Below are 55,511 nucleotides of genomic sequence, written 5' to 3'. Positions count from 1 at the left end.
ACCCTCACCGCCCGGTTCGCGGAGGCTGACCCCGCCGGCGGCCCCGGCGGCCCCGGCGGCGACCCGGACGAAGGCTGGCCGGGAAACGAACTCTCCGACGGTGACCCGGAGACCCCGTTCCTGATCGGGCTCACCTCCGGGACCACCGCGGTCCCCAAAGCCTTCACCCGGTCGCGGCGGTCCTGGCAGCTCTCCTTCGACTCCTCCGTGGAGTTCTTCGGCCTCCGCCCGGGGGACCGGACGCTCGCGCCCGGACCGCTCGCCGCCAGCCTCAACCTCTACGCCCTGGCCGAGTGCCTGCATGCCGGCTCCGAGTTCCACACGCTGGCACAGTTCGACGTCGGGGCCGCGCATGCCGCGGTCAGCCACGACGGCATCACCCGCCTGGTGCTGGTCCCGACGATGCTCCGGCTGCTCAGCGAACGCGGCCTGGCCGGCGGCGTTGACGCCTCCGGGGTGCGGAGCATCATCTGCGCCGGCTCCAAGCTCGACGCCCGGACCGTCGAGGCGGCACGCCGGTGGGCGCCCAACGCCACCATCTTCGAGTACTACGGCGCCGCGGAGCTCAGCTTCGTCGCAGGCGCCGGGCTCCAGCCCGGCGCTGCCCCCGCGGCGGGCGGCACGGGAATCGGCCGCCCGTTCCCCGGCGTCGAGCTCAGCATCCTCGACGTCGACGGCGCCCCGGTTCCGGACGGGGCTGACGGCACCGTCTATGTCCGCAGCGGCATGGTCAGCGACGGATACCTCTGGGGCGACGACGGCGAGGCACTGCAGTGCGTCGCCGGCTGGTACACCGTCGGCGACCAGGGCTACCTCTGCGACGGCGTCCTGCACCTGCTGGGCCGCCGCTCGGACATGATCCTCACCGCCGGCACCAACGTCTACCCGCACGAGGTGGAACTGGCCCTCGCCTCCGTGCCCGGGGTCGCGGCCGTGGTCGCCGCCGGTATGGCCGACGAGCTCCGGGGCCAGCGCGTGGTTGCGGCGGTGCTGCCCGCCCACGGCGGCGTGACCGGCACCCAGCTGAGGACCGGCGTCGAGGATGTCCTGGCCCGGAACAAGCGGCCGCTGGAGTACTACCTGCTGGCCGAGCTGCCCCTCACGGACCGCGGCAAAATCAGCCGCCCGCTCCTGCTCGACTGGATTGCCCGCGGTGATCCACGGCTGCGGCGCCTTGGCTGAGGTTCCGGACGTGAGTGCTACGCCGGGCGGGGTGCGCCGCGCCGGGCTGCCGGCGGACCGGCAGCCCGTAATCATCGCCGCGCTCCGCACCCCGCTCTGCCGCGCCCACGGCGCCCTGAAGTCCCTGGACGCCCACGAACTGCTGGCCCCGGTGCTGCGCCGCCTGCTCGGCGACACCGGAGTCGCGGCCGGCCAGGTGGCGGACGTGGTGATCGGCAACGCCGTGGGCGGCGGCGGCAACGTCGCCCGGCTGGCGGCCCTGGAAGCGGGCCTGCCCGTGAGCATTCCGGGCCTGACTGTGGACCGGCAGTGCGGTTCCGGCCTGGATGCGATCGCCCTGGCCTGCCGGCTGATTGCCGCCGGCGGCAGTGTGGGAGGGGGTCCGGGCAGCGGAGATGTGTTCCTCGCCGGCGGGGTGGAGAGCATCAGCACGGCCCCGCTGCGGGCCCGGCCAGGTCCCGACGGTGCGCCGCGGTTCTTCAGCCGTGCCCGGTTCGCGCCCGACAGCCATGGCGATCCGGATATGGGGGTGGCGGCCGAAAACGTCGCGGCCCGCTTCGGCATTGCCCGGCAACGGCAGGACGATTACGCGCTGCGGAGCCACCGCCGGGCGCTCGGCGCCGCCGCGGACGGCACCTTCGCGGCCGAAACGGTGCCGCTGCCCGTCGCATCGGGGCCGGTGCGCGCCGACGACGGCCCGCGGCAGTCCCTCACGCCCGCGGTGCTGGCCCGATTCCCGGCTGCCTTCGTTCCGGGCGGGACGGTGACCGCAGGAAACTCCTGCTTCGACGCGGACGGGGCCGCCGCCGTCGTGGTCACCTCCCTGGCGCGGGCGAAAGCGCTCGGCGCCCGCGACGGCCTCGTGCTGCTCGGAACCGGCACGGCGGGCGTGGAACCGGCACTGCTGGGGATGGGAGCGGCCGTGGCGGCTGACCGTCTGCTGACGGCCACCGGCGTTTCGGCGCGGGACCTTGGCCTCATCGAGTTCAACGAGGCGTTCGCGGCGCAGGTGCTGGCCTGCCTCGACCACCTGGGGATCGACCCGCACCGTGCCAACCTCGACGGCGGCGCCCTCGCCCTGGGCCACGCCTACGGGGCTTCCGGCGCCGTGCTGGTCACCCGGCTGCTGGCCCAGGCCCGCCGCGACCCCCTGGACGGCAAGCTGGCGCTGGCCATGATCAGCATCGCCGGCGGAATGGGGACCGCCGCACTGTTCGAGTACCGCTCCTTCCACTAGCCCCGGGACGGACATGTCCATTCCCTGGCTCGGGGGTTGGACTTGCTCGGCGAGCCCGGAGGGACATGCCCATCCTTCGGCCGCAGCGTTGGACATAGTGCGTATATGTCCACTCCATGTGGCTAAGGATGGGCATGCTTGGGGGCGGGGCGCAGGAACGGGCATGTCCGGTGAACTTGCGCGTTGGAACATGCTCCGTCCCCGGCTTCAAGATTGGACATGCCGCACCGCCAGGACGGACATGTCCATCCTTCGGCCGCAGGCTTGGACATAGTGCGTATATGTCCACTCCATGTGGGCAGGGATGGGCATGCTCGTCGGCGGGGCGCAGGGACGGGCTTGTCCGGTGAACTTGTACGTTGGCCGGCAGCAGCCCCTTAGCCCTCCGGGTCCTCAGCCTCGCCGGGCCTCGGGGCCGTCAAGCTCGTCAGCTTCGCCGGCCCTCTGGGTCCTCAGCCTCGCCGGCCCTCTGGGTCGTCAAGCTCGTCAGCCTCGCCCAGGCCCCGGGCCGCCAGGGCGTCGCCGGTCTGGCGGGCGAACGCGACTGTGGTGATGAAGACCGGCAGCACCAGGGCCCGGGGGTTCCGGTCCAGGCCTCGGGCGCGGGCGGAATCACGGACATCGGCATAGGCGCCGGCGATGAAGGGGATACTCCGGAGCATGATCGCAATCGTGAGCGCAAACCGTTCAGGGTCGGCGCCGAAACGGCGGAACGGCCGGGCCAGGGAGGCGACACCATCCAAGAGCGCCTGGACCGGCGTGGTGGCGGTGAGGATTGACGCAGCCACCACGCACAGCAGGATGTTCAGCACAATCCTCGCAGCCGGGGCGCCGCCGAGCTGCCACCACTGGTACAGCCCGATCACGGCGAGCACCGGCAGCACCGGACGGACGGCCCGCACCAGCCGGCGCAGCCCGGCCCCGCTGAAGAGGTACACCCCGCACAGCAGCCCGAGCCCCGCGGCAGCCGCGGCCCAGCCGGCCACCAGGAACGACGCCATCCCGCACGCCAGCACCAGCAGGAACTTCAGCCACAACGGGGCGCGGTGCACCGGCGACGTTCCCGGCACATAGTTGGCCAGCAGGAAGCCATGCCCCCTCATGGCCGCGCCGATTCCCCGAAGACCGAATCCCCGGCGACCGACTGCCCGGCAACCGCCCCGCCGGCGGCCGAATCCCCTGCGGCCGGCGGAGCGGGCGCAGGGTCCGCTGCGCACAGCGCCCGGTAGTGCCCGACGGCGGCGGCCGGGACGCCGTCGAACACGATCCTCCCGGCGTCCACTACCAGCACGCGGTCGAGATCGAGGGCAAGGTCGAGGTCGTGTGTGGACAGGATGATCTGCTGATCCAGGCCCGCGAGGGTGCGGCGTAGCAGTTCCCGGTTCCGCAGGTCCAGCAGGGTGGACGGTTCGTCGAGGACCAGGATGTCCGGGTCCACGGCCAGCACCGCGGCGAGGGCCACGAGCTGGCGTTCACCGCCGGAAAGCTCGTAAACGCTCTGGTCCGCCAGCGGCAGCAGGCCAAAACGGTCCAGCACCGCCTCCGCCTGCGCCCGCCGCTCACGCGGGTTCCGCACCAAGCGGCGCAGGGACAGTTCCACGTCCTCGCGCCCGGTGGGCATCACGAGCTGCGCGAGGGGGTCGGTGAAGACAAACCCGACCCGCCGCCGGACCGCGCGGACGCCGCGGACCGTGTCGGCTCCGTGCACCGTCACCGTGCCGGAACTGGGCGGGACAAGGCCGTTGACCATCCGCAGCAGTGTGGATTTCCCCGAGCCGTTAGCCCCGATGACGCCGATCCGGTGCTCGGTCAGCGACAGGGACACCGGTTCCAGCAGCGTTTTGGGCTCCGGCCGGCCGTCGACGGCCACCCGGACCGCGGCGCGATCGAAGACAACGCTCATGCGGGCGGTGTGGGCTCGTCGGCCGGGCGGGCACGGCGCACCAGCAGATCGGGGAAGGCCTTGTGCAGGGCCAGCGCGACGCTCACGGCCAGGATGTTCTTGATCACATCGCCCGGGTAGAAGGCCAAATCGGCGAGGAAGGCCTTGGACAGATCCAGCCGGGCGTTCACCATCAGTCCCAGGATGCCAAGGCTGTGGACGAAGACGATGCTCCCGGCCATCGCCGCGGCGAACAGGGCCAGCGCGCGGACCTTCCCCGTGGTGCGCCGCAGGACGACGGCGGCGAGCCAGCCCACGGCGGCGGCCGCGATCGGGAAAGCCAGAATGTACCCGGCGGAGGGTCCGGCCAGCACCCCCAGGCCGCCGCGGCCGTTGCTGAAGATGGGCAGCCCGGCCAGTCCCAGCAGCACGTACAGCCCGACGGCGGCGAAGGCCCGGCCGGGTCCGAGGGCGAGGCCGGTGAGCATCACGGCCAAGGTCTGGACGGTGATCGGGACGCCGAGCGCCCCGACCGGGATGGCGGGAACGACGGCGGACACCGCGACGAGGGCGGCGAACACAGCGATCAGCCCGAGGTCGGTCGCGTTCCAGCGCCGGCGGCGGCCCGGGCGGTCGATGGCGGGGGAGGAACCGGTCCCGGGGCCGGTTGCGGCGGTGGCTCCGGCGGCGGCGCTGCTCTCAGTCTTGCTCACGGTTGTCCTGTCACGAAAAGGGGTGGCACGCGGCAGGGCGTGCGGGTCTCACTTCCGACGATACGGCGGCGGCAACGCAGGCATTTTGTAGGGCTTCCACTAAACCGCGGCCCCGCAGCTGGGCCACCCCGCCAATAGACACCCGGACGGGAGACCCGAGCGGTGGGCAGGTCCGCCGTCGTCCGCGGCCTTCCGCGATGTCAGCCGCCGGGGGAGCTGCCGGTAGACTGGTAGGGGCCGTCCTCTCGGCCACACCGCCCCGGCCCCGTCCAATTTCCATCCGTTGTGCCGCGGCGTTCCCCGTTGTGAAAGGCCTTAGCTGCATTGATTACCGTCCAGGATCTCGAACTGCGCGCCGGCGCCCGTCTGCTTATGGACCAGGTGAGCTTCCGGATCGACAAGGGAGACAAGATCGGCCTCGTCGGCCGTAACGGTGCAGGCAAGACCACACTGACCCGCGTGCTGGCCGGCGAGGGCCTGCCTGCCGCCGGCAAGGTCACCCGCAGCGGGGAGATCGGCTACCTGCCCCAGGATCCGCGCACGCCGGACATGGAGCAGCTCGCCCGGGACCGGATCCTCTCCGCCCGCGGCCTCGACATTGCCGTCGGCAAGCTCCGGACCGCGCACGAGGAGATGGCCAGCGAGGACCCCACCATCCAGCGCAAGGCCATGAACCGCTACGACCGGCTGGAATCCGAATTCCTGGCCGCCGGCGGCTACGCAGCCGAGGCCGAGGCCGCGGCGATCTGCTCCAACCTCGCCCTGCCGGACCGGCTGCTGAACCAGCCGCTCAAGACCCTCTCCGGCGGCCAGCGCCGCCGTGTGGAGCTCGCCCGCATCCTGTACTCCGACGCCGAGACGATGCTGCTCGATGAGCCCACCAACCACCTCGACGCCGACTCCATCGCCTGGCTTCGGGAGTTCCTGAAGAACCACCAGGGCGGCCTCATCGTGATCAGCCACGACACCGAGCTGCTCGAGGCCACGGTGAACAAGGTCTTCCTGCTGGACGCCAACCGCGCGCAGATCGACTTCTACAACATGGACTGGAAGCGTTACCTGACCCAGCGCGAGACCGACGAGCGCGCCCGCAAGCGCGAACGCGCCAACGCCGAAAAGAAGGCCCAGGTCTTGATGGACCAGGCCAACAAGATGCGCGCCAAGGCCACAAAGGCCGTCGCGGCGCAGAACATGGCCAAGCGCGCCGAACGGCTGCTCGGCGGCCTCGAAGCGGTCCGCGAGAACGACCGCGTCGCCGCCCTGCGCTTCCCGGACCCGTCGCCCTGCGGCAAGACCCCGCTCACCGCCGACGGCCTCTCCAAGTCCTACGGTTCGCTCGAAATCTTCACCGACGTCGACCTCGCGATCGACCGCGGCTCCAAGGTGGTCATCCTGGGCCTCAACGGTGCCGGTAAGACCACGCTGCTGCGCATGCTCGCCGGCGTCGACAAACCGGACACCGGCGAGGTCATCCCCGGCCACGGCCTGAAGGTGGGCTACTACGCGCAGGAGCATGAGACGCTCGACGTCGACCGCACCGTGCTGCAGAACATGCGTTCCGCCGCCCCGGACATGAACGATTCCGAGGTCCGCGGCATCCTCGGCTCGTTCCTGTTCTCCGGCGACGACGTCGACAAGCCCGCGGGCGTGCTCTCCGGCGGTGAAAAGACCCGGCTCGCGCTGGCCACGATCGTCGCGTCCAGCGCCAACGTCCTGCTCCTCGACGAGCCCACCAACAACCTCGACCCGGCCAGCCGCTCCGAAATCCTCGGTGCGCTGCGCAACTACACCGGCGCCGTGGTGCTGGTCAGCCACGACGAAGGTGCCGTCGAGGCGCTCAATCCGGAGCGCGTGGTGTTGCTGCCCGATGGGGTCGAGGACCTGTGGAACGAGGACTACCTGGACCTCATTACGTTGGCGTAGGCCGCGGCTCAGGCTCGCGCCGCACTCGCCTTCGCGTCTCACGCGCTACATTTGCCGCGTGCTCGCTCGTTCCTCGCTTAGACGCACGCTACGCAAATGAACCGCGTTCGGCGCTTGCGGCGATGTCGCTATTGGGATCGCGGTCACGTCTTCGTCGCCTTCACCACCCACTTCTGGCACCGGGCTTATCCATCTGACGCGAACGGCCGCTAACCGGTTCGGTTTAGCGGCCATTCGTGGCTAACCGATGTGGGTCACCGTTGCGCTCCAAGACGTTTGCCTTCGTTAGCGGACGGGCATTTCTTGTGCGTTGGTGATGCGGTGGAGGTCCTGGTAGGTGATGGAGAACATGGAATTGTGGTCTCCGGCGCCGGCCCAGAGGAGCTCGTGGGCATTGAGGGTCTGGTCCAGGATTGTCCTGATTTTCTCCGGGTGGCCTATCGGGGCTACTCCGCCGACGTGCTGGCCGGTGTGGGCCAGGACGAAATCGGGCGTTGCGCGGCGGATCTTGCCCGACCCCAGTTGCGCGGCCACCTTGCCGGTGTCGACCCGGGCCGCGCCGCTGGCGAGAATCAGCAGGGGGGCGCCGTCGACGTCGAAGACCAGGCTGTTGGTGATCGCCGCGACGTCGCAACCCAAAGCAGCCGCGGCGGCAGCTGCGGTCGGCACCTGCGTCTCAAAGACGGCGACGGTGTCGGCCGAGCCGGCCGCGAGCAGCGCGCGCCGGACGTTCGCTACGGCGTCGGAGTCCACGGGGTGCTCCTTCAGAATCCCTGGGCGTCGAGGATGGCGTCTTCCTCTTCCTCCGCAGTGGCGTTCTTCCGCTTGCGGGGGACGGGACGACGGCGGGGCGCCGGGTTGCTGGCGTGCAGGTACCCGTCGCCGTCGGGCCGGTTCTCGTAGTCCCCGGCGTCCTCCGCATCGATCTCGGCGTTGCGTGCCTGTTGCCGTGCCGCGTAGCCGAAGCCGACAAACATCAGCACACCGAACGCGAACCACTGCAGCGAGTAGGACAGGTGTGTGCCCTCCTCGGTGGAGGGCTTGGGGAATCCGACCGGCATCTCCGCCGCCGCAGGGGTTTCGGAGGCCAGCTGGCCGTACGCGCCGGTGAGGACTGGGTACCCGAGCTGGGCGGAGTAGGCGGCCAGATCAATCGAGGCGAGCTGCCCGTCCGGGGCGCCGCGCTGCAGTTCCGGCTCCGAATGTTTGAGCCTGGCCACCACGGTGACGGGTCCGGCCGGCGGGGCCGGCACCGAGTCGGGGCTGCCGGGGGTCTTGTTGCCGATCGGCAGCCAGCCGCGGTCAATCACCACCGTCTCGCCCGACTCGAGCTTGAACGGCACCACGACCTCGTAGCCTGGCTGGCCGTTAAGCGGGCGGTTGCGGACAATGCGCTGGCCCGCGGTGTCGTAGCGGCCGCGCAGCTCCACCTGCGTCCACTCACGCTCGGCGTCGAGCTTGAGGAACTGGTCCCGGGCGGCGGCGAAGGGAATCGGAGTGGCGGAATAGTTGGAGACCACGCGGTTGATTTCCGCCAGGGTTTCCGCCCGGCGGTCCATCTGCCAGCGGCCCAGGAACACGCAGGCGGTCGCGAAAATGGCGGCCAGCAGCAGATAGCCCAGCCACTTGCTGGAGAACAGGAACCGGTACATTCAGCCGACCCTGCCTGCGTCGCCGTCGGCGGCGGACAACGGAAGTGTCTCTTTCCACAGGCCCCGGGTCTGCAAGTAGTCCTCCAGCCAGGCGCGGTGGTCAGGGCAGGCGAGCCAGCTTTTGCGGCGCTCCGGGGTGTGGATTTTGGGGTTGTTCCACAGCAGTTGCCACTCGGCGTCGGCGCGGCAGGCCTTGCGGGAGCACATCGCAGCCGCCGGGGCGGCGGCGCCGGCCAGGTCAAAAAGGTTCATGAAGCAGCCTGCCTGTGGTCCTCGTCGTCGTCAATCAGCTCGCCCTGCAGCAGGGTGATGGGCGCGTCCGCAGATGGCGGGCCCTGGCCGGCCGTTCCCTCGTCCAGGGGCGCGTCCAGCTCGCCCATCGGCACGAAGTCGATCAGTGAGTCGCTGTGGACTTCGGCGTGGTCGCTGCCGTTGGCGATCACCACCGCAAACCAGGGCAGGAAGACGGCCCCGATCACGGGAATGATTTTGAACCAGCCGTCCACCACAAAAACCAGGACCAGGCAGACCATGCGGATGCCCATGGCCACGGCGTACTTGACCATCCGCTGGCGCATCTCTTCCGAGTGCGCGACGGCTGCGTCGGTAATGCTGTGGACCTCGGTGTCGCCGGAGTCCTCCCCGGACGTCCGCTCACCGGGTGGGTTCTTGTTAGTCACGGCTGTCAGATCACGCTCCATAGGCTTGCTTCGATTCTCTCACCATCAGCGGAGGCGCCCAAACAGCGCGGTCACCGACGCGGGGCAGGCTGGCGCCGGAGGCTAAGATCGGAGGCAGGAAAATCCAGCCCCCACCCGCGGTGCGAGCGCGCCGCAGAAACCGGAGTCCACCATGACTGAAGCAACGTCCACCGGCCGCAGCGTCCTCATCACCGGCGGCAACCGGGGCATCGGCCTCGCCATCGCCGAGTCCTTCCTCGCCAACGGCGACAAGGTTGCCGTCACCTACCGCAGCGCGGCCACCCTTCCGGAAGGCATCCTCGGCGTGAAGGCCGACGTCACGGACGAGGCGTCCGTGGACGCGGCGTTCGCCGAAGTCGAAGCGGCGCACGGCCCCGTGGAGGTGCTGGTGGCCAACGCCGGCATCACCAAGGACACCCTCTTGATGCGCATGAGCGAGGATGACTTCACCTCGGTGATCGACACCAACCTCACGGGTGCCTTCCGCGTGATCAAGCGCGCGTCCAAGGGCATGATCCGGGCACGCAAGGGACGGGTGGTGCTGATTTCCTCGGTCTCCGGCCTGTACGGCGCCCCGGGCCAGATCAACTACTCCGCCTCCAAGGCCGGCCTGGTCGGCATTGCCCGCTCGCTCACCCGCGAACTCGGCGGCCGCGGCATCACCGCCAACGTGGTGGCCCCGGGCTTCATCAACACGGACATGACCGCCGAACTTCCGGAGGCCACGCAGAAGGACTACCTGTCCAAGGTTCCCGCGGGCCGCTTCGCCGAGGCGTCAGAGGTCGCCGACGTCGTCCGCTGGATCGCGAGCGACGAGGCCGCCTACATCTCCGGCGCGGTGATCCCGGTCGACGGCGGCCTGGGCATGGGCCACTAGGGGCCGGACCGGGCCTTTGGCCCTAGGCGGGGCCGCGGGCGGGGGCGTGTAATGGAGGCACAGCCCCTCACCTCGCAACGGCAGGGGCATGGACCCAGGAGGATTTTGATCATGGCTGATCTCAGCAAGTGGGCGCCGTCGGACATGCTGGAGCCTGTCCGCCGCTTCCTCGACGGCGACCTCACAATGGCGTCGACCATCAAGGTCGAACAGTTCCAGGACGGCAATACCCTGGTGGTGCGGGCCGAGGTTCCCGGCATCGATCCCGACAAAGACGTCGACGTATCGGTCAGTGAAGGCATGCTGCACATCAGGGCCGAACGCGAGGAAAAGTCCGAGCACAAGAGCAAAAACGGCTACCGCTCGGAGTTCCGCTACGGCTCCTTTGTGCGCAGTATCGCCCTGCCGGCCGGAGCCAAAGAGGAAGACATTACCGCCAGCTACAAGGACGGGGTCCTCGAGGTCCGGGCGCCGGCCCCGGTGGCAGCGCCGGGGGAGCCGAGCAAAAAGATCCGGGTCGACCGGGGCTAATCCGGACCGTTTAACCTTCGTTCGCGCAGTTGGGCGGGCTTTCACTGGACCGCCGGATGGGCATGCCCATTCTTCGCGGTCCGACAGCGGACATGCTCAGCCCTGGCCGCGCACTTCGATGGGCATGCTCATTCCTCAAAGCGCGCAATGGACATTTACCGAATATGTCCATTGGCCGCGCCGCCGGATGGGCATGCTCATTCCGCAAAGCGCGCAATGGACATTTACCGAATATGTCCATTGGCCGCGCCGCCGGATGGGCATGCTCATTCCGCAAAGCGCGCAATGGACATTTACCGAATATGTCCATTGGCCGCGCCGCCGGATGGGCATGCTCATTCCGCAAAGCGCGCAATGGACATTTACCGAATATGTCCATTGGCAGCGCCGCCGGATGGGCATGCTCATTCCTCAAAGCGCGCAATGGACATTTACCGAATATGTCCATTGGTAGCGCCGCCGGATGGGCATGCTCATTCCTCAAAGCGCGCAATGGATATTTACCGAATATGTCCATTGGTAGCGCCGCCGGATGGGCATGCTCATTCCTCAAAGCGCGCAATGGATATTTACCGAATATGTCCATTGGTAGCGCCGCCGGATGGGCATGCTCATTCCGCAAAGCGCGCAATGGACATTTACCGAATATGTCCATTGGCGGCTCCACCGGATGGGCATGCCCAGAGGCCGAGCGTCGACCGGCGACCTGCTCCCGCGTGGCACCCCGGCGTTCCCGGCTCTAGCCGCCCCGTCCCGCACGCAAGGTTCGACGTCGGCCCTCTCCGCAACCGTCCCTAAACTAGGCCCGTCCGCCTTCTTTGTGGATCCCGAACAACTGAAATGCCGCGGGGCGCTGGCATGATGGACAGCAGACCCAACAGTATTTGGACGTTTGGAACAAAGGAGCTCGAATGGGATTGCTGGACAACAAGACCGCCATCGTTACCGGTTCATCGCGCGGCATCGGCGCCGAGGTGGCAAAATTCCTCGCCGCGGAGGGTGCCGCCGTCGTCGTCAATTACCGCCAGAAGGCCCCGCGCGCGAACAAAGTGGTCGCCGAGATTGAGGCCGCCGGTGGCCGCGCCGCGGCTGTCGGCGCGGACCTGACCACGCAGGAAGGCGTCCAGGCCCTCGCCAGCGCCGCGATGGAAAACTTCGGCTCGCTGGATCTGCTGGTCCTCAACGCCTCCGGCGGCATGGAATCCGGTATGGAAGAGGGCTACGCCCTCAAGCTCAACCGCGACGCCCAGGTCAACATGCTCAACGCCGCGGTGCCGCTGATGCCCGAGGGCTCGCGCGTGGTGTTTGTGACCAGCCACCAGGCTCACTTCATCGAGACCGTCCCCACCATGCCCGAATATGAGCCCGTCGCCCGCAGCAAGCGTGCCGGCGAAGATGCGCTCCGCGAGCACGTGCCGAGCCTCGCCGAGAAGGGGATCTCCCTGGTGGTCGTCTCCGGTGACATGATCGAGGGCACCGTCACGGCCACCTTGCTGGACCGCTCCAACCCGGGCGCCATCGAGGCCCGCCGTGCCGAGGCCGGCAAGCTCTACTCGGTCAGGGAATTCGCTGCGGAGGTCGCCAAGATGGCCACCGCCGACGTCGAGACCGGCCACACCGAGTATGTTGGCGGCGCCGACTACTTCGACAAGGCCGGCGGCACCAACTAGGCCGCGCCGTGATGGCACCTGGCGCCAGCGTTCCTCACAAACGCTGCCGCCGGGTGCCATCCGGCGTTAAGGCGCCGCCCGGGTGCGCGGCCGCTGAAGCTTAGACCCCGGCGATGTGCCGGACGGCGTCCAGGTAGGACATATTGATAGCGGCGTCTGCCGCGGCCCGGACGGCCGGCTTGGCGTTGAACGCGACGCCGATCCCGGCGGCGCCGAGCATGTCCAGGTCATTGGCGCCGTCGCCCACCGCAATGGTGTGCTCCATCGGGATGCCCTCGGCGGCCGCCCACTCGCGCAGGTACTTCTCCTTGGCGGCACGGTCCACGACGTCGCCCACCACCTTGCCCGTCAGGGCGCCGTCGGAAATTTCCAGCTCGTTGGCGATCCAGTGGTCCAGCCCCAGCCGCTCCGCAATCGGGCGCAGGACCTGGTTGAAGCCGCCCGAGACGACTGCCACCGCGTGGCCGGCCGCCTTGAAGGCGGCCACCAGTTCGGCGGCGCCGTCGCTCAGTGTCACCTCGGCGCGGACGGAATCGACGACGTCGGCCGGCAGCCCGGCGAGCACCGCCACCCGGGCGTGCAGGCTCTGGGCAAAGTCCAGCTCGCCCCGCATGGCCGCCTCGGTCACGGCCGTGACTTCCTCGCGTTTGCCCGCATAGGCGGCCAGCAGTTCAATGACCTCCTGTTTGATCAGGGTTGAGTCAACGTCCATGATCAGGAACTTCCGCGGGGCCCGCCGCAGCACGGCGGGAACAACGGCTATGTCCACCCCGTCGATTCCGGCGATGCTCCGGCGGAGCTCGGCCAGTCCGGCGGAGGTAAGGGCGCCCGGGAGCGTGCAGTCCACGGAATAGACGGAGTAGCGGCCGTCGCCGGCAGTATTTTCGGAGCCCAGGGCCAGCCCCGCCCCGGCCAGCGACCGGCGCACCTGCTCAACTTGGGAAGGGGACAAATTGATGCCGTAGCTGACCGCGGTCACGTTCGAACTCATGGCCTCAATCCTAGCGAGCGGGCCGGGGCGGACCGGAATTGGTTTCGCTCCGGTGACGCGGGCCACGGGGACCGCCGCCGGGCGCCCGGCCCGGTTATCAGTCGTCCGCTTTTTTGTCCTAGTGTCTACTCCTATGAGTGATGTTCTTGAAATGGCCGCCGTCAGCGTTGTGCGTGGGGCGAAAACGCTCCTCGACAAGGTCGACTGGCAGGTCAAGGAGGGCGAGCGCTGGGTGATCCTGGGCCCCAACGGCGCCGGCAAGACCACTCTGCTGCAGGTGGCCGCCGCCCGCCTGCACCCCACGTCCGGAATGGCCGGAATCCTCGAAGAGATCCTCGGCGCCGTCGACGTCTTCGAACTCCGGCCGCGGATCGGCCTGTCCTCGGCCGCCCTGGCCAACCAGATTCCCGAGCACGAGAAGGTCCTCAACGTCGTTGTGACCGCCGCCTACGGGGTCACCGGCCGCTGGCGCGAGGGCTACGAGAAGGACGACGAACGCCGCGCCTTCGCCCTGCTCAACGAGTGGGGGATGGGCCCGCTGCTGAACCGCCCGTTCGCCTCGCTCTCCGAGGGGGAACGCAAGCGTGTGCAGATCGCCCGCGCGCTCATGACCGACCCGGAACTGCTGCTGCTCGACGAGCCCGCCGCCGGCCTTGACCTGGGCGGCCGCGAAGACCTCGTCCACCGGCTCAGCGGACTGGCCCGCGACGACGCGGCCCCCGCGATCGTGCTGGTCACCCACCACCTGGAAGAAGTCCCGCCGGGCTTCACCCACGCCCTCTTGATGCGCGACGGCGGCGTGGTCGCCTCCGGCCCGCTGGAGGCGGTGCTGACCGCGGAGAACCTCAGCACGACGTTCGGTGTGGACCTGGATGTCAACGTCTCCGGCGGCCGCTACACCGCCACCGCCCGCCGCTGAAGGGACCACTGACAGCGCGTGGAGTTCCTCAGCAGCGTCTTCATTTTCTTCGCCGGGCTCTGGGCCGGCACCATCAACAGCGTGGTGGGTTCCGGCACGCTCGTGACCTTCCCGGTGCTGATCGCGCTCGGCTTCGCGCCGGTCACCGCCTCGATCAGCAACGCCACGGGCCTCGTGGCGGGCAGCGCCGCCGGCGCCTGGGGCTACCGCAAGGAGCTCGCCGGGCGCCGCAACCAGCTGCTGAAGCTGCTGCCGGCATCGCTGCTGGGCGGAATTAGCGGCGCCTACCTGCTGCTGCACCTGCCGGAGATGGTCTTCCAATACGCGGCACCTGCCCTGATTGTGGTGGCCCTGCTGATGGTCGTGTTCCAGCCCCGGCTCCAGCGCTGGGTGCAGACCCGGGAGCAGAACCCGGAGCACGCCATCCGTGACAAGCAGCACGGGATCCTGCTCGTGGTGCTGGTCTACCTCGCCGGCGTCTACGGCGGCTACTTCGTGGCGGCGCAGGGCATACTGCTGGTGGGCATCCTGGGAGTCTTTATGGCCGGGACCATGCAAAACGCCAACGCCATGAAAAACATCCTGGTCCTGGGTGTGAACATCGTGGCTGCCGTGTCCTACCTGCTCTTTGCCTTCGACCGGATCAGCTGGACCGCCGTCGGCCTGATCGCCGTCAGCTCGCTGATCGGCGGCCTGATCGGCGCCCGGGTGGGCCGGCGGCTCTCACCGACGGTGCTGCGCGGCGTCATCTTCACCCTGGGCCTGGTGGCGCTGGGCTTTATGATCGCCAAACTGCTGAACTGAGCCGACCATGAGCTTCCATCACCTCGAATCCGCGGACGACCCGCGCGTCGCCGACTACACCCGGCTGACCGACGTGCACCTGCGCAAGCTCCGCGAACCCGCCGAAGGTATGTACATCGCCGAGTCCTCCCGGGTGCTGCGCCGTGCCCTCGCCGCCGGGCACCGGCCCCGGTCCTTCTTCCTGGCGGAGAAATGGCTCCCGGACCTCGCGGATGTTTTCGAGCAGTATCCGGACGTGCCGGCCTACATCGGGTCGGCCCCGCTGCTGGAGGAGATCACCGGGTTCCACCTGCACCGCGGCGCGATGGCCGCCATGCACCGCCCCGCGCCCGTTCCGCTGCCGGAACTGCTCGCCGATGCCCGCCGGATCGCCGTCCTCGAGGACATCGTGGACCACACGAACGTCGGCGCGATCTTCCGCTCGGCCGCCGCGCTGGGCCTCGACGCCGTGCTGGTGACCCCGCGCTGCGGCGACCCGCTGTACCGGCGCAGCGTCCGCGTCAGCATGGGCACCGTGTTCCAGGTCCCGTGGGCCCGGCTGGAGGAATGGCCGGGCTCACTGGCAGTGCTGCAGGAGCACGGCTTCCTGGTGGCGGCGATGGAGCTGACCGAGGACGCCGTCGACGTCGACGTCCTCGCGGCCCGAAACCCCGAGAAGCTGGCACTGGTGCTCGGCACCGAGGGTGCCGGAATGAGCGAGGCGACCCTCGCCGCCGTCGACCTCGCCGTGAAGATCCCCATGCGACCCGGCGTCGATTCGCTCAACGTGGCGGCCGCTTCCGCCGTCGCGTTCTGGGAGCTGCGGCACCGCGGCTGATGCCCCAAAGCCGGCGGTGGACCGCATGCGGACCGGTTCGTCGGGCCGGCGGATCTCGGCTATGATGGGTAGCTGGCCGTGCTGTGCCTTCCGGCGCCGGGCAGCCATCCCACTCATACCTGGCAGCTGGCAAAATCCAGTTGCGCGAACAAAGGTCCAATTATGCAGTCTGATATCCACCCGAAGTACGAAGCTGTTGTTTTCAACGACCTGGCTTCCGGCGTCAAGTTCCTGACCAAGTCCACCGTGTCTTCCTCGAAGACCATCGAGTGGGAAGACGGAAACACCTACCCGGTCATCGACGTCGAAATCTCCTCCGAGTCCCACCCGTTCTACACGGGCAAGCAGCGCATCATGGACTCTGCAGGCCGCGTCGAGCGCTTCAACGCTCGCTTCAAGGGCTTCGGCGGCAAGAAGTAACCTTCTGCTCCCAAGGTCTTTTGGAAAAGCCCGCACCGGCAACGGTGCGGGCTTTTCGCGTCCCGGGCCTTGTGCGGACCGGTCTTCACGCGAACCCGCGCCGGCGGCCCGTGGCAGGATTAAGGGCATGACAACCCTTCCCACCGTCCCCGGTTCCGGCAGCGCAGACGAGGACGGCCGCCGCCGCCACGGCGAGTACAAGGTCCCCGGCGGGAAACTCGTGGTGGCCGACCTCGACGTCGTCGACGGCGTCCTAGCGCACGTCTCGATCAGCGGGGACTTCTTCCTGGAGCCCGACGAGGCGCTCCTGGACATCAACCGCAGCCTCACCGGCCTGCCCGTCGACGCCGGCGCGGCCGACCTTGCCGCGGCCGTCACCGCGGCGCTGCCGGGGGACGCGGTGCTGTTCGGCTTCTCCGCCGGCGCGGTCGCGATCGCGGTCCGGCGCGCCCTGGCCAAAGCCACCGGCTGGGGCGACCACCACTGGAACATCATCGGACCCTCGGTGCTGCCCACGCACGTGAACGTCGCACTCGACGAAGTCCTCACCGAAGAGGTCGGTGCCGGCCGGCGCAACCCGACACTTCGGTTCTGGGATTGGGAGGAACCGTCCGTGGTGATCGGCAGTTTCCAGTCCGTCCGCAACGAGGTCCACCCCGACGGCGTCAGCCGGCACGGGATCAGCGTGGTCCGCCGGATCAGCGGCGGCGGCGCCATGTTCATGGAGGCCGGCAACTGCATCACCTACTCGCTGTACCTGCCGCAGACCCTCGTGGACGGCATCAGCTTCGCCGACTCCTACGGTTTCCTGGACGCGTGGGTGATGGCGGCGCTGGACAAGGTGGGCATCAAGGCGTTCTATGTGCCCCTGAACGACATCGCCACCGACCAGGGCAAGATCGGCGGGGCGGCGCAGAAGCGGCTCGCCAACGGCGGCATGCTGCACCACGTCACCATGAGCTACGACATCGACGCGGACAAGATGGTGGAGGTGTTGCGGATCGGCAAGGAAAAGCTTTCGGACAAGGGCACCACCAGTGCCAAGAAGCGCGTCGACCCGCTCCGCCGGCAGACTGGCCTGGCCCGGGCCGAGATCGTCGCGGCGATGATGGAGGTCTTCACCGAGCGCTACGGGGCGACGCCGGCGGAACTCACCGAGGCCGAACTCGACGCCGCGCGCAGGCGGGTGGAGACCAAGTTCGGCACCGCGGAGTGGCTGCACCGGGTCCCGTAGGGCGCCCAGGGCGGGCGGCATCCTGCGTCGATACTCCACAAGTGGCCGCTTCACGCACCCGTTTAGCGGCCATGTGCGTCAGAAAAGCGCGCCCCCGCTGCTGCCCGGCGGCCATTCGCGTCAGATAGGCGCCCCGGACTGCAGCTTGGCGGCCATTCGCGTCAGAAGGGCGCCCTGGGCAGGCGGCGCTCTTCGTCGATTCGCCACAAGTGGCCGCTATGCCCACCCGTTTAGCGGCGATGTGCGTCAGAAAAGCGCGCCCCGGACTGCAGTTTGGCGCCCAGGGCGGGCGGCATCCCGCGTCGATTCGCCACAAGTGGCCGCTTCGCCCACCCGTTTAGCGGCCATTCGCGTCAAATGGGTATCAAGACGGACGGCGCTGTTCGTCGATTCGCCACACGTGGCCGCACCGGGTCCCGTGGGCCCCGCATCACCCGTCGGGCTACCCCGCGGCCTGGGCCGTGAGCGCGCGCAGCAACTGGCTGCGCTGTTCGATGATGATCCGGCGCAGCGCCCGCGGCGCGGCCGCGTGCTCAGCGAGCCACGCGTCCGTCCGGGCGATCACCGGATGCAATTCCGGGTCCGCACCCGGGGCCGCCAGGTCCTGCCCCGCGGGGTAGAGGCCGCGGACGATCCGGCTGGCGATCTCGATGCTGCGGTCCGCCCAGACCTGCTCGAGGCACTCAAAGTAGGGCTCCACGTAGCCCGCCAGCAGTTCCGCCGGGGCCGTGTTGAAGCCCGCGATGGTCGCGCTGAGCAGCTGGTTGGACAGCGCCGTGCCGTGCACGGCGGCGTCCCACGCCTCGGCTTTGACCTTCGGGTCCGGCCGCGCGGCAAGGGCCGTGGCGTGCCCGGACTTGCCCGAGGCGGTGTTGTCGCGGGCCAGCTCGGTATCCAGCTCCTCGGGCTTGTCCTGGCCGTGGGCGGCGATGGCGTGCCAGAGGTTCCACCGGAGTTCCGCGTCAACGGATAGCCCTTCGATCACGGTGCTGCCATCCAGCAGGCCCCTGAGCAGGCCGAGCTGGCCGGCGTCGAAGCGGCTGGTGGCGGCAACGGTCCGCGCCCAGGCCAGCTGCTGGTCGGAGCCGGGGTCCGCGTTCCGGAGTTCCGCGGCGGCCGCGTCGAGGAAGTGGCTGCGGACCTCGTCCCGCCGGGCCGCCGGCACGTAACGTTCGACCGCTGTTCCCGCGTTGCCGAGGACGTTCAGGAGCACCCCGATGCCTTGTTCGGTGGGGGCAAAACGCTGCACCGCCTCGACGTATTGGGCCGCTGGGGCGGCAGCGTCCCGGGCCGAATCCCAGAGCGCGGTCCAGCACAGGGCCCGCGCCATCGGGTCGCTGATCGCGTCCAGGGAGCGGCGTACCGTCGCCTCGGAGTTCGGGTCGAGCCGGACTTTGGCGTAGCTGAGGTCCTCGTCGTTGACGAGCAACAGCGCGGGGCGGGCCTTGCCGACGAGCTGGCCGACGTCGGTGCGTCCGCCGTCGACGTCGGTCTCCACACTGTCGGTGCGCACCAGGGCGCCGGCGTCGTCGAAGTTGTACAGCCCGATCCGCAGCCGATGCGGACGCGGCTCCTGCCGGCCGGTGATGGGATCCTCGGCGTGCTGTACCAGGGACACCGTGGCCAGGGCGCCGTTGTGCTCCTCGATCTCCGTGGTGAGGGTCGAGATGCCGGACGTCTGCAGCCACTTCCGGGCCCAGGCGGCAAGGTCGCGGCCGGAGGCGGCGCTCAATGCCGCCAGCAGGTCCGCCAGGGTGGTGTTGCCGTAGGCGTGGTCACGGAAATACCGGCGGGAGCCGGCAATGAACGCGTCGAAGCCCACATAGGCCACCAGTTGCTTGAGCACGGACGCGCCCTTGGCGTAGGTGATCCCGTCGAAGTTCTGCTTGGCGGCTTCGAGGTCCGGGATGTCGGCGACAATCGGGTGCGTGGTGGGCAGCTGGTCCTGGACGTAAGCCCAGGCCTTGCGGTTGTTGGCGAAGTTCACCCAGGCCGTGTCCCAGTCCGTGGTCCGGTCCACGCCCAGGGTGCCCATGTAGTCCGCAAAGGACTCCTTGAGCCACAGGTCATCCCACCACTGCATCGTAACGAGGTCGCCGAACCACATGTGCGCCATCTCGTGCAGCAGGGTGTTGGCGCGGCCCTGGTACTGCGAGTCGGCGGCGCGGGAGGTAAAGACGTAGCTTTCGGTGAACGTCACCAGCCCCGGGTTCTCCATGGCGCCGAGGTTGTACTCGGGCACGAAGGCCTGCTCGTACTTCCCCCAAGGGTAGGGATAGTCGAAGAGGTCGTTGAAGAAGTCCAGGCCGTTCCTGGTCAGCCGGAACAGTTCTTCCGCGTCGAAGGAGGGCGCCATCGAGGCCCGGCAGTAGAGTGCCAGCGGCACCTCCAGCACCGTGCCGTCCGCGAGGCTCCCGCGCCAGGTGTCCTCGGCCCTGAAGTACGGGCCCGCGAGGACGGTGGTGATGTAGGTGGACATCGGCTTGGTGGCGGCGAAATCCCATCGGCTCGTGGCCGGGTCGCTGGTCAGCTGGGTGCGGAGGGACTCGACGCCGTTCGAGGAGACCTGCCACTCGGACGGGGCCATCACGTGGAAGGTGAACTCGGCCTTGAGGTCGGGCTGTTCGAAGTTCGCGAAGACGCGCCGCGCGTCCGCGGGCTCGTACTGCGTGTAGAGGTAGCACTGGCCGTCGGCGGGGTCGAAGAAGCGGTGCATGCCCTCACCGGACGTGCTGAACAAGGACGTTCCCGTGACCGTGACCTGGTTCTCGGCCTGCAGGTTCTCCAGCCGGATCCGGGAGCCGTCCACCACGTCGGCCACGGGCAGGCCCTTGCCGTTGAGGAAGACGCTGTGCACGGATTCGCTGATGAAGTCCAGGAACGTTGAGGAGCCGGGTTCGCTGGCGGAAAAGTTGATCACGCTGCGGCTGGTGTAGCCCGCGACGCTGGGATCGGCCGCCTGCCGGACGTCAAGGGAGACGTCGTAGCTGTGGGTGGTGATCAGGGCTGAGCGGGTTGCCGCTTCGTCACGGCTCAGGTTCTGGTTCGACACCCCGCTATCTAATCACGGACGGAACCGACAGCGGCCCGGAATCCGGCCCGCCGCTCAGCGGCCGGGGACGAGGACGACGGCGGCGGCCAGCCCGAGGGCCGCGATCAGGAGCCAGGAGGCCAGGGCCGCGAGCAGGGCGCGGGTTCCGGTCCGCAGCAACTGCCCCACCCGGACGGCCGACCCGAGTCCAAACAGCGCCATGCCCAGCAGCAGGTCCTGCAGCACGGCGGCGGCCCCGAGCGCTCCGGGGGAGAGCCAGCCGGCGCTCCGCAGGGCCGCCATGGCAATGAAGCCGACCACAAACAGCGGCACCACCGGCGGGAGCCGGCCACCGGCGTCGGACCCGATCCGGTGGTGGATGCCCGCCGCGGCGACCATGGGGGCGAGCAGCAGCACCCGGGTGAGCTTGACGATAACGGCGACCGCGAGCGCCGAGGCCCCCGCGGTCTGGGCGGTGGCGACCACCTGCCCGACGTCATGAACCGAGGCGCCGGCCCACGCCCCGAAGGTTTCCGGGCCGAGCCCCAGCGGGCCGATGAGCAGTGGCAGGACGCCGATGGCGAGGGTGCCGCAGAGCGTGACCAGCGCGATCGGAAGCACGGTGTCCTGCTGCCGGATCCGCCGGACAGCTGCCATCGCCCCGATCGCGGAGGCCCCGCAAATGGCGAAGCCGGTGGCGATCAGCAGCGAGATGTGCGGCGGCAGCCGGAACAGCCGTCCGATGCCGTAGGTGCCCGCGAACGCCGCCAGCACCACCCCGGTGATCAGCAACAGGGCGGGCCAGCCCAGGCCCAGCACCTCCAGCACACTGACCTTGAGCCCCAGCACCACGATCCCGGCGCGCATCAGGTGCTTGCCGACGAAGTCCAGGCCGGCCCGGCCGGGACCGGCGCTCCAGCCGGACACTCCGGGCAGGTTCGCGGCCAGCAGCCCCAGCAGGACCGCCACGGTCATTGCCGGCAGTGCGGGCAGCAGGGTGTGGACGCCGAGGGCGGTCCCGACGGCGGCGGCGCAGGCGAACAGACCGGGCAGCAGTGCGGGAAGGGCCCGCAGCCGGCCGGACGTCTGCGGCAGGGAAAAGCGGCGGAGAGGAGGCACGCCGTCAACCTTGCCCTACGCGCCGCCCAAACGCCGCAGCGTGAGCCACAACACGCCCCGCGGGAGGCGCCGAAATGATTTCGTAACGAAAAGATGGTTGGCTTATGGGCATGTCTGACCTTTTTGAGGATTACTCAGAGGCTGCCGGCCGAAGCGGCGCCTACGATGAGATGTTTGCCCCGGGCCAGGAAGCCCGGCGCTCCTACGGCCAGGTTGCCGGGGCGCTGCGGGAGCTCTCGCTGGCCGACGTCACGGCGCGTGCGGACTCGATGGCACGGACGTTCCTGGACCGCGGAGTCACCTTCGACTTTGCGGGGGAGGAGCGGCCCTTCCCGCTGGACATCGTCCCCCGGGTGATCCCGGCCGACGAGTGGACTGTGCTCGAACGCGGCGTGGCGCAGCGGGTACGGGCCCTGGAGGCCTTCCTCAACGACGTCTACGACAAAATGACGGTGGTCTCCGACGGCGTGATCCCGCGCCAGCTCGTCACCACCAGCGCGCATTTCCACCGCCAGGTCCACGGCTTCGAGCCGGCCGGCGGAGTCCGCGTCCACATTTCCGGCATCGACGTCGTCCGGGACGCGGCCGGAACGTTCAGGGTCCTCGAGGACAACGTGCGAGTGCCCTCCGGCGTCAGCTACGTGCTGGAGAACCGCCGGGCCATGGCCAAGGGCCTGCCGGAGGCCTTCGGCCAGCAGCTGATCCGCCCGGTGGAGGAATACCCCCGCCGGCTGCTGTCCGCGCTGCGCAAGACTGCGCCGTCCGGCGTCGACGATCCCACCGTGGTGGTCCTGACCCCCGGCGTGTTCAACAGCGCCTACTTCGAGCACACCCTGCTGGCGGGCCTGATGGGCGTGGAACTGGTGGAGGGCCGCGACCTGATCTGCCGCGGCAACCGCGTCTACATGCGCACCACCGCCGGCGAACAGCGCGTCGACGTGATCTACAAGCGCATCGACGACGAGTTCCTCGACCCCCTGCAGTTCCGCTCCGACTCCATGCTCGGCTGCCCCGGGCTGGTCAACGCCGCCCGCGCCGGCGGCGTCACGATCGCGAACGCGGTGGGCAACGGCGTCGCGGACGACAAGCTGGTCTACAGCTACGTGCCGGACCTGATCCGCTATTACCTGGGCGAAGAGCCCGTGATCGCCAACGTGGACACGTTCCGGCTCGAGGAGAAGGAAGCCCGTGAACACGTGCTGGACCGGCTTGAGGAGCTCGTGGTCAAACCCGTCGACGGCTCCGGCGGCAAGGGCCTGGTGATCGGCCCGGACGCGTCCAAGGACGAACTCGAGGCCCTGCGCAAGCGCATTATTGCCGACCCGCGCGGCTGGATCGCCCAGCCGGTGCTCCAGCTCTCCACTGTGCCCACCCTCAGCGGCGACAAGTTCGGACCGCGGCACGTGGACCTGCGCCCCTTTGCCGTGAACGACGGCGACGACGTCTGGGTCCTGCCCGGCGGGCTCACCCGGGTGGCGCTGAAGGAAGGCTCGCTGATCGTGAACTCCAGCCAGGGCGGCGGCTCCAAGGACACCTGGGTACTCGCCGATTCCCCGCAGGTTCCCGTCGAGGTCATCCCGCGGCCTGCCATCACGGTCCGCGAACGGGTGTCCGTCTGGCCGGTGGAAAGCAACTGGCGCGACAGCCAGAAAGAGCAGCAGCAACAGCAGCAGAGTTCTGACGCGCAGGAGGTAGCCGCGAATGCTTAGCCGTATTGCCGAGTCCCTGTTTTGGATCGGCCGCTATGTGGAGCGGGCCGACGGCACCGCCCGGATCCTGGACGTCCACCTCGAACGCCTGAACCACCTGCCGATGGAGGAACAGCGCAGCGTCGCGCAGGAACTCCTCGCCGTGATGGGCGCCCGGCCGCAGTCCGAGGACTTCGGCCTGGACGAGCTGCTGCACGCCCTGGCCTACGACAAGCAGAGCGCCACGTCGATCGCCGGGTCGCTCGGTGCCGCGCGGGAGAACGCCCGGCGCGCCCGGGAGACCGTGTCCTCCGGGCTCTGGGAGAGCCTGAACACCACCTACTACGGGCTGAACCAGCACCGCAAGGACGTGGTGGGAACCTACCGGTTCTGCAACTGGGTCCTGGAGCGCACCGCCATGGTCAGCGGCCTCGCGGACACGACGGTCAGCCACGACGAAAGCTGGCTGTTCCTGGTCCTGGGCCGCTCGCTGGAACGGGCGGACATGACGGCGCGGATGCTCTCCACCCGCGACGTGCTTTCGGCCGGCATGTCCTGGGTCAACATGCTCCGCTGCGCCGGCGCCTACGAGTCGTTCCTGCGCACGCGCCGAGCCGCCTTCGGCGACCAGCACGCAGCCGAGTTCCTGCTGCTGGACCGCCTGTTCCCCCGCTCCATCGTGTACGCCCTGCGCGACGCCGATGAGTGCCTCGCCAAACTGGACCCCTCGGCCCAGCGCGTCGGCTTTATCAACGACGCCCGCCGGATCGTGGGCCAGGCCCGGACGTTCCTGGAGTTCCACCGCACCGACGACCTGATGTCCGAACTGCCCGAGCACATGGAACGCGTGCAGAAGGCCGTCTCGCAGGCCTCGGACGCCATTTCCCGTAAGTACTTCAATCAGGCAGACGAACTGGCCTGGGTGGGAGAAGTTTCATGACCCGGCTCAGCATCACCCACAGGACCGCGTACAAATACAACAAACGCGTCACCCTCTCCTACAACGAGGCCCGGATGACGCCGCTGACGGACCCGCAGCAGGTGGTGCTGGAGTCCTCCATGAAGGTCTCGCCGTCGCAGGCGGCGATCAGCAGCTACCGCGACTACTGGGGCACCCGCGTGACGGCCTTCGACATGCAGATGCCGCACGACCACTTGGAGGTCCTCGCCACCACCACGGTCGAGGTGCACCGGGTCGAGCGGATCCCCGCGGAGGCCGACATCGTGGGCTGGGACGTTCTGTCCGCCCCGGAAACACTCAACCAGTACAGCGACTGGATCCCGCAGTCCCAGCTCACCGGCCCCGGCGCCGAGGTGCTCGGGATCGTCCCCGGCGTCGTCGCAGGGCGCAACCCGCACGAGGCCGCCATGGCAGTCTTCGAGTGGATGCGCGGCGAGATGAGCTACATGAAGGGTTCCACCGGCGTCACCACCAACGCCGAAGAGGCCTGGAACCAGCGCCAGGGCGTCTGCCAGGACCTCGCGCACCTCGCGATCGGGGCGCTGCGCAGCTGCGGGATCCCGGCCCGCTACGTCTCCGGTTACCTGCACCCGCGTTCGACGGCGGAGCTCGGCGAGACGGTCGCCGGGCAGTCGCACGCGTGGCTGGAATGGTGGGACGGGGAATGGCGCAGCTGGGATCCGACGAACCACAAGCCCGCCGGGGACTTCCATGTCACGGTGGCCCGCGGCCGCGACTACCGCGACGTGCCGCCGTTGAAGGGCATCCTGTCCGGCGGCGGCGGGTCGGCGCTCTCGGTCACCGTGGAGATCACCCGCCTGGCCTGAGCCGGCCCGCCGGCGTGGGCTCGCCTATTCGAGGCCGGAGCGGGTGGCGTCATCCAGCGGCGTCCACCACGTCAGCGGCGGGACGATCTTGAACCGCCGGCCGGTGATGTTGTCCGGTGTAATCCGGACGAAGTGCTCCTTCTTCCCCGCCTGCCACGGGAACAGCAGGAGCCCCACGGTGTCCATGACTTCCTCCTGGTTCTTCACCGCGGCGGCCTGGCCCTTGACCACCACACTCCAGGCGATGCCGCTGTCCGAGTCCACGCCGTCGGCCTCGACGGCCACAGGGGTGTCGCCTGTCGCGGCGTGCAGCTTGGTACCTTCGGCAGTGCGGAACACGAGGGTGCCGTGGTCCACCTTGTAGTTGATCGGGAAGATGTCCGGGTGGTCGTCCACCCACACGGCCATCCGGCCCACCGTGACGCTGCGCAACAGCCTCCAGCATTCGTGGTTGTCCAGGTTTTCGACGGCATGGGGCTGATTGGCGGCTGGTTTCGGATCAGTGCTCATGGCGAGGAGCCTACGTCAGGCAGAGCCGGGCGGGCTAGGGGCCAACGGCCCGCAGCCGTAACAATCCCCGGCCCTTTTGGGTCCGTTTAGAAGGGATCGGGGTATTCTGGCAACACGTCATCGGCGCGGATGTACGTCGTGAGAATTGGGGTCAGATGGATTCTGTCGATGCAGGCCGGGAGACGGTGAAATCCGGCAACACAAAAGTTGAAGACCTACTCAAGGATCTGGTGTCCCACGGCGGCGAGCTGCTGCAGTCACGGGAGCGCATGGCCGGCCTGCTCGAAGCCGTTGTTGCCCTCGCGGAGGACCTCAGCCTCGACGCTGTGCTCGAACGCGTGGTGCAGTCCGCCTGCCATCTCTTGCATGCCCGGTACGGCGCCCTTGGCGTCATGGGAGAAAATCTCACCCTGAGCCATTTCATCACGGTCGGGATTGACAGCGAACTCGCCGACAAGATCGGCCTGCTGCCCTCAGGTCGCGGGGTGCTCGGCGTCGTCGTCACGACCCCCCGGCCATTGCGTCTCCAGGACCTTGGCCAGCATCCGGAATCGGTCGGGTTCCCTGCCCACCACCCGCCGATGCGGTCCTTTCTGGGTGTGCCCATCCGGGTCCGCGACACGGTGTTCGGCAACCTTTACCTGACCGAGAAGGAGGGCGGCGGGGACTTCAGCGACGAGGATGAGGGCCTGGCGATGGCATTGGCCGCCGCCGCCGGCGTCGCGATCGAAAATGCCAAACTCTACGACGACGCCCGCCGCCGCGCCCGCTGGCTCGAAGCCTGCATGGATGTCTCCGGGCTGATGCTCGGCAGCGACCGGGACTACACCGCTGGCGGTCTGGATCCGATCGCCGCCCGGGCCCTGCAGGAATCCGAATCCAAACTGGCCCTCATTGTGGCCCCGGCGGTGTCCGGGCCCGGCTACATCGTCGCCGGCGCCGCGGGCGAGCGCTCCGCGGCCTTCTCCGGCGGGGTGCTGCCCCTTGACGCGCCCGAGCTGCAGGACGTGCTCGCCGGCGGTGAACCGTTGATGCTGGACAACCCCGCCGGGGTGTTCGACGGCATTGACGACGGCGGCAGCCTGGGACCGCTGCTCGCGGTCGCCCTGAGCACCCAGGGCGCCCACCACGGCCTGCTGCTGCTCGCGCGGGACCCCGAGGACCTCCGCTACACCCGGACCGACATCGAGATGGGTGCCGTCTTTGGGTCGCACGTGGCCCTGTCCCTGGAACTCGCCCGCGTCCACCGGCTCCGCGAGGAGCTGCTGGTCTTCACCGACCGCGACCGGATCGCCCGGGACCTGCACGACCTGGTCATCCAGCGGCTTTTCGCCGCCGGCCTGAGCGTGCAAAGCCTGACCAGATACACCAAGGACGAGCTCGCGACCGAGCGGATCCGCAATATCACCGGCGAGCTGGATGAGGCGATCCGCAGCCTGCGGGACACGATCTACTCGCTCAAGAGCAGCAGCGGCGAAACTGAACTGCTCAGCGGCAGGATCCGCCGCGTGACCCGCAGCTCGGCCAAGTCGATGCCCTTTACACCCTGCCTGACGCTGACCGGACCGGTGGACGCCGTGACGCCGGACAAGGCGGACAACGTGGTGGCCGTGGTCTCCGAGGGTCTGAGCAACGCCATCCGGCACTCCGGTGCGGACGCGATCGCCGTGTCCGTCGCCGTTATCAAGGGCCAGGTCACGGTGGTCATCACGGACAACGGCTCCGGCTTTGACGCCTCCCTGGAACGCAACGGCCTGGCCAATCTGGAGGACCGCGCGCGGATGCTGGATGGCCAGTGCACTATCACCACGGCCCCGGATGCCGGCACCAGCGTGGAGTGGTCCGTGCCGCTCTGACCCGCAGGGGAGCGGCCGGTCAGCGCACGCTGTGTTGCCGGCTGCCCTCGGGCGCCGCCCCGGCGGCCGGAGCCCCCGCTGCGGCCGGACTGGCGATGAAGACGGCCGCCTGCGTGCGGCGTTCAAAGCCCAGCTTGGCCAGGAGCGAGGAGACGTAATTTTTCACCGTCTTTTCGGCCAGGAACATCTCAGCCGCGATCTGGCGGTTGGTGAGGCCGCCGCCGACAAGCTCCAGCACGCGGCGTTCCTGCGGGGTCAGCGCCGCGGTCCGCGGGTCGACCTCCTCGGTCTCCACCATGCTGTCCACGATCCCGGCGGCCACGCCGTCGTCGAACAACGATTCCCCGGCCGCGGCACGCCGCAAGGCCCCGATCAGGTCGGTGCCGCCGATCTCTTTCAGCACGTAGCCCGAGGCGCCGGCGAGGACCGCGCCGCGGAGGGCCTGTTCGTCGTCGAAGCTGGTGAGGATGATGCAGTTCAGGGAGGGGTCCACCGAGCGCACGTCCCGGCAGACTTCGATTCCGGTGCCGTCGGGCAGGCGGGCATCCAGGACACAGACGTCCGGGTGGAGCGCCGGAATGCGCCGGGTGGCCTCCACGGCCGATCCGGAGCTGCCGACCACGAGGAACCCTTCGCCCTCCAGCAGTTCCTGGAGGCCGCGGCGGACAAGTTCGTGGTCATCGAGGATGAACACGCGGATTACGGCCGGATGGCCTTCGGCTGCAGTGAGACCGGCATCTGCCCAGGCAATCATGATTCTCCCGTCCGGGCGCCGAGGTTGCCACTTTTCCCACGGAGCTCCCCAGCCCGCGTTGCAGGTCTGTGGCAGACCGCGTCCGTACCTCTTGTGCGGGACCCGCTTGCCGGTCCCTGACTAGCAGTGGCGTCGTGCATTCCATTGTGGCAACAAATCGTCCGCATCGACCGCGCAGCTCGAATATTTCTTTGCCGCGCACCGTAATTCTCGGACCATCCGGCGCTTGCCAACAAGGGTCGTTCGGCCTACGGAGCTTAGGACGCGGCGGCGTCGCCGTGACTTTCGGCCCTAGCTTGCCGCGGACGGGGGATAAAGTGTTGAGCTACGCGCTGCTGGGGCACGACGAAGGGATCAGTCATGGGCGAGGCTACGGACATCCGGACCATTGTGGTCGGCGTCGACGGATCAGATGCGTCGGTGGAGGCACTCCGGCAGGCCCAGCGGCTGGCGCTGCCGCTCTCGGCCAAGGTCGTCGCGTTGGCCTGCTGGGACGTTCCGCCGGTCTACGACGGCTACATTGCGATGGGCATCGACGATTTCGACGTCCGCGCGGGGGAGATCCTGGCCGAGACCGTCGCCAAGGCCTTCGGCGCGGACACGCCGGCCAACGTTGAAACCCGGCTGGTGCAGGGCCACCCGCGCCACACGCTGATCGAGGAGAGCCGCGACGCCGACCTGCTGGTGTTGGGCCGGCGCGGGCACGGCGGCTTCGGCGGCCTGCTGCTGGGATCGGTGAGCTCCGCCCTGGTGGCCCACGCGCACTGCCCGGTTCTGGTGGTCCACACCCCCGAGAAACGCTAGGGCCGGCCCCGGAGCCTTATTCGAAGTCTTATTCGAAGGACGCCCGCCGCGGGTCGGCAAGGCGGGTGTTCCACACGTCCGGGTTGTTGACCTTGAAGCGGCGTCCGGTCAGGGCTTTCGGGGCGAGGCGGACGTAGTAGTTCTTTTCGCCCGGCTGCCACGGCTCCAGGAGCAACGCATCCACTGCGTCCTTCTCGGCCTGGTCATCGATCAGCTCGGCCTCGCCGCGGGCGACGACACTCCAGGCGGTCTGCTCATGCGCGTCGTAACCGTCGATCTCAAAAGCCAACGGTTTGGCCGTGATGGCGCCCCAGAGCTTCGTGCCGCCGGCCGTGCGGAACACGATCGAGCGGCGCTTCAGAACAAAGTTGACCGGGAAGACCTCCGGGTGTCCGTCCACGATCAGTGCGATCCGCCCCACCACCTCGCTGTCGAGCAGCACCCAGCACTGGTCGATGGACAGCTGGAAATTCGGCGGGGGCGTCGTCGTGTTCACAGCTCCACGTTACGGACGGCTTCCAGCCCCCATTAGGGCCATTAGGCCCGTGGCGGCTGCGCGGGCGCTGCTAGGCCTGCGCCCGGCGGCCGGCGTCACCAGGGGCTGGGCTTGTAGTCCTTCAGGAAGACGCCGTACTGGTCCTCGCCCGACTCGCCCATCACGATCGGATCGTAGACCCGGGCGGCGCCGTCGACGAGGTCCAGCGGGGCGTGGAAGCCCTCCTCCATCAGCCGGACCTTCGTGTAATGCGGCCGCTCGTCCGTGATCCAGCCGGTGTCGACGGCGGTCATCAGGATGCCGTCGGCCTCAAGCATCTCCTTCGCGGAGGTGCGCGTCATCATGTTCAAGGCGGCCTTGGCCATGTTGGTGTGCGGGTGCCCGGGGCCCTTGTAGGCGCGGGAGAACTGGCCCTCCATGGCGCTGACGTTCACGATGTACTTCCGGCGTGCCGTGGAGCGCTTCATGGCGCCGCGGAGCCGGCTGACCAGCAAGAACGGCGCGGTGACGTTGCAGAGCTGCACCTCAAGCATTTCCAGCGGGTCCACCTCGTCCACCACCTGGGTCCAGCTGTTGATGGTGGCCTGGTCCGGCACGAGCCCGCCCGCATCGATGGCGGTGCCGGCGGCGATCCGTTCCAGCGACGCGGAACCGGTGGACAGCGCCAGCGAGGTAACGGCGTCCCCGGCCAGCACCGGGTGCTCCAGGACCGAGCTGGCCAGGGCCAGCGGGTGTTTGTCGTGGGCGTGGCCGAAGGTGACCAGCTCGGGACCGCCGTTGGCCGCCTGCAGCTCCGCCGGCAGCGGCTCGTCCTCGGCGTCGACCAGCGGCTTGTAGGCGTTGCCCGAGCGGCGGACCGTCTGCGCTGCGTTGTTGATGATGATGTCCAGCGGCCCGGCGGCATCGAGGGAGTCCGTCAGCGCCATGACCTGCGACGGGTCGCGCAGGTCGATGCCCACGATCCGCAGCCGGTGCAGCCAGTCCGCGCTGTCCTCCATGGCGGCGAAACGGCGGGCGGCGTCCTTCGGGAAGCGTGTGGTGATGGTGGTGTGGGCGCCGTCGCGCAGCAGCCGCAGCGCGATGTACATGCCGATCTTGGCCCGCCCGCCGGTGAGCAGCGCCCGCCGGCCGGTCAGGTCTGTCCGGGCGTCGCGTTTGCTGTGGCTGAAGTGCGCACAGTCGGGGCAGAGTTGGTGGTAGAAGGCATCCACCTGCGTGTAGTGCTGCTTGCAGATGTAGCAGGGCCGGGACCGGATCAGGTGCCCGGCCACCTCGCCGGTGGCCGAGGGGGCTAGCTTGTTGCCGCGCGTCTCGTCGTCGATCCGGTCCGGGGCCGCGGTCGCGGTCTGGGCGATCACGGCGCGGTCCGCCTCCGCGATGAGGTCCCGCTTGGTGACCCGGCGGTGGCGCTTGACCGCCTTGAACATCTTTCCGGTTGCGCGCCGGATCGACACGTAGTCCGGGTGTTCCTCGTCGTAGACGTGGATGCTGTTCAGGACCTTGAGGCAGGCGGCGATTTCCGCCGGGGTCAAGTCGGCCGCGGCCGGTTCGTCACTGGCCGGGGCGGGGGGCAGATCGGGGGAGCTCATTGGGCCAATTTTACAGCCTGGCCGGGCCGCGGCCCGACCAGGCGCTCTTAGTAGGCCTTGGTGGAGGACTTCCCGGGAGTCTCGACGCCGACGGCGGCGGCGTGCACCTCGCCGACCTTCTCCACGGTCTCGCGTCCGGCCGGCCAGTTCTCGGTGGCCGTCTTGACGGCGTTGGGCACCAGGTAGAGGTTGGCCGCGGACAGTTCGCGCTCGGCGTCGCCGGGCTCTGGAACGTTTTGGCCCTTGGCCAGGACGGTGATGCCGGAGTCGGTGACCTTGAAACCTCGGGCGCGGTCAAGGTCCGGGTCCAGGCCGATGGCAGCGCCGGCGGGAATCCGGACGTTCTTGTCGACGATGGCGCGCTTGATGACGGCGCCGGCCCCGACCTGCACCTTGTCCATCAGTACCGAGTCGACCACCCGGCTGGCCGTGCCGACGTAGACGTCGTTGGAGAGCACCGAGCCCTCCACAATGCCGCCGGAGATCACCACGCCGCTGGCCACGATCGAATCCAGCGCCGTGCCCACGGTGCCGCCCTCGCCGCGGACGAACTTGGCCGGCGGGGAGATGCTTTGGCGGGTGTAGATGGGCCACTCGGAGTTGTACAGGTTGAAGACCGGCACTGGGGAGATCAGGTCCATGTGGGCGTCGTAGAACGAGTCGATGGTGCCGACGTCGCGCCAGTAGGTGCGGTCCCGCTCGGTCGAGCCGGGGATGTCGTTGAGGGTGAAGTCGTAGACCCCGGCCTCACCCTGGTCGACGAAGTACGGGATGATGTCTCCGCCCATGTCGTGTTTGGTGTCGAGCCGTTCGGCGTCGACGTGCAGCGCCTCCACGAGAGCGTCCGCGTTGAACACGTAGTTGCCCATCGAGGCCAGGAACTGGCTGGGATCCGCGGCGAGCCCCGGCGTCGAGGAGGGCTTCTCCACAAACGCCGCGATCTTTTCGGGGTTCTCCTGGTCCACCTCGATTACGCCGAACTGGTCGGCCATGTGCAGCGGCTGGCGCACGGCGGCCACGGTTGCCTTGGCGCCGCTGGCGACGTGCTGTGCGACCATCTGGGCGAAGTCCATGCGGTAGACGTGGTCCGCGCCGACCACCACGACGATGTCCGGGTTGGCGTCGTGGATCAGGTTCAGGGACTGGTAGATGGCGTTGGCGCTGCCGAGGAACCAGCTCTTGCCCACCCGCTGCTGCGCCGGCACGGAGGCGATGTAGTTGCCCAGCTGGGTGGACATGCGCCATGTTTCGGAAATGTGCCGGTCAAGGCTGTGGGATTTGTATTGCGTCAGGACCACAATCTGCAAATATCGGGAATTGACCAGGTTGGAAAGGGCGAAATCAATAAGCCGGTAACTCCCGGCGAACGGAACGGCCGGCTTGGCCCGGTCGGCCGTCAACGGCATCAACCTATTCCCCTCGCCACCTGCGAGGACAATGGCCAAGACTTTCTTCTGCTGCGGCATGTGATCGCTCCTGAACGCCTTCGTTGCTCCCCAAAACTGTCCGGTGTGCCCGGACCTCTTCACACTAGAACAGATCAGCCGGAACGACTACCTTGGGGTTTGTGCGAATAGACATTGTGACCAAGGAATTTCCGCCCGAAATCTATGGGGGCGCCGGCGTCCACGTGGCCGAACTCAGCCGGGTGCTGGCCCAGCGGGTGGAGCTGCAGGTGCGCGCCTTCGGCGCGGAGCGCGCTCCGGACTACCACGGGGCCACCGTCACCTCCTATCCGGTGCCGGAGGACCTGGCAGGCGCCAACGCCGCGGTGCAAACCCTCGGCGTGGACCTGCGGATCGTTCCGGACATCGCCGGCGCGGACCTTGTGCACTCGCACACCTGGTACGCCAACATGGCCGGGCACCTTGCCTCGCTGCTGCACGGCATCCCGCACGTGCTCAGCGCGCACAGCCTCGAGCCGCTGCGGCCTTGGAAGGCCGAACAGCTCGGCGGAGGGTACGCGCTGTCCTCCTGGGTGGAGAAGACCGCCTACGAATCCGCCGCCGCGATCATTGCCGTGTCCGAGGGGATGCGGCAGGACATCCTGCGCAGCTACCCGGACGTGGATCCGGCCAAGGTCCGCGTGGTGCACAACGGCATCGACGTGAGCCTCTGGAACCGCGACGAGGGGGAGGACGTGGTCCGGGCCCTGGGGATCGACCCGGCGCGGCCGAGTGTCGTCTTTGTGGGCCGCAACACCCGGCAGAAGGGCGTGCCGTACCTGCTGCGGGCCGCCGCCAAGCTGCCCGCGGACGTGCAGCTGGTGCTGTGCCTGGGCGCGGCGGACACCCCGGAGCTCGCCGCGGAGACGGCCCGGCTGATCGAGGAACTGCAGGGCCAGCGCAGCGGCGTGGTCCTGGTGGAGCGGATGCTGCCGCGCCACGAGCTGATCCAGGTCCTCAGCCACGCCACCGCGTTTGCCTGCCCGTCCATCTACGAACCGCTCGGGATCGTGAACCTGGAAGCCATGGCCTGCGGCGCGGCCGTGGTGGCCAGCGCCACCGGCGGCATCCCCGAGGTGGTCCAGCACGGCGAAACCGGCCTGCTGGTGCAGCTCGAGCAGGTCACGGACGGCACCGGCACGCCGCTGGATCCGGAGAAGTTCGTCACGGAATTCGCCGCGGCCCTGACCGAGGTGGTCTCCGACCCGGCCCGCGCCCGCGCGATGGGCGAGGCCGGCCGCCGCCGGGCCGAGGCGCATTTCTCCTGGGAATCCATCACGGAAACCACCCTTGAGGTCTACCGCTCGGTCCTCCCGCAGTAACGGACCAACACGCCACAACGACGACGGCGCCGCCCCAATTCAGGGGCGGCGCCGTCGTCGTGCGGTGGTTATGCTCAGCCCCGGCGGGACCCGGCCTTCTGCGGCTTGGCCTCGAGGACGGTGCGGGCCAGCAGGATCTTCTCGTCCAGCGGGGCCTGGCCGCTGGCGCGCTGGACCCGGAAGAACTCCCGCGCCTCGTCCTGGCGGGCCTTCTCAGCGCCGGTGGCGATCGCGGCGCGGAGGTGCTCCGGGCCGTAGCCGAAAGCGTCCACCAGGTCCAGGGCGTGCGGGCGGATCTTCACGAGCAGCCGGTTGATGTACTCGCCCACGGTGCGGGCACGCTGCATCGAGAGGCGGCCGTTCATCAGGTACCAGGACAGGTTCTTCTCGATCAGGGACAGGCCGAACAGGTCGCGCAGCCAGGTCAGGACCGCTTTGGTACCGGGGTCGGCGACCTGGCCCAGGGCCTCGGTGAAGGCCTCCCACTGGAGCAGTTCGGCGTGCGCCTGGGCCGCCTCGATGAGCTCGTTCTGGTGGCTGTTGAACAGCGCGGCGGCCTGTTGCTGCGGCAGCTTGTTTGCGCCTTTGAGCGCGGCGCCGACCTCGGCCACCATGGCCTGGACCCGCTCGGTGAGCAAAGCGCGCTGGCCGGCCTCATCCTTGATGGCGGTGGCCGCCTTCTGCACCGAGCCGGAGTCCGCCATGAACTGGGCGACGCCGCGCAGGCCGGTGCGGTGAATGGCTGCGCCGGTGGCCTGGCCGACGACGTAGCGGGCCAGTACACCGAAGTCCACGTTGCGGAACTCCTTGGCGTAGTCGGCCAGCAGGCGCTTCGCGACGAGCTGCAGCAGCACCGTGTTGTCGCCCTCGAAGGTGGCGTAGACGTCGAGGTCGGCCCGCAGCGACGCGAAGCGGTTCTCGATCAGGAAGCCGGCGCCGCCGCAGGCCTCGCGGCATTCCTGCAGCGTGTCGAGGGCGTGCCAGGTGCTCAGCGGCTTGAGGGCAGCGGCCAGCGTTTCGAGGTCCTGGCGGTCCTCGTCGGTGTCGTTGCGGCCGGAGAAGACGTCATCGAACTTCTGCAGCAGCTGTTCGCTGGCGAAGCTCGCGGCGTAGGTGGTGGCGAGCCGGGTGAACAGCCGGCGCTGGTGCCGCTGGTAGTCCAGCAGGACTTCCTCGTCCGTGGCGGAGGACGCGTTGAACTGCCGGCGCTCGGAGGCGTACTGGATGGCGGTCTTGAGGGCCAGCTTGGACGCGGTCACGGCGGCGCCGTCGAGCGAGACCCGGCCCTGGACCAGGGTGCCCAGCATCGTGAAGAAGCGCCTGCCGGGGCTGGCGATCGGGGAGGTGTAGGTCCCGTCGTCGTCAACGTTGCCGTAGCGGTTGAGCAGGTTCGTCCGCGGGATCCGGACCTGGGTGAAGTGCAGTCGGCCGTTGTCGATGCCGTTCAGGCCGCCCTTGACGCCGTCGTCCTCGCCACCGATGCCGGGCAGGAACTCCTTGGTCTCCGGGTCGCGGAGCTCCATGTAGAAGGCGTGCACACCGTGGTTGACGCCGTTGGTGATCAGCTGGGCGAAGACGACGGCGGCGAGGCCGTCGTTCGCGGCGTTGCCGATGTAGTCCTTCCAGGCGGCGCGGAAGGGCGTGTGCACGACGAACTCCTCGGTGGCCGGGTCGTAGGTGGCGGTGGTGGCGATGCTGGCGACGTCCGAGCCGTGGCCGGTCTCGGTCATGGCGAAGCAGCCGGGAATGTCCAGGCTCATGATGCCGGGCAGCCACTTCGCGTGGTGCTCCTCGGTGCCGAGGTGGTTCACGGCGGAGCCGAACAGGCCCCACTGCACGCCCGCCTTGATCTGGAGCGACGGGTCTGCGATGACGAGCTCCTGGAAGCCGGCGACGTTGGCGCCGTGTTCATCCGCGCCGCCGACGGCGACGGGGAACGCGCGGTGCACGGCGCCGTTGTCCACGAGGATCTTGAGCTGCCCGAACGCCCGCTGGCGGTGCTCGGTGTGGGTGAGTCCCTCGGTCTTGTAGAGCTCCGGCCGGCCGGCCAGTTCGCGGGCCTGCCGGCGGACGGCGGCCCATTTGCCCAGCAGCTGTTCGCCGAGGGCGGCGACGTCGACAGTGGGGGCTCCTGCCGCGGGCGCGGCCGCCAGGGTGCGGGGCGCAGGGGCGGCGGAGGTGGTGTGGCCTGCGGAGCGGTCGGCTAGTTCAGTCATGTCGATTCCTTCGTTGGCGCTGACATTGTGGTTCTGGCAGTTGGTGGTCTGGTGCTGGGTGGGTGGCGTCCGGCTACGGGGCCGGCGGGTCCTGGATTTCCGGGGCGATGCCGAAACAGAGCCAGTCGGTGATCTGGCGGGCCATGGCTTCCTGGCCGGGTTTGGCGGGGGAGTCCGGGCTGGCGAGCCACTGCTCGCCGGCGTTGCGGACCAGCCCGATCGCGGCGTTGGGCCAGTAGCCGATCACGGCCTCCTTGCCGGGGACCGCGCGCAGCTGGTGCCGCATGGGCAGCGCGATCATCTCGCTGATCGCGGCGAAGAAGTGGCCCAGCGCGCCGGCCGTGCTGATCGAGCCGTTGTGGCTTTCAGCCTCGCCGGGCGCGTAGCGGGTCACAAAGGTGTAGACGTTCGGGCTGGTCTCGGCCATCTGCAGGTAGGCGGAGACCATGGCGAACAGGCCCTCGCGCGGGGTCTGCGCGCTCTGCGCCGCCTCCTGGATCCGCCGCTGCATCTGGTTCAGGACCACTTCGCCGACCGCCTGCTGCAGGCCGGCCTTGTCGCCGAAGTAGCGGTAGAACACGGATTTGGAGGTTCCGGCCGCGGCCGCGATGTCCTCCATCGATGCCTCGCTGCCGAGTGCATGCACGGCCTTCCGCGCGGACTTGATCAGCTCGCGGCGCCGCTCCTCACGGTGGGACTGCCAGCGGGAGGCGCGTCCGTCGACGGCTGCACCGCCGGTGGCAGGATCTGGCTGAGGGTTGTTCACGATACCCAGCGTATCAGGTACGCTGGGTATCAGTAACCCGCTTTGATCAAAGGAGACAGCACATGCCTGACCACGGAACGTCCGCAAGCGGACCGAAGGACACCGCCGCCCCGGCCGCAGGATCCACCGCAGCTCCGCAGCTCCGCAAGGCAGTTGTGGTCGGCGGTAACCGCATCCCCTTCGCCCGGACCGGCGGCGCCTACACTAAGTCCTCCAACCAGGACATGCTCACCGCGGCCCTGGACGGGCTGATCGCCCGGTTCGGCCTGCAGGACGAACGGATCGGCGAAGTTGCTGCCGGAGCGGTGCTCAAACACTCCCGTGACTTCAACCTCACCCGCGAGGCGGTGCTCGGTTCGGCGCTCTCCGCCGAAACCCCGGCCTACGACCTGCAGCAGGCCTGCGCCACCGGCCTGGAGACCGTGCTGGGCCTCGCGAACAAGATCAAGCTGGGCCAGATCGACTCCGCCATCGCCGGCGGCGTCGACTCCGCCTCCGATGCCCCCATCGCGGTCAGCGAGGGCCTGCGCGAGGTCCTGCTGGACCTGAGCCGTGCCAAGACCCTGCCGCAGCGGCTCCAGGTGCTGAGCCGCCTGCGGCCCAAGGACCTCGCCCCGGACGCCCCCAATACCGGCGAGCCCCGGACCGGACTCTCCATGGGCGAACACCAGGCCCTCACCACCGCGCAGTGGAAGATCACCCGCGAGGCCCAGGACGAACTGGCCTACAACAGCCACCGCAACCTCGCCGCCGCCTACGACGCAGGCTTCTTCGACGAGCTGCTCACCCCCTACCGCGGCCTCAGCAAGGACTCCAACCTCCGCCCGGACACAACGCTGGAGAAGCTCGCCACCCTCAAGCCCGTCTTCGGCAAGAACCTCGGGGCCGAAGCGACCATGACGGCAGGGAACTCCACCCCGCTCACCGACGGTGCCTCCACCGTGCTGCTCGCCTCCGAGGAATGGGCCGACGCCCACGACCTACCCAAGCTCGCCACGGTGCTCGACGGCGAGGCTGCCGCCGTCGACTTTGTGCACGGCAAGGACGGGCTGCTGATGGCCCCGGCGTTCGCCGTCCCGCGCCTGCTGGCACGGCACGGCCTGACCTTCGAGGACATCGACTTCTTCGAAATCCACGAGGCCTTCGCCGGCACGGTGCTGAGCACCCTGGCCGCATGGGAGGACGAGGAGTTCTGCCGTACCCGCCTTGGCCTGGACGGCGCGCTCGGCAGCGTCGACCGTGCCAAACTCAACGTCAACGGCTCCTCCCTCGCCGCCGGCCACCCGTTCGCCGCAACCGGCGGCCGGATCGTCGCCTCGCTGGCGAAGATGCTGCACGCCAAGGGCCAGGTCGACGGCCGCCCCGCGCGCGGGCTCATCTCCGTCTGCGCCGCCGGCGGCCAGGGCGTCGTCGCCATTCTCGAAGCACACTAGGGGGAGAACATGACCGACAAGTACACCCAATTCGTGAGCAGGGGCTTCGGCAAGGACCTCGCCAAAAAGCTCGGGCTGCCGCAGCCGGTGGTGCTCCGGCGCCACCAGCCCGGCCAGCCGCTGGTCACGGGTCCCGTCCTGGTCCAGGGGGCCGGCAACGGCGCCGACGAGCTCGCCGCCACCCTGTTGTCCTGGGGCCTCGACGTCCGCCGCCACGCCGTGCCGCGCGAAAAGCTCGGCGCCATAATCCTGGTGCTTGATGAGGCCGCCCGCCCCGAGGACCTGGAGAAGCCGGTGCTCGCCACGGCCGCCTCGATCCGGGATCTCGCTGCCAACGCCCGCGTTGTCACCATCTCCCGCGCCGCAGCAGAAGCCCCTGATCCGGCTGCCGCGGCGGCCCGGCAGGGCGTCGACGGCCTGTTGCGCTCCCTGGCGAAGGAACTGCGCGCCGGCGCCACCGGCAACGGCATCGTGCTCGCCGACGGCGCCCGCACCACCAGCCCGAGCACGCTCGGGGCCGTGCGGTTCTTCCTCTCCGGCCGCTCGGCCTTTGTGGACGGCCAGTTCCTCACCGTCTCCTCGGAGGCCGGGCAGCTGCCGGCCGACGTCGAGCAGCCGCTGGCAGGAAAGGTCGCGGTCGTGACCGGAGCGGCCCGGGGGATCGGCGCCGCCATCGCCCGCACCCTGCACCGCGACGGCGCCACGATCATCGCCGTCGACATCCCTGCCGCCGGAGACCACCTCGCCAAGGTCGCCAACGAGGTGCGGGGCACGGCCCTGCAGCTGGACATCAGCCGCGAGGACGCCGGGCAGCGGATCATCGACCACGCCGTGGAGCGCCACGGCCGGCTGGACATCGTGATCCACAATGCCGGCATCACCCGGGACAAGCTGCTGGCCAACATGGATCAGGGCCGCTGGAACTCGGTGATCGCGGTAAACATCGCGGCGCAGCTTCGCATCAACGAGGCGCTGCTGGCCTCGGAGCACTTCCGGAACTCGCCGCGGATCGTCTCGGTGGCCTCCACCAGCGGGATCGCCGGCAACCGGGGGCAGACCAACTACGCTGCCTCCAAGGGCGGCGTGATGGGCATGGTCCGCGCCACGGCGCCGCTGCTCGGACCGCACGGCGGCTCGATCAACGCCGTCGCCCCCGGCTTCATCGAAACCGAGATGACCGCCAAAATCCCGTTCGCCACCCGCGAGGTGGCACGCCGGCTCAACTCGCTGCAGCAGGGCGGCCGGCCCGGTGACGTCGCGGAGGCCATTGCCTTCCTCGCCAGCGACGCCGCCGGCGGGATCTCCGGCGAGGTGCTGCGCGTCTGCGGACAGAACCTGGTGGGCGCATGACCGCTTCGCAGCCCGTCATCCTGGCGGAGATGCCGTCCCTCTCCAAGCTCTACGTCAACGCCGCCGCCACCGCGGCGCGCCGGAGGGTGCTCGGTGCGCACTCGGGCACCGTGTTGCCCGGGAGCAGCCATGAGGTCCGCGGCGTTAAGGCCGGGGTGGCGAACCTCACCGCCTACCAGCACCTGATCGGCGAGACCGCCAGCGATGTGCTACCCGCCGGATTCATCCACGCCCTGGCGTTCCCGCTCTCCATGTCCGTGATGAACCGGGACGATTTCCCGCTGCCGCTGCTGGGGATGATCCACCTCACGAACAAGGTGGTCCAGAGCGCTCCCGTGTTGTTCACCGAGGCTCTGGACATCCGGGCCTGGGCGGAGAACCTGCGCGGGCACCGCTCCGGCACCCAGCTGGATCTCGTGGCCGAGGTGCGCGGGGCCGGGGAGGACACCGTCCGCTGGCGCGGCGTGTCCACCTACCTGGCCAAGGGCGTCTTCCTTCCGGGCATCGACAAGCCCACCGCCGCCGCCGTGCCGGAGTCCTTCCGGGTGCCGAACCCGACGGCACTGTGGCAGCTGGGGGTCGATACCGGGCGGGCCTACGCCGCGGTTTCCGGCGACTTCAACCCGATCCACCTGAGCGTCCTCAGCGCGAAGGCCCTGGGCATGCGCCGCTCCATCGCCCACGGCATGTACCTCGCGTCCAGGGCCCTGGCCGACGTCGGCGCCGTGAAGGGCGATGCCTTCAGCTGGGACGTGGCGTTCGAGGCGCCCGTGTTCCTGCCGGCCCGGGTGGCGCTGGACATCAGCACGGTGCAGCCCGAAGACGGCGCGTGGCAGCGCTCCGACTACGTGGCCTGGAACCCGCACTCGGGGCGGAAGCACTTCAGCGGATCGGTAGCCTCACTGAAGTAGACGATGAAATACGACGGCGGCCGCCACCGGGATATCCGGGGGCGGACGCCGCCGTCTTCTGCCGGAACGGGCGGGTCCGCGGCGGGAGGGACCGGCGGGCTAGCTGGCGCCGGCGGGGGAGGGGTCCGACTCCCGCTTGCCGCCGCCAGACTTTACGACGCGCAGCATCCGGTGCAGGCTCAGCAGAATCGATTCGACGGCGTTCGGGGCCCCCGGGTGCTCGTCCTCGGCGGCGATCCGGGCGGTGAGTGCCTTGACGGCGGCGTCAGCTTCCTCGATGAGCTGTGCCTGCCCCTGGGCATCCTCTTCGTCGGCGGCGTGCAGCACATCTCCCACCAGGGCCATGGCGTCGGCGAGGGGGGCGGCCTGCCCGTCGGGGATGACAAAGGGGTGGTCCGTGGCCCAGATAACGTCCGCGAGCACCTGCGTCACATCCTGGATGTGGAAAGTCAGCCGTTCCAGGTCGCGCAGGTTGCGGTAGTCCTCCTCGACGTCGCGTGGATGGAGCCGGCGCCGCGGATTTGCCCGCCGGCTCGCGTCCGCCTTTTGCACCGCGGCGCGCACCGAGCGGGTGTGGGCCACGAGCGCCTCCGAACGGCGGGACCAGTCCTCGTGCTCCGGCGGCCAGTTTTCCTTGAGGGCCTTGCACATGTCCCAGAGCTGTTGGGCCAGCGCCTGCCGCAGCTCGGCCAGGCTGAGCGCCGCCGCCTTGAAATGCAGCGGCGGGAAGACCAGCAGGTTCACCACAATGCCGACGCTGACGCCAACGCCCATCTGGAGCAGGTACCCGAAGGAGAACTGGTCCGGGTTGTGCCCGCCGACCAGCAGCACCAGCAGGGCCGCCGTCGGGATCCAGTCGCTGCCGGAGCCGATTTTTGGCAGCCCGGCGAGGATCACGCCGAGCCCCATCACAATCGCGACCGTCACCGGCGACGGGCTGCCTAGACTGAAGAGCATAAAGGCGAGCCCGACGCCGATAGCCAGGCCCACGAGCGTCTGGACCCCCTGGCGCATGGAGCCGGAGACGTTTTCGTACATGGCGACGAGGGCACCGAGCGGCGCGTAGTAAGGGTAGTCCGCCGCCGACCCGGGCATAAAGGGGGCGATGGCGAAGGCCAGGCCGGCCGCGATGGCGGCCTTGGCGGCCAGCTGCAGGCGTGGCCACAGCAGGGCGGCCGAGACACTCCCTGCCACGGTGCGTCCCAGCATGCGGAGTCGCGAGGGGCGGGCGCCGGCGTCGTGCTCTTTTGTATTTGCCATCCCGGCTCACCCTAGGGCCGCCGGGCTGCTGCGACAACTGGACGAACCTTCGGGAGCCGTCTCAGGACGCTGCGCAGGCCTGCCGTACCGCGGCGGAGAGGCGTTGCGCCTGCCCGTTGGTGCGGCCTTCCTCACTGCGCCGGGGCACGTAGCCGAAACCGATCCCGTAGCAGGGGTCGGCGAACCCCAGGGCGGCGTTGGCTCCCTCGTGGCCGAAGGCGAGGTGGCTGCCGAAATCACGGCCCGGCTGGGGCTTCATAAAGACCACGGCGAAGGCGTTGTCCTGGCCGGAGGAGCGGTCAAGGCCCCACACCTGTTCCTCGGCCATCGCGCCTATGGTCCGGGGCGTCAGGAACCCGGGACCGCCCTGGACCCCGGTGGTGGCCGCTGCGTAGAGCCGGGCGAGCCCCTCGGCGGAACCCACCCCGCCGGCCGCGCTCATGCCGCCGGCGCGGATCAGGCGGTGGTTGGGCAACTCCATGATGCCGCTGGCCGGCGCGTTGCTGTTCAGGCCGGCGTAGCTCAGGGGATCCAGCCACGCGGCGGCCGGGTCCTCGGTGTAGAGCACCTCCCGGTAGCGCGGTTCCTCCTCCGGCGGCAGACCCAGGAAGAAATCGATCCCGAAGGGGCGGCGGAGGCGTTCCTCGTAGAGTTCCTGGAGCGGAGCCCCGGCCACCCTGCGGCAGAGTTCCTCCATCAGGATGCCGATGGTCAGCGCGTGGTAGCCGAACGTGCGTCCCGGGCGCCACAACGGCGCGGCGGCGGCGAGGGCGCTGGCGGCCTCCGGCGTCGTGAAGTCCTCAAGGGCGAAGCCGCCCGGGATGCCGGGCAGTCCCGCCTGGTGGGAGAGGGCCTGCCGGACGGTGAGCCGGTCCTTGCCGTGCGCGGCGAACTCCGGCGAGTAGGACGCCACGGTGGCGTCCAGGTCGAGCAGCCCGTCCTGGACCAGCAGGGCGATCACAAATGCCGCGGCGCCCTTGGAGCAGGAATAGGTACCGGTGATGTCGCCCTGGGCCAGTCCGGGGCCGCCGCAGAGGTCCAGGACTTTCGTGCCGTGGCGGTATACCGCCAGCTGCGCACTGTAGCCCGGGTCCTGCGCCAGAAACGTGTCGAAGAGTGCCCGCACCGCACGGAACTCCTGGGCGGCCGTTCCGGCGGACAGGGCCGGGGCAGGTGTCATGGGCACTGGTGTCAGCCGGCGCCGTGTCCGGCGGCGACTTCCTCGCCGGCCCGGACCGGCCCGGGCGGCGTGCCGTTGCCGAACGGCCGTCCGCCCAGTGCCTCGCGGCCGTGTGCCGAGAGCCAGTTGCCCAGCTCCGGGCCCTTCGGTACCACTCCGGTGGGGTTGATGTCCTCGTGGACGATGTAATAGTGCTGCTTGATCTGCACGAAGTCGGTGGTGTCGCCGAAGCCGGGGGTCTGGAAGAGATCCCGGGCGTAGGCCCACAGCGCCGGCATTTCGCTCAGCTTCTGCCGGTTGCACTTGAAGTGGCCGTGGTAGACGGCGTCGAAGCGGGCCAGCGTGGTGAAGAGCCGGACGTCGGCCTCGGTGATGGTCTCGCCCACCAGGTACCGCTGCCCGGTGAGGCGCTCCTCGAGCCAATCCAGCGCCGTCCACAGCCTGTCGTAGGCGGCGTCGTAGGCGTCCTGGGATCCGGCGAACCCGCAACGGTAGACACCGTTGTTGACCTCCGTGAAGACGCGCTTGTTGACGGCGTCGATCTCCTCCCGGAGCGCCTCCGGGTACAGGTCCGGGGCGCCGTCGCGGTGGAACTCGGTCCACTCGGTGGAGAAGTCGAGGGTGATCTGCGGGAAGTTGTTGGTCACGACGGCGCCGCTGGGCACGTCGACGATTACCGGCACCGTGATGCCCCGGGGGTAGTCCGGGAAGCGGCGGAAGTAGGCCTCCTGGATGCGTTCGATCCCCAGGACGGGGTCCAGGCCGCCGGGATCGAGGTCGAAGGTCCAGGAGCGGGAGTCGTGGGTGGGGCCGGGCTGGCCGAGCGAGATCACGTCTTCAAGACCGAGCAGCCGCCGGACAATCACGGTGCGGTTGGCCCACGGGCAGGCGCGCGCCGCGACGAGCCGGTAGCGGCCGGCCTCGACGGGCCAGCCGGGTTCGCCGTTGGCCCCGGGGGCGCCGTCGCGGGTGATCCGGTCCTCGATGTAGTTGGTGTCCCGGTTGAATTCCGCACCGCCGGTGACGTAGGCGCCCCGGGTGCTGAAGCCCGGGTCGTCGGTGTGTGTTGTGTTCATGGTCCCAGCCTATGCCGGGAAGCGGCCCTGCCCCGGCGCCACTGTGGCGAACACCTGCGCCATCGGCTGCCAGGCGAACCACCAGCAGGCCGCCACCACGGCGGCGAAGAGGACAATCCAGACGGCCGCGGGGATGCGCGTTGCCCGGGACAGCAGGTACGCGTCCGACGTCGAGAGCCGGTTCCGGTGCCGCGAATGCACCGCCGCCAGTTTGCCCAGGTCCCGGACGGCGGCCACGAGCAGAGCGATGCCCAGCCCGATCATCACGTGCCCGATGAATTCGGCGGGGACGAACAGGACCAGGAGCGCGGCGCCGAGGACAGCCGCGGCCGTGATCAGCAGCCCGATGCCGTTGCGCAGGAAAAGGAAGGAGACCAGCAGCAACAGGGTGCCCACTGACATGGCAGCGGGCCCCCAGCCGTTGAAGCCGGACCACACCATCGCGGCGCCAACAAGGGCAGGCACCGGGTAACCCCAGAACGTCGACCAGACCGCGGCGAGCGGGCGCCGGCTGTAGCTCGTGGTGGTACCCGAATGGTCCAGGCTCAGCCGGATGCCGCCCAGCCGCTGCCCGGTCATCAGGGCGGCAAAGGCATGGCCCAGCTCGTGGGTCACGGTGGCGAGCAGGCCGAAGTACCGCCAGCTGATGCGCGGCAGGGACAACGCGACGGCGACGGCAACCACCAGCAGCAGTTCGGTAGCGGTGACCACTGGGGCAGGGGCGTGGCTGAAACCGCCCACGATCCGCTGCCACCACGTCCCGGCGAGGTCCTCGGTAACGAGGGCCAGTGGGTTAGTGATCATGGGGATGGTGGCGCCTTCCAGCTTGGGGCTGCCCGGCGCTGTGCAGGATGCAGTAGGGCGTCCATGGCCTGGCTTCCAGCCGGCCCTCGGCTATGGGGCCGCCGCAGACTTCGCAGATCCCGTAGCGTCCGGCATCAATCCGGGCCAGGGCTGCCTCGATCTGGGCGAGGCCGGCTCGGCTTTGTTCCAGCAACGCGGCGGCCTGGGAGAGTTCGAACGCGATCGTCGCACCCTCCGGATCGTGTTCGTCGTCGACGTTGGAATCCTGCCGGGCGGCGTTCACCGAGGTGATGTCCTTGCGCAGGGCAAGCAGCAGGGCTAGCTTCCGCTTGCGCTCCTCGGTGAGGAAAACCCGGAACCGTTCGACGTCAACCATAGGATGCAAGGCTAGCGCGGCGGGCTGCACAGCGTCGAAACGGGCACGGACCGCCGGGGCGGCCCGTGCCGTCGGCCCGTGAGTCCCCGGGGCCGAAAGGCCTGTTCCAGGGAACCGGGCCGGCCGTACAGTTGGATCACATCCAGCCGGAACAACGTTCCGCCCAGCAAGGGAGATGCCATGGACACGCCGGTTCCCAAGAACGCCGAGGAGGAAGCGCGGGCGCTCGCGGCCGTGGAGGCCCACCATGCGGGGATGCTTAAACGTCTCCGCGCCCTGATCGCCGCCCTCACCCAGGCGGTGAAGGCGCACAATACGGTGGCGGAGCACGACGCCCACGAAGTGCTGGTGGAATGGTGCGAGACTGAGCTCGTCCCGCACGCGCTCGCCGAAGAAGGCCCGCTGTACAGCGGAGCCGGGGCCGCGCCGGAGGGCCGGCTGCTGGTGGCGGGCATGCTGGCCGAACACAAGGTCATCGTCTCACTGGTCGAACGGCTCCGGACGGCGCAGGGGGTCGACGCCGCCGTCGCCGCGGCCGGCATCGGCGAGGTCTTCGCCTTGCACCTGGACAAGGAGAACGGGCTGTTGATGCCCTTCATCGTGGAGTCGCCCGGCCTCAGCCTGGCCGGGTCTGTCGCCGGGCTGCACGAGCTGGTGGGGGAGGCCCACGTCCACGCCGCCCCCCACGGCTCCGTCGCGCCGGCGCCTCCGGTCAGCACCTGACGCGCCGATGGCGGACAGTACGGATCCACTCGACGCGCCCGACGAACCGGCAGACGACGACGCCGGGTCCCTGTTGCGCGAGCTGGCGGCGGCCCATGGGGTGGGCACCTCGTATTGGGGCTGGGACGGTGTGGAACGCTCCGTCGCCGCTCGCACCCTGCGCCGGGTCCTCACTGCCCTGGGCGTAGCGTGCGACAGCCAGGCACAGGTCCGGGGCGCCCTGGCCGAGGCGGGGCTTGCGCCCTGGCGCCGCCTGCTGCCGCCCACGGTGGTGGCGCGGGAGGGAACAGCGGCGGTTTTCCATGTCCACGTGCCGCACGGCAGCGACGTCGACGTCCGGGTTGTCGCGGAGGACGGAACCCGGCACGGGGTCCGGCAGCTGGAGAACTGGGAAGCGCCCCGCGACGTCGACGGCGTCCTGACCGGGCGGGCGAGCTTCAGCACCCCGGACGCCTTGCCGCTGGGCTGGCACACCATCGAGGCCGACGCGGCGGGCCTCCGTGCGCAGTGTGCCCTGGTGGTGACGCCGCAACGGCTGCGTACCACCGAGGCGCTGGCGGGCCACCGCCGCTGGGGACTTATGGCGCAGCTCTACTCCGTGCGGTCCTCGCGTTCCTGGCGGATTGGCGACTTCGCCGACCTGACCGACCTCGCCGCGGTGGCCGGAGCCCAGGGAGCCGGATTCATCCTGGTCAACCCCCTGCACGCGGCCGAGCCCCGTCCGCCGGTGGAGGACTCGCCCTACCTGCCCACCACCCGGCGTTTCTTCAACCCGCTGTACCTCCGGGTGGAGGAGATCAAGGAGTACGCCTACCTGGATCCCGCGGCACTGGCTGAGACGCAGCGGCTGGCGTCGGGTCTGCACGCCGCCAACCGGCAGACGGGGCTGCTGGACCGCAACGCCAGCTACGAGGCGAAGCTCACCGCCCTCGAGCGCGTGTTCCTTGTCCGCCGGGGTCCGGCGCGTTCGCGGCAGTTCACCGACTTCTGCCGAGACCAGGGGCAGGGACTCGACGACTTCGCTTTGTGGTCGGCCCTCGCGGAGACCCTCGGCCCTTCGGCGGACGGCTGGGGCGACGCCGCTTCGTCCCCGGCCACCGGGTACGCCGCAGCCCAACGGACGGCGCTCGCGGACCGCATCGAGTTCCACCGCTGGCTGCAGTGGATCTGCGACGAGCAACTGGAAGCGGCGCAGGATGCGGCGCGGCGGGCCGGCCTGGACATCGGGATCGTGCACGACCTGGCGGTCGGCGTGAAGCTCGGCGGCGCCGACGCCTGGGCGCTGTCCGGCGTCCTTACCCACGGCGTGACGGTCGGCGCCCCGCCGGACATGTTCAACCAGCAGGGCCAGAACTGGACTCAGCCGCCGTGGCATCCGGCGCGGCTGGCCGAATCGGGGTATGCCGCCTATCGCGACATGCTGCGGACCGTGCTGCGCCATGCCGGCGGCATCCGCGTGGACCACGTCCTGGGCCTGTTCCGTCTCTGGTGGATCCCGGAGGGCGCCGGACCGGGCGAAGGCACCTACGTGTACTACGACCACGAGGCGCTGATCGGGATCCTCGCCTTGGAAGCCCAGCGCGCCGGGGCCGTGGTGATCGGCGAGGACCTCGGTGTCTTCGAGCCCTGGGTGCGGGACTACCTGGCCGAACGGGGAATCTTCGGCACCTCCATCCTGTGGTTCGAACACGACGACGCCGGGCCGCTGGCACCCGAACGCTACCGGCAGGAGTGCCTCACGAGCGTCAACACCCACGACCTGCCACCCACCGCCGGCTACCTAGCCGGCGAACATGTCACGCTCCGGGAGTCGCTCGGGCTGCTGCGGCGTCCGGTCGAGGAGGAACGGGCGGCCGACGAGGCGGAGCAGGAAGCCGTGCTCGCCCTCGTACGGGAGCGCGGCCTGCTGCCGGCCAGCGGCGCCGTTGCGGGGACTGCGACCCATGCGGCCGGGCAACAGGCAGATCCGGCGGCGGTGCAGGCCACGGTCGAGGCGCTGTACGCGTTCACTGCGCTCACGCCGTCGTCGTTGCTGGGCGTCGCGCTGGTTGATGCCGTGGGGGAGACCCGCACGCAAAACCAGCCGGGCACCAGCACGGAGTACCCCAACTGGTGCGTGCCGCTCGCGGGACCCGACGGCGTCGTCCTCATCGAGGAACTGCCGGACAACGCCAGATTCCGTTCCCTCCTCAGCAGGGTCCAGCAGGCGCTCCTCCCGGGCGGAGGGCCCGGCTCCCAGTAGCCATCCCAGTAACAGGCCAGTAGCCCTTCCAGTGGCTGGGGCAGGCCCGTCCCAGTGGCCGCTACTGGTTGCAGGGCTGCTCCGCTTCGCTATTCTCGGCACCATCGGCAACGGGGACAGCCCTGATGCCCGCGCGTCCGGAAGCCCGGGGAGGAAGCTGATGAGGCGAGCCGCGAGGATGGCAGGGGCCGCGCTGGCGCTGGCATTGGGCATTTCCGGTGCCGCGACGGGGACTGCGGGCGCGGCGACGAGCTACAGCTTCGCGGTGATCGGCGACATTCCCTATGGCTCCACCCAGCTGGGGCTGTTTCCCAAGCGCATAGCCCAAATCAATGCGGACCCGAACGTCCAAATGGTCAGCCACCTGGGCGACATCGGCTCCGGCAACTGCTCCACCAGCTACTACCAGAAGATCAAGTCCAACTTCGACAAGTTCGTGGATCCGCTGGTGTACACACCGGGGGACAACGAATGGGCGGATTGCCACCGGGCCAGCGTCGGCAAGGGCAACCCGCTGGAGCGGCTGGCCACGGTCCGTTCAATCTTCTTCCCGTCGTCCGGCCGCACCCTGGGTCAAAATGCGATGACGGTGTCCGCCCAGACCGGTTACAAGGAGAACGTGTCCTTCGCCGCCGGCGGACTGACCCTGGCCACCCTCCACATCGTCGGCTCCGAAAACGACCTCAAGCCCTGGACGGGCCTGGGCTACACGGCCCCCACGGAACCGCAACTCGCCGAGGAGGCTGCCCGGGTCGACGCCACCATCACCCAGCTCAGGAACACCTTTGCCTCGGCCAAGGCCGCCGGCAGCAGGGCGGTGGTGCTGCTGACCCAGGCGGACATGTTCGCGCCCGGCACACAGGGCCCCGGCTACCGCAAGGCCTTCCAGTCCATTGTCCGGGCTCTTGCCAGCGAGGCCTCGCTCTTCCAGCGTCCGGTGTTCCTGTTCAACGGCGACAGCCACGGCTACATCAAGGACAAGCCGCTGACCACCTCCAAATGGAAGTCGTTCTACGGCCTCTCGGGCAGTGTTGCCAACCTGAGCCGGGTGACGATCGAGGGTGCCTCCTCCGTCAACGAATGGGTCCGCGTCAACGTCGTGTCCGGCTCGGAAGTTCTGCAGATCCAGCGCGTCGCTTTCACCTAACGGCAGAGGCGTGCTGAGCGCCGTGATTTCCGCGCTGATTCCGGACGGGCGCACCGTGGATCCGGAGTGCGTTCGTCCGGTTCCGCAGCGCTTTTGCTGCACTGCCGCGGGCTCCCGAACCGCCGCTCCGGGCGCGGCGAAGGCCCGCCGGGATGCCCTGCGCCAGCGTGTCGTTGCGGGGTGGGGCATCGGGGTGATAATTTCACTTGCCGCCTGAAATTCGCGGACAAAATTGCCTTCCGTTTTCCCCCTCCCCGACGCTTCCCCGCGAACCAGAAAGGCCGCAATGGCGCTGCTCCTTCCCGACACTCTGCCGACCCTTCAGACGGTCACCGGCAGGTTCGTCCTGGCACCGTTTACAGCTCTCGACGTCGAGCCGCTGGCGCGGCTTTTGGCCCGCGATGAAATCTGGTCCCAGGGCTTCAGCGACAGCGAGTCCAGGCCCGCCGGGGAGTCCGAGTTGATGGCGTTTGTGGACCGCCGCTTTGCCGGGCTCCAGGTCTTCTCCGTGTACCAGAAGCTGCCGCTGGGACAGTCGCGGTTCGTCGGAACTACCGGCATCACGGAGCAGGACGAGCCCACGGAGCGCGTCAAGATCGGCCGGACCGTGCTGGACCCGGATTTCTGGGGCGCCAAGGTCAACCACGAGGTGAAGATCACGCTGCTCGACTGGCTGTTCTCCTGCGGGGCCGGCCGGATCGAATGCGACGTGGACGCCCGCAACCAGCGGTCCTTGGCCTCGCTCGCGCGGTTCGGGTTCACGGCCGAGGGGACCCGGCGCCGTTCCTCCCGGAACGTCGACGGCCTCTGGCGCGACTTCGTCATCCTGTCGCTGCTGACCGAGGAGTGGCCGGACCTGCGCCCCCGCGCCCTTGCCTCCCTGGCCGGGCAGACGCCCGCCGGGCTGCTGAGGGTGTAGGTCGGGTCTCCTCCTCGCCATCGGTATCCGGGGGATGCGGGCTTACGGGAACCGCGTTCTGAGAGACTGACCCTCGTGAACACTCTCGATGCCGGCACCTCGACGCTGTGGACGGACGTTGAAATGGCGTGGCCGGGCCTCCCCTGGGAGGAAGCTGCGTTCAGGCACGGGGCGTTCCATCACGTAGCGGTCCTCGGCACGTCTGCCGTTGTGCGCGTCGCAAGCGGCTCGGAACACTTCCTGCGGACGCAGAGGGAACATCGAAACCTTAGGATCCTGGCGGCTATGGATCTTCCGTTTCGAATTCCTGTTGCTTTGTCCGCACCGCGTTCTGGGCCGGCGTGGTCGGCCCAGCTCACCAGCGTCGTCCCGGGCGACCAGCGGACCGGTCTCTCCTGGGCGGAAGTCCGGGAGCCCCTAGAGTTGGTCCTCGCCGGCTTCCGGCGAGCCGGGCAGCCTGCGGGTGCGCTTCGTCCGGTCAGGCAGTCGTGCGGAGGCGAGGACTGGCCGGGCGTCGTGGACCGGATTATCCACCCTCTGGACAGGGCTGCGAGGAGCGCCGCCGGACGAGTTGTCGCGAACGTGTTGCAGGCAGAGTCCGCTGCCGGCACAACGCTGGTGCACGGGGACTTCGGCCTGCACAACATCCTGTGGACAGGCACCCAACTTTCCGGCGTCGTGGACCTCGACAATGCCTGCATCGGTGACCCGGCAATCGACCTGGCGCCTCTCATCGGAGCTTTCGGCTCGAGCAGGGTCGCCGACTTGGCGGACAAGGAGACGATCGCCAGGGCACGGGCCCACCGGGCGTCTCTGCCGCTGCAAGTTGCCGCCGCCGCCGAACTGGTGAACGACTCGAAGCTCAGGGACTTCGCACTGCGGAATTTCCAGGCCCGGCTTCTCACAGGCACCCTTGAGGATCCCACCCAGGGGTGACGGCCCCGCCGGCGGGCCCATAGAGTAGCGGCAGCCCGACAGCCGCATCCGCTGGGCGCAGAAACACAAAATGCCCCGGAATCCATGAAGAATTCCGGGGCATTTCCTGTTGTGCGCGGAGGGGGACTTGAACCCCCACCCCCTTTCGAGGACTAGCACCTCAAGCTAGCGCGTCTGCCATTCCGCCACCCGCGCAGGTGGTATTTCCGGGAAGAATTTCGCCTTTCAGCGTTTTGCTTTTCTCGGAAGCAGCGAGAAAGACTCTAGCACGAAGATTCCGGAAACAAATAATCGGGGTCCGCCGGGGCGGTGTGGGTAGGCTGAAGCCAGCACTGAGCCACTGCCACGAGGAGCGATATGACTGACATTCGGCCCGAAGACGAGGTTGTCCGGATCTGCCAGGAACTGATTCGGATCGACACGTCCAACTACGGTGACGGTTCCGGGCCGGGGGAGCGCGCTGCCGCGGAGTACACGGCGGGGCTGATCACGGAGGTGGGGCTGGATGCCGAGATCTTCGAATCCGCTCCGGGCCGCGCCAGTGTGGTGACCCGGCTGGCCGGCGAGGATCCGTCGGCCAGCGCCCTCGTGGTCCACGGCCACCTCGACGTCGTTCCCGCACTGCGTGAGCAGTGGTCCGTGGACCCCTTCGGCGCCGAACTCAAGGACGGCCTGATCTGGGGCCGCGGCGCCGTGGATATGAAGGACATGGACGCCATGATCCTTTCCGTGCTGCGGGATTTCGCCCGGACCGGCCGCAAGCCCAAGCGCGACCTGATCTTCGCGTTCTTTGCGGATGAGGAGGCCGGCGGCAAGTACGGCGCCGGCTACGCCGTCGAACACCGTCCCGAACTCTTTGAGGGCGCCACCGAAGCGATCTCCGAAGTCGGCGGTTTCTCCGCCACCATCGGCGGCCAGCGCACTTACCTGCTGCAGACCGCGGAGAAGGGGCTCTCCTGGCTGCGGCTGGTGGCCCACGGCCGCGCCGGCCACGGCTCCCAAATCAACACTGACAACGCCGTCACCCGGCTCGCCAGCGCCGTCTCGCGAATCGGCGAATACCGGTGGCCGGTGGAACTGACCCCCACGACGCGGCAATTCCTGGACGGCGTAACGGAACTCACCGGCGTCGAATTCGACCCGGGCGACCCGGAGAAGATCCTCAAGGAACTCGGCACGGTGGCGCGGTTTGTCGGCGCTACGCTGCAGAACACCACCAACCCCACCCTGCTTAAGGGCGGCTATAAGCACAACGTCATCCCGGAGTCGGCCGAGGCCCTGGTGGACTGCCGGACGCTGCCCGGCCAGCAGGAACAGGTCCTCGAGATCGTCCGCGAACTTGCCGGCACCGGCGTGGAGGTCAGCTACGTTCACCAGGACGTCTCGCTCGAAGTCCCCTTCGCGGGCAACCTGGTGGACTCCATGATCGACGCGCTGCACTCCGAGGATCCCGGCGCCAAGGTCCTTCCGTACACGCTCTCGGGCGGCACGGACAACAAGGCCTTGAGCCGGCTGGGCATCACCGGTTACGGCTTCGCACCGCTGATGCTTCCGGACGACCTCGACTTCACCGGCATGTTCCACGGCGTCGACGAACGGGTCCCGGCCGACTCGCTGAAGTTCGGCTCCCGGGTGCTCAACACCCTGCTGACCAACTACTGAGCGAAATGCACCAGGAATGGCTCCCACAGACATGACGCCCGAAGACCTCCTGCCCGAAGCACTGCTGGAACGGATCCGCGCCCGCGCGGCCGGTTATGACCGGGACAATGCTTTCTTCACCGAGGACCTCCGGGACCTCGCCGACGCCGGTTACCTGAAGATCTTCGTCCCGGCGTCCGACGGCGGCCTGGGCCTCGGTCTCGCCGGGGCGGCGCAACTGCAGCGGAGGCTGGCCACCGCAGCGCCGGCCACCGCCCTGGCGATCAACATGCACCTGGTCTGGACCGGCGTCGCCCACGTCCTGGCCGCCCGGGGTGATTCCTCGCTGGACTTCGTCCTGAAGGAGGCCGCGCAGGGTGAGATCTTTGCGTTCGGCAACTCCGAGGCCGGCAACGACTCCGTGCTCTTCGACTCCCGGACCGAGGCCACGCCGCTACCGGACGGAAGCTACGGATTCACCGGGCGGAAGATCTTCACGAGCCTCTCGCCGGCCTGGACCCGGCTCGGCATTTTCGGCAAGGACGCCACTGCGCGCGGCGGCGAAGGCGAACTGGTCCACGGCTTCATCGACCGGGAGACGCCCGGCTACCAGATCCTCTCCGACTGGGACACCCTGGGCATGCGGGCCAGCCAGTCCAACACCACGGTTCTGGAAGGCGCCGTGGTGCCGCCGGAGCGGATCTTCCGCAAGCTCCCCGTGGGCCCGAACGCTGATCCGCTGATCTTCGCCATCTTCGCGTGCTTCGAGACGTTGCTGGCGGCGGTGTACACGGGGATCGGGGAACGCGCGCTGCATCTGGGGGTGGAAGCGGTCAAGCGCCGCACCTCGTTCAGGAATGGCGGCCGCAGCTACGCACAGGATCCGGATATCCGCTGGAAGGTCGCCGAAGCTGCCATGGCGATGGATGGGCTGTATCCGCAGCTCGCCGCGGTGGCGGCCGACGTCGATGCCCTCACCGATCACGGCGGCCAGTGGTTCCCGAAACTCGTCGGGGTGAAGGTGCGTGCCACCGAGACGGCGCGCACCGTCGTCGACCTGGCAATCAGAGTCTCGGGCGGTTCAAGCTACTTCCGCGGGTCCGAGCTCGAGCGGCTCTACCGGGATGTCCTGGCCGGGATGTTCCACCCCTCCGACGACGAATCGGCGCACAATACGGTGGCCAACGCCTGGCTGGGCCCGCTGGAGGGCTAGGCGCAGCGAGGTCTGGGACGGTCCGGGACGGTCCGCGGGGGCCCTAGACGGTCCGCTGCACCTGGATCACTTTCCGGCGCAACCAGAAGCGGCGTCCGCCGCCGACGTAGAGGACGCTACGCTCGAGTTCCCACTTGCCGTACTCGGAATGGGCGGCGAGGAGGCGGCGCGCCTCCGGCAGGGAATCCTCAGGGCTGACCGTCAGCACGAGGTACTCGTACTGACGCGCATAGTCCCGCTCCCGACGGACCGAGCTGCTCAGAAAATGTTCCTTCATTGCTCTCCATTTTCGTCTTTTTCGGGCTAACGTGAAGTCATGAGCATCGATCCGCGTGTCGCGCTTCAGTCCCTGACCGCCGCCCTCGAGGAGCATCTGGCCGCTGCAGCGGCGCGGCGGGGAGACGGGGATCCCGCGGTCGAAGCGGCGTTTTTCGCCGTCGCCGATGCCTTTGAAGTCTACGACGACTCCCTCTATGAAGCGTATGGCGAAGTGACGCCCCTTGAGGTCATTGACGAAGAAGATGACGACGAGGAAAACGAAGACGTCGACGACGAGGAAGACCTCGAACTGATCCAGGACTAGGGCCGCCCGGCGCTGATCTGGGTCTGAACCCAGGTCACTTCATCGGCGAGCAACTCGAGGGCAGTACCGACCGGCTGGTAGCCCAACTCCCGGGACGCGGTGGTGTCGAGGGTCATGGGCGTCCGCCACGGATGGTTCCCTCGGTTCACCGTGTTAGGGATCAGGTCAATGTCGCCGTTCCATCCGAGCTGTGAAGGCACTGGCCTGCCTTCACAGCTATAAGCGGCGACGTCGTCCCCGGCAGGCAAGATGGACCGGGCGGTACCTGCCCCTACCTGCCGCTCGCCCACATTGACCACGTCCGGGCCTCTGCGGCGGCAGCCAGGCTGTGCTGACGCCCGCGTGCAGCCGGGGTTTCCTGCCCGTGCAGCGGCACCCCAAATTGTCGTAGGTCACCGGCAGGATTGAGTCATGGGAATCGGTGCAGCTCTCATCGCCCGTCCGGCTGGCAGGCCGGACGGGGAGGAGCGCCGGGTTCCGGCCGCCCGCACTGAACGCGTCCGGACCCCTGCATCAGCACCTCTTAGAGGTCACGGGCAGGATTGAGTCATGGGAATCGGTGCAGCTCTCATCGCCCGTCCGGCTGGCAGGCCGGACGGGGAGGAGCGCCGGGTTCCGGCCGCCCGCACTGAACGCGTCCGGACCCCTGCAGCAGCACCTCTTATAGGTCACGGGCAGGATTGAGTCATGGGAATCGGTGCAGCTCTCATTGCCCGTCCGGCCGGCAGGCCGGACGGTGATGGGCGCCGGGTTCCGCCGGTGGACAGCGTTCTCGGGCAG

At 68.9% G+C, this 55,511-nt stretch carries 53 protein-coding genes and 1 tRNA gene (1 of these 54 running past the window's edge); 29 read left to right on the top strand and 25 right to left on the bottom strand.

What is annotated here, in order from left to right; all coding sequences use genetic code 11:
* A protein-coding gene (locus ABLI39_RS14640; RefSeq protein ID WP_349414183.1) for a class I adenylate-forming enzyme family protein crosses the window boundary here: on the top strand, positions 1 to 1,182 show its 3' portion. Its footprint begins 252 nt before the window's first position; the window shows 1,182 of its 1,434 coding nt (coding positions 253-1,434); its start codon lies beyond the left edge, outside the window; the stop codon is at positions 1,180 to 1,182.
* 10 nt (positions 1,183 to 1,192) lie between these two features.
* Positions 1,193 to 2,419 (top strand): thiolase family protein, encoded by a 1,227-nt coding sequence (locus tag ABLI39_RS14635; RefSeq protein ID WP_349414181.1) that lies wholly within the window; start codon positions 1,193 to 1,195, stop codon positions 2,417 to 2,419.
* Positions 2,420 to 2,871: 452 nt separating this feature from the next.
* Here the strand turns inward: ABLI39_RS14635 and ABLI39_RS14630 are convergent, their stop codons facing one another.
* Genes ABLI39_RS14630 through ABLI39_RS14620 form a run of 3 tightly spaced genes read right to left on the bottom strand, consistent with a single transcriptional unit; the run spans position 2,872 to position 4,939 of the window.
* Positions 2,872 to 3,522, bottom strand: coding sequence for an energy-coupling factor transporter transmembrane component T family protein (locus ABLI39_RS14630; RefSeq protein ID WP_349414179.1), 651 nt, complete (start codon positions 3,520 to 3,522; stop codon positions 2,872 to 2,874).
* Positions 3,519 to 4,322, bottom strand: a complete 804-nt coding sequence (locus ABLI39_RS14625; protein WP_349414177.1) for an energy-coupling factor ABC transporter ATP-binding protein — start codon at positions 4,320 to 4,322, stop codon at positions 3,519 to 3,521. Before ABLI39_RS14625 ends, ABLI39_RS14630 begins: the two co-directional genes overlap by 4 nt.
* On the bottom strand, positions 4,319 to 4,939 hold the full coding sequence (locus tag ABLI39_RS14620; RefSeq protein ID WP_349414221.1) for a biotin transporter BioY: 621 nt from the start codon (positions 4,937 to 4,939) through the stop codon (positions 4,319 to 4,321). Before ABLI39_RS14620 ends, ABLI39_RS14625 begins: the two co-directional genes overlap by 4 nt.
* A gap of 399 nt (positions 4,940 to 5,338) precedes the next feature.
* Here ABLI39_RS14620 and ABLI39_RS14615 point away from each other — a divergent pair, with 399 nt between their 5' ends.
* Positions 5,339 to 6,937: an ABC-F family ATP-binding cassette domain-containing protein gene (locus ABLI39_RS14615; RefSeq protein WP_349414175.1), complete on the top strand. Its 1,599-nt coding sequence runs from the start codon at positions 5,339 to 5,341 to the stop codon at positions 6,935 to 6,937.
* A gap of 285 nt (positions 6,938 to 7,222) precedes the next feature.
* Here the strand turns inward: ABLI39_RS14615 and ABLI39_RS14610 are convergent, their stop codons facing one another.
* From ABLI39_RS14610 to ABLI39_RS14595, 4 genes are read right to left on the bottom strand one after another with little or no spacing between them, the layout of a single operon-like run.
* Entirely contained in the window at positions 7,223 to 7,690 is a 468-nt protein-coding gene (locus tag ABLI39_RS14610) for a YbaK/EbsC family protein (protein ID WP_349414173.1), read from the bottom strand.
* An 11-nt stretch (positions 7,691 to 7,701) separates the two neighbouring features.
* Positions 7,702 to 8,589, bottom strand: coding sequence for an SURF1 family cytochrome oxidase biogenesis protein (locus tag ABLI39_RS14605; protein WP_349414172.1), 888 nt, complete (start codon positions 8,587 to 8,589; stop codon positions 7,702 to 7,704).
* On the bottom strand, positions 8,590 to 8,841 hold the full coding sequence (locus ABLI39_RS14600) for a hypothetical protein (protein ID WP_349414171.1): 252 nt from the start codon (positions 8,839 to 8,841) through the stop codon (positions 8,590 to 8,592).
* Complete coding sequence (locus ABLI39_RS14595) at positions 8,838 to 9,290, bottom strand: DUF3099 domain-containing protein (RefSeq protein WP_349414170.1); 453 nt, start codon at positions 9,288 to 9,290, stop codon at positions 8,838 to 8,840. Before ABLI39_RS14595 ends, ABLI39_RS14600 begins: the two co-directional genes overlap by 4 nt.
* Before the next feature lie 151 nt (positions 9,291 to 9,441).
* On the opposite strand from ABLI39_RS14595, the gene fabG reads away from it, so the two are divergent.
* The 4 genes from fabG (at position 9,442) to ABLI39_RS14575 (ending at position 12,368) form a co-directional block, all read left to right on the top strand.
* Entirely contained in the window at positions 9,442 to 10,167 is a 726-nt protein-coding gene (gene fabG, locus ABLI39_RS14590; protein ID WP_349414169.1) for a 3-oxoacyl-ACP reductase FabG, read from the top strand.
* A gap of 111 nt (positions 10,168 to 10,278) precedes the next feature.
* A complete protein-coding gene (locus ABLI39_RS14585; protein ID WP_349414168.1) occupies positions 10,279 to 10,698 on the top strand; it encodes an Hsp20/alpha crystallin family protein in 420 nt (139 codons plus the stop codon).
* Between the two features lie 118 nt (positions 10,699 to 10,816).
* The gene (locus ABLI39_RS14580) at positions 10,817 to 11,152 is read left to right on the top strand and encodes a hypothetical protein (protein WP_349414167.1); all 336 of its coding nucleotides are present in this window, start codon (positions 10,817 to 10,819) and stop codon (positions 11,150 to 11,152) included.
* 457 nt (positions 11,153 to 11,609) lie between these two features.
* Complete coding sequence (locus ABLI39_RS14575) at positions 11,610 to 12,368, top strand: SDR family oxidoreductase (RefSeq protein WP_349414166.1); 759 nt, start codon at positions 11,610 to 11,612, stop codon at positions 12,366 to 12,368.
* A 100-nt stretch (positions 12,369 to 12,468) separates the two neighbouring features.
* Here ABLI39_RS14575 and serB read toward each other — a convergent pair whose 3' ends face one another.
* Positions 12,469 to 13,359, bottom strand: coding sequence for a phosphoserine phosphatase SerB (gene serB / locus ABLI39_RS14570; protein WP_349414165.1), 891 nt, complete (start codon positions 13,357 to 13,359; stop codon positions 12,469 to 12,471).
* 133 nt (positions 13,360 to 13,492) lie between these two features.
* On the opposite strand from serB, the gene ABLI39_RS14565 reads away from it, so the two are divergent.
* The 5 genes from ABLI39_RS14565 (at position 13,493) to lplAB (ending at position 17,553) form a co-directional block, all read left to right on the top strand.
* Positions 13,493 to 14,278: an ABC transporter ATP-binding protein gene (locus ABLI39_RS14565; RefSeq protein WP_349414164.1), complete on the top strand. Its 786-nt coding sequence runs from the start codon at positions 13,493 to 13,495 to the stop codon at positions 14,276 to 14,278.
* An 18-nt stretch (positions 14,279 to 14,296) separates the two neighbouring features.
* On the top strand, positions 14,297 to 15,082 hold the full coding sequence (locus ABLI39_RS14560; protein WP_349414163.1) for a sulfite exporter TauE/SafE family protein: 786 nt from the start codon (positions 14,297 to 14,299) through the stop codon (positions 15,080 to 15,082).
* Positions 15,083 to 15,089: 7 nt separating this feature from the next.
* Positions 15,090 to 15,899 (top strand): TrmH family RNA methyltransferase, encoded by an 810-nt coding sequence (locus ABLI39_RS14555; protein ID WP_349414162.1) that lies wholly within the window; start codon positions 15,090 to 15,092, stop codon positions 15,897 to 15,899.
* A 162-nt stretch (positions 15,900 to 16,061) separates the two neighbouring features.
* Entirely contained in the window at positions 16,062 to 16,319 is a 258-nt protein-coding gene (locus tag ABLI39_RS14550; RefSeq protein ID WP_056739465.1) for a type B 50S ribosomal protein L31, read from the top strand.
* Between the two features lie 127 nt (positions 16,320 to 16,446).
* Positions 16,447 to 17,553 carry a lipoate-protein ligase LplAB gene (gene lplAB, locus ABLI39_RS14545; RefSeq protein WP_349414161.1) on the top strand — a complete coding sequence of 369 codons (1,107 nt, stop codon included), beginning with the start codon at positions 16,447 to 16,449 and terminating at the stop codon, positions 17,551 to 17,553.
* A 442-nt stretch (positions 17,554 to 17,995) separates the two neighbouring features.
* Here the strand turns inward: lplAB and pepN are convergent, their stop codons facing one another.
* Both pepN and ABLI39_RS14535 read right to left on the bottom strand, forming a co-directional pair.
* A complete protein-coding gene (pepN, locus tag ABLI39_RS14540; protein ID WP_349414160.1) occupies positions 17,996 to 20,605 on the bottom strand; it encodes an aminopeptidase N in 2,610 nt (869 codons plus the stop codon).
* Between the two features lie 54 nt (positions 20,606 to 20,659).
* A complete protein-coding gene (locus tag ABLI39_RS14535) occupies positions 20,660 to 21,658 on the bottom strand; it encodes a YeiH family protein (protein ID WP_502935235.1) in 999 nt (332 codons plus the stop codon).
* Between the two features lie 155 nt (positions 21,659 to 21,813).
* Between ABLI39_RS14535 and ABLI39_RS14530 the strand changes: the two genes are divergently transcribed.
* Genes ABLI39_RS14530 through ABLI39_RS14520 form a run of 3 tightly spaced genes read left to right on the top strand, consistent with a single transcriptional unit; the run spans position 21,814 to position 25,179 of the window.
* Positions 21,814 to 23,412, top strand: a complete 1,599-nt coding sequence (locus ABLI39_RS14530; protein WP_349414159.1) for a circularly permuted type 2 ATP-grasp protein — start codon at positions 21,814 to 21,816, stop codon at positions 23,410 to 23,412.
* Positions 23,405 to 24,331, top strand: coding sequence for an alpha-E domain-containing protein (locus ABLI39_RS14525; RefSeq protein ID WP_349414158.1), 927 nt, complete (start codon positions 23,405 to 23,407; stop codon positions 24,329 to 24,331). Before ABLI39_RS14530 ends, ABLI39_RS14525 begins: the two co-directional genes overlap by 8 nt.
* Positions 24,328 to 25,179: a transglutaminase family protein gene (locus ABLI39_RS14520; protein ID WP_349414156.1), complete on the top strand. Its 852-nt coding sequence runs from the start codon at positions 24,328 to 24,330 to the stop codon at positions 25,177 to 25,179. Before ABLI39_RS14525 ends, ABLI39_RS14520 begins: the two co-directional genes overlap by 4 nt.
* Positions 25,180 to 25,203: 24 nt before the next feature.
* Here the strand turns inward: ABLI39_RS14520 and ABLI39_RS14515 are convergent, their stop codons facing one another.
* Positions 25,204 to 25,689 (bottom strand): pyridoxamine 5'-phosphate oxidase family protein, encoded by a 486-nt coding sequence (locus tag ABLI39_RS14515; RefSeq protein ID WP_349414154.1) that lies wholly within the window; start codon positions 25,687 to 25,689, stop codon positions 25,204 to 25,206.
* 155 nt (positions 25,690 to 25,844) lie between these two features.
* On the opposite strand from ABLI39_RS14515, the gene ABLI39_RS14510 reads away from it, so the two are divergent.
* Positions 25,845 to 27,545 (top strand): GAF domain-containing sensor histidine kinase, encoded by a 1,701-nt coding sequence (locus tag ABLI39_RS14510; protein ID WP_349414152.1) that lies wholly within the window; start codon positions 25,845 to 25,847, stop codon positions 27,543 to 27,545.
* 19 nt (positions 27,546 to 27,564) lie between these two features.
* Here ABLI39_RS14510 and ABLI39_RS14505 read toward each other — a convergent pair whose 3' ends face one another.
* On the bottom strand, positions 27,565 to 28,299 hold the full coding sequence (locus ABLI39_RS14505) for a response regulator (RefSeq protein ID WP_349414151.1): 735 nt from the start codon (positions 28,297 to 28,299) through the stop codon (positions 27,565 to 27,567).
* 360 nt (positions 28,300 to 28,659) lie between these two features.
* On the opposite strand from ABLI39_RS14505, the gene ABLI39_RS14500 reads away from it, so the two are divergent.
* Positions 28,660 to 29,103 (top strand): universal stress protein, encoded by a 444-nt coding sequence (locus ABLI39_RS14500; RefSeq protein WP_349414149.1) that lies wholly within the window; start codon positions 28,660 to 28,662, stop codon positions 29,101 to 29,103.
* A gap of 28 nt (positions 29,104 to 29,131) precedes the next feature.
* Here ABLI39_RS14500 and ABLI39_RS14495 read toward each other — a convergent pair whose 3' ends face one another.
* The 3 genes from ABLI39_RS14495 to glgC all read right to left on the bottom strand — a co-directional run bounded on the left by ABLI39_RS14495 (position 29,132) and on the right by glgC (position 32,654).
* Entirely contained in the window at positions 29,132 to 29,599 is a 468-nt protein-coding gene (locus ABLI39_RS14495; RefSeq protein WP_349414147.1) for a pyridoxamine 5'-phosphate oxidase family protein, read from the bottom strand.
* Between the two features lie 95 nt (positions 29,600 to 29,694).
* Entirely contained in the window at positions 29,695 to 31,188 is a 1,494-nt protein-coding gene (locus ABLI39_RS14490; RefSeq protein ID WP_349414145.1) for an SDR family NAD(P)-dependent oxidoreductase, read from the bottom strand.
* Positions 31,189 to 31,235: 47 nt separating this feature from the next.
* Entirely contained in the window at positions 31,236 to 32,654 is a 1,419-nt protein-coding gene (gene glgC, locus ABLI39_RS14485; protein ID WP_349414144.1) for a glucose-1-phosphate adenylyltransferase, read from the bottom strand.
* 101 nt (positions 32,655 to 32,755) lie between these two features.
* On the opposite strand from glgC, the gene glgA reads away from it, so the two are divergent.
* On the top strand, positions 32,756 to 33,955 hold the full coding sequence (glgA, locus tag ABLI39_RS14480) for a glycogen synthase (protein ID WP_349414143.1): 1,200 nt from the start codon (positions 32,756 to 32,758) through the stop codon (positions 33,953 to 33,955).
* Between the two features lie 74 nt (positions 33,956 to 34,029).
* Here glgA and ABLI39_RS14475 read toward each other — a convergent pair whose 3' ends face one another.
* Together ABLI39_RS14475 and ABLI39_RS14470 are read right to left on the bottom strand one after the other, a co-directional pair.
* Positions 34,030 to 36,171 carry an acyl-CoA dehydrogenase family protein gene (locus ABLI39_RS14475; protein WP_349414142.1) on the bottom strand — a complete coding sequence of 714 codons (2,142 nt, stop codon included), beginning with the start codon at positions 36,169 to 36,171 and terminating at the stop codon, positions 34,030 to 34,032.
* Between the two features lie 73 nt (positions 36,172 to 36,244).
* Positions 36,245 to 36,940, bottom strand: a complete 696-nt coding sequence (locus tag ABLI39_RS14470; RefSeq protein WP_502935234.1) for a TetR family transcriptional regulator — start codon at positions 36,938 to 36,940, stop codon at positions 36,245 to 36,247.
* Positions 36,941 to 36,999: 59 nt separating this feature from the next.
* Here ABLI39_RS14470 and ABLI39_RS14465 point away from each other — a divergent pair, with 59 nt between their 5' ends.
* The 3 genes from ABLI39_RS14465 to ABLI39_RS14455 are packed head-to-tail and all read left to right on the top strand — an operon-like array spanning position 37,000 to position 40,631.
* Positions 37,000 to 38,370 carry an acetyl-CoA C-acetyltransferase gene (locus ABLI39_RS14465; protein ID WP_349414140.1) on the top strand — a complete coding sequence of 457 codons (1,371 nt, stop codon included), beginning with the start codon at positions 37,000 to 37,002 and terminating at the stop codon, positions 38,368 to 38,370.
* Between the two features lie 9 nt (positions 38,371 to 38,379).
* Entirely contained in the window at positions 38,380 to 39,720 is a 1,341-nt protein-coding gene (locus tag ABLI39_RS14460) for a 3-oxoacyl-ACP reductase (protein WP_349414139.1), read from the top strand.
* Entirely contained in the window at positions 39,717 to 40,631 is a 915-nt protein-coding gene (locus ABLI39_RS14455) for a MaoC family dehydratase (protein ID WP_349414137.1), read from the top strand. The genes ABLI39_RS14460 and ABLI39_RS14455 overlap by 4 nt, the downstream gene beginning before the upstream one ends.
* Positions 40,632 to 40,730: 99 nt before the next feature.
* Here ABLI39_RS14455 and ABLI39_RS14450 read toward each other — a convergent pair whose 3' ends face one another.
* The 5 genes from ABLI39_RS14450 to ABLI39_RS14430 all read right to left on the bottom strand — a co-directional run bounded on the left by ABLI39_RS14450 (position 40,731) and on the right by ABLI39_RS14430 (position 45,327).
* Complete coding sequence (locus ABLI39_RS14450; RefSeq protein WP_497897920.1) at positions 40,731 to 41,891, bottom strand: aromatic acid exporter family protein; 1,161 nt, start codon at positions 41,889 to 41,891, stop codon at positions 40,731 to 40,733.
* A 61-nt stretch (positions 41,892 to 41,952) separates the two neighbouring features.
* Positions 41,953 to 43,071, bottom strand: coding sequence for a serine hydrolase domain-containing protein (locus tag ABLI39_RS14445; protein ID WP_349414136.1), 1,119 nt, complete (start codon positions 43,069 to 43,071; stop codon positions 41,953 to 41,955).
* Positions 43,072 to 43,082: 11 nt separating this feature from the next.
* The gene (locus ABLI39_RS14440; protein WP_349414135.1) at positions 43,083 to 44,147 is read right to left on the bottom strand and encodes a glutathione S-transferase family protein; all 1,065 of its coding nucleotides are present in this window, start codon (positions 44,145 to 44,147) and stop codon (positions 43,083 to 43,085) included.
* Between the two features lie 9 nt (positions 44,148 to 44,156).
* On the bottom strand, positions 44,157 to 44,951 hold the full coding sequence (locus ABLI39_RS14435; RefSeq protein ID WP_349414134.1) for a M50 family metallopeptidase: 795 nt from the start codon (positions 44,949 to 44,951) through the stop codon (positions 44,157 to 44,159).
* The gene (locus ABLI39_RS14430) at positions 44,941 to 45,327 is read right to left on the bottom strand and encodes a TraR/DksA family transcriptional regulator (RefSeq protein ID WP_349414132.1); all 387 of its coding nucleotides are present in this window, start codon (positions 45,325 to 45,327) and stop codon (positions 44,941 to 44,943) included. The genes ABLI39_RS14435 and ABLI39_RS14430 overlap by 11 nt, the downstream gene beginning before the upstream one ends.
* A 180-nt stretch (positions 45,328 to 45,507) precedes the next feature.
* On the opposite strand from ABLI39_RS14430, the gene ABLI39_RS14425 reads away from it, so the two are divergent.
* The 5 genes from ABLI39_RS14425 to ABLI39_RS14405 all read left to right on the top strand — a co-directional run bounded on the left by ABLI39_RS14425 (position 45,508) and on the right by ABLI39_RS14405 (position 51,294).
* A complete protein-coding gene (locus tag ABLI39_RS14425; protein WP_349414131.1) occupies positions 45,508 to 46,050 on the top strand; it encodes a hemerythrin domain-containing protein in 543 nt (180 codons plus the stop codon).
* A gap of 7 nt (positions 46,051 to 46,057) precedes the next feature.
* Positions 46,058 to 48,292, top strand: a complete 2,235-nt coding sequence (gene malQ / locus ABLI39_RS14420; RefSeq protein ID WP_349414130.1) for a 4-alpha-glucanotransferase — start codon at positions 46,058 to 46,060, stop codon at positions 48,290 to 48,292.
* 178 nt (positions 48,293 to 48,470) lie between these two features.
* The gene (locus ABLI39_RS14415; protein ID WP_349414129.1) at positions 48,471 to 49,439 is read left to right on the top strand and encodes a hypothetical protein; all 969 of its coding nucleotides are present in this window, start codon (positions 48,471 to 48,473) and stop codon (positions 49,437 to 49,439) included.
* 286 nt (positions 49,440 to 49,725) lie between these two features.
* A complete protein-coding gene (locus tag ABLI39_RS14410) occupies positions 49,726 to 50,358 on the top strand; it encodes a GNAT family N-acetyltransferase (protein WP_349414127.1) in 633 nt (210 codons plus the stop codon).
* Positions 50,359 to 50,481: 123 nt separating this feature from the next.
* Complete coding sequence (locus ABLI39_RS14405) at positions 50,482 to 51,294, top strand: aminoglycoside phosphotransferase family protein (protein WP_349414218.1); 813 nt, start codon at positions 50,482 to 50,484, stop codon at positions 51,292 to 51,294.
* A 112-nt stretch (positions 51,295 to 51,406) separates the two neighbouring features.
* On the opposite strand, the gene ABLI39_RS14400 is transcribed toward ABLI39_RS14405, so the two are convergent.
* Positions 51,407 to 51,489: transfer RNA gene (locus tag ABLI39_RS14400), tRNA-Leu, on the bottom strand.
* A 162-nt stretch (positions 51,490 to 51,651) separates the two neighbouring features.
* On the opposite strand from ABLI39_RS14400, the gene ABLI39_RS14395 reads away from it, so the two are divergent.
* Complete coding sequence (locus ABLI39_RS14395) at positions 51,652 to 52,956, top strand: M20/M25/M40 family metallo-hydrolase (protein ID WP_349414126.1); 1,305 nt, start codon at positions 51,652 to 51,654, stop codon at positions 52,954 to 52,956.
* 31 nt (positions 52,957 to 52,987) lie between these two features.
* The gene (locus tag ABLI39_RS14390) at positions 52,988 to 54,148 is read left to right on the top strand and encodes an acyl-CoA dehydrogenase family protein (protein ID WP_349414125.1); all 1,161 of its coding nucleotides are present in this window, start codon (positions 52,988 to 52,990) and stop codon (positions 54,146 to 54,148) included.
* Positions 54,149 to 54,191: 43 nt separating this feature from the next.
* On the opposite strand, the gene ABLI39_RS14385 is transcribed toward ABLI39_RS14390, so the two are convergent.
* Positions 54,192 to 54,425: a DUF5703 family protein gene (locus ABLI39_RS14385; RefSeq protein ID WP_138769332.1), complete on the bottom strand. Its 234-nt coding sequence runs from the start codon at positions 54,423 to 54,425 to the stop codon at positions 54,192 to 54,194.
* Between the two features lie 39 nt (positions 54,426 to 54,464).
* On the opposite strand from ABLI39_RS14385, the gene ABLI39_RS14380 reads away from it, so the two are divergent.
* Complete coding sequence (locus ABLI39_RS14380; RefSeq protein ID WP_146337568.1) at positions 54,465 to 54,731, top strand: hypothetical protein; 267 nt, start codon at positions 54,465 to 54,467, stop codon at positions 54,729 to 54,731.
* Here ABLI39_RS14380 and ABLI39_RS14375 read toward each other — a convergent pair.
* Positions 54,728 to 54,931, bottom strand: a complete 204-nt coding sequence (locus ABLI39_RS14375) for a hypothetical protein (protein ID WP_349414124.1) — start codon at positions 54,929 to 54,931, stop codon at positions 54,728 to 54,730. The genes ABLI39_RS14380 and ABLI39_RS14375 overlap by 4 nt on opposite strands.
* Positions 54,932 to 55,511: the final 580 nt, after the last annotated feature.

It is taken from the genome of Pseudarthrobacter sp. B907, assembly GCF_040137805.1.
GTDB lineage: Bacteria > Actinomycetota > Actinomycetes > Actinomycetales > Micrococcaceae > Arthrobacter.
Note: the sequence above shows the minus strand (reverse complement) of the source record. Positions and strands in the feature narration are given on the sequence as shown.

Coding starts and splice junctions, on each gene's coding strand:
- ABLI39_RS14465 (WP_349414140.1), top strand. CDS start 37,000: ATGCCTGACCACGGAACGTCCGCAAGCGGACCGAAGGACACCGCCGCC.
- ABLI39_RS14550 (WP_056739465.1), top strand. CDS start 16,062: ATGCAGTCTGATATCCACCCGAAGTACGAAGCTGTTGTTTTCAACGAC.
- ABLI39_RS14555 (WP_349414162.1), top strand. CDS start 15,090: ATGAGCTTCCATCACCTCGAATCCGCGGACGACCCGCGCGTCGCCGAC.
- ABLI39_RS14625 (WP_349414177.1), bottom strand. CDS start 4,322: ATGAGCGTTGTCTTCGATCGCGCCGCGGTCCGGGTGGCCGTCGACGGC.
- ABLI39_RS14380 (WP_146337568.1), top strand. CDS start 54,465: ATGAGCATCGATCCGCGTGTCGCGCTTCAGTCCCTGACCGCCGCCCTC.
- fabG (WP_349414169.1), top strand. CDS start 9,442: ATGACTGAAGCAACGTCCACCGGCCGCAGCGTCCTCATCACCGGCGGC.
- ABLI39_RS14630 (WP_349414179.1), bottom strand. CDS start 3,522: ATGAGGGGGCATGGCTTCCTGCTGGCCAACTATGTGCCGGGAACGTCG.
- ABLI39_RS14500 (WP_349414149.1), top strand. CDS start 28,660: ATGGGCGAGGCTACGGACATCCGGACCATTGTGGTCGGCGTCGACGGA.
- ABLI39_RS14390 (WP_349414125.1), top strand. CDS start 52,988: ATGACGCCCGAAGACCTCCTGCCCGAAGCACTGCTGGAACGGATCCGC.
- ABLI39_RS14405 (WP_349414218.1), top strand. CDS start 50,482: ATGGCGTGGCCGGGCCTCCCCTGGGAGGAAGCTGCGTTCAGGCACGGG.
- ABLI39_RS14510 (WP_349414152.1), top strand. CDS start 25,845: ATGGATTCTGTCGATGCAGGCCGGGAGACGGTGAAATCCGGCAACACA.
- ABLI39_RS14445 (WP_349414136.1), bottom strand. CDS start 43,071: ATGACACCTGCCCCGGCCCTGTCCGCCGGAACGGCCGCCCAGGAGTTC.
- ABLI39_RS14450 (WP_497897920.1), bottom strand. CDS start 41,891: ATGGCAAATACAAAAGAGCACGACGCCGGCGCCCGCCCCTCGCGACTC.
- ABLI39_RS14565 (WP_349414164.1), top strand. CDS start 13,493: ATGAGTGATGTTCTTGAAATGGCCGCCGTCAGCGTTGTGCGTGGGGCG.
- ABLI39_RS14600 (WP_349414171.1), bottom strand. CDS start 8,841: ATGAACCTTTTTGACCTGGCCGGCGCCGCCGCCCCGGCGGCTGCGATG.
- ABLI39_RS14515 (WP_349414154.1), bottom strand. CDS start 25,689: ATGAGCACTGATCCGAAACCAGCCGCCAATCAGCCCCATGCCGTCGAA.
- ABLI39_RS14575 (WP_349414166.1), top strand. CDS start 11,610: ATGGGATTGCTGGACAACAAGACCGCCATCGTTACCGGTTCATCGCGC.
- ABLI39_RS14385 (WP_138769332.1), bottom strand. CDS start 54,425: ATGAAGGAACATTTTCTGAGCAGCTCGGTCCGTCGGGAGCGGGACTAT.
- malQ (WP_349414130.1), top strand. CDS start 46,058: ATGGCGGACAGTACGGATCCACTCGACGCGCCCGACGAACCGGCAGAC.
- ABLI39_RS14435 (WP_349414134.1), bottom strand. CDS start 44,951: ATGATCACTAACCCACTGGCCCTCGTTACCGAGGACCTCGCCGGGACG.
- serB (WP_349414165.1), bottom strand. CDS start 13,359: ATGAGTTCGAACGTGACCGCGGTCAGCTACGGCATCAATTTGTCCCCT.
- ABLI39_RS14440 (WP_349414135.1), bottom strand. CDS start 44,147: ATGAACACAACACACACCGACGACCCGGGCTTCAGCACCCGGGGCGCC.
- ABLI39_RS14455 (WP_349414137.1), top strand. CDS start 39,717: ATGACCGCTTCGCAGCCCGTCATCCTGGCGGAGATGCCGTCCCTCTCC.
- ABLI39_RS14425 (WP_349414131.1), top strand. CDS start 45,508: ATGGACACGCCGGTTCCCAAGAACGCCGAGGAGGAAGCGCGGGCGCTC.
- lplAB (WP_349414161.1), top strand. CDS start 16,447: ATGACAACCCTTCCCACCGTCCCCGGTTCCGGCAGCGCAGACGAGGAC.
- glgC (WP_349414144.1), bottom strand. CDS start 32,654: ATGCCGCAGCAGAAGAAAGTCTTGGCCATTGTCCTCGCAGGTGGCGAG.
- ABLI39_RS14585 (WP_349414168.1), top strand. CDS start 10,279: ATGGCTGATCTCAGCAAGTGGGCGCCGTCGGACATGCTGGAGCCTGTC.
- ABLI39_RS14395 (WP_349414126.1), top strand. CDS start 51,652: ATGACTGACATTCGGCCCGAAGACGAGGTTGTCCGGATCTGCCAGGAA.
- ABLI39_RS14530 (WP_349414159.1), top strand. CDS start 21,814: ATGTCTGACCTTTTTGAGGATTACTCAGAGGCTGCCGGCCGAAGCGGC.
- ABLI39_RS14605 (WP_349414172.1), bottom strand. CDS start 8,589: ATGTACCGGTTCCTGTTCTCCAGCAAGTGGCTGGGCTATCTGCTGCTG.
- ABLI39_RS14410 (WP_349414127.1), top strand. CDS start 49,726: ATGGCGCTGCTCCTTCCCGACACTCTGCCGACCCTTCAGACGGTCACC.
- ABLI39_RS14580 (WP_349414167.1), top strand. CDS start 10,817: ATGGGCATGCTCATTCCTCAAAGCGCGCAATGGACATTTACCGAATAT.
- ABLI39_RS14490 (WP_349414145.1), bottom strand. CDS start 31,188: ATGAGCTCCCCCGATCTGCCCCCCGCCCCGGCCAGTGACGAACCGGCC.
- ABLI39_RS14595 (WP_349414170.1), bottom strand. CDS start 9,290: ATGGAGCGTGATCTGACAGCCGTGACTAACAAGAACCCACCCGGTGAG.
- ABLI39_RS14415 (WP_349414129.1), top strand. CDS start 48,471: ATGGCAGGGGCCGCGCTGGCGCTGGCATTGGGCATTTCCGGTGCCGCG.
- ABLI39_RS14525 (WP_349414158.1), top strand. CDS start 23,405: ATGCTTAGCCGTATTGCCGAGTCCCTGTTTTGGATCGGCCGCTATGTG.
- ABLI39_RS14520 (WP_349414156.1), top strand. CDS start 24,328: ATGACCCGGCTCAGCATCACCCACAGGACCGCGTACAAATACAACAAA.
- ABLI39_RS14505 (WP_349414151.1), bottom strand. CDS start 28,299: ATGATTGCCTGGGCAGATGCCGGTCTCACTGCAGCCGAAGGCCATCCG.
- ABLI39_RS14475 (WP_349414142.1), bottom strand. CDS start 36,171: ATGACTGAACTAGCCGACCGCTCCGCAGGCCACACCACCTCCGCCGCC.
- ABLI39_RS14430 (WP_349414132.1), bottom strand. CDS start 45,327: ATGGTTGACGTCGAACGGTTCCGGGTTTTCCTCACCGAGGAGCGCAAG.
- ABLI39_RS14460 (WP_349414139.1), top strand. CDS start 38,380: ATGACCGACAAGTACACCCAATTCGTGAGCAGGGGCTTCGGCAAGGAC.